The 56,666-nt window shown below is 60.4% G+C and carries 56 protein-coding genes, 1 tRNA gene and 1 riboswitch (2 of these 58 cut by a window edge); of the genes, 35 read left to right on the top strand and 22 right to left on the bottom strand.

Annotation, left to right across the window (positions count from 1 at the left end):
- From waaF to HB633_RS23550, 4 genes are all read left to right on the top strand, one after another.
- On the top strand, nt 1-281 hold the 3' end of the coding sequence (waaF, locus tag HB633_RS23535; protein WP_213780534.1) for a lipopolysaccharide heptosyltransferase II. The gene continues 769 nt to the left of window position 1, outside the view; 281 of the gene's 1,050 nt are visible here — the last part of the coding sequence; its start codon lies beyond the left edge, outside the window; its stop codon occupies nt 279-281.
- A gap of 233 nt (nt 282-514) precedes the next feature.
- The gene (locus HB633_RS23540; RefSeq protein ID WP_213780535.1) at nt 515-961 is read left to right on the top strand and encodes a nuclear transport factor 2 family protein; all 447 of its coding nucleotides are present in this window, start codon (nt 515-517) and stop codon (nt 959-961) included.
- 97 nt (nt 962-1,058) lie between these two features.
- Nucleotides 1,059-2,177 carry a hydrolase gene (locus tag HB633_RS23545; RefSeq protein ID WP_213780536.1) on the top strand — a complete coding sequence of 373 codons (1,119 nt, stop codon included), beginning with the start codon at nt 1,059-1,061 and terminating at the stop codon, nt 2,175-2,177.
- A complete protein-coding gene (locus HB633_RS23550) occupies nt 2,170-2,733 on the top strand; it encodes a DUF2946 family protein (RefSeq protein WP_213780537.1) in 564 nt (187 codons plus the stop codon). The genes HB633_RS23545 and HB633_RS23550 overlap by 8 nt, the downstream gene beginning before the upstream one ends.
- On the opposite strand, the gene HB633_RS23555 is transcribed toward HB633_RS23550, so the two are convergent.
- The gene (locus tag HB633_RS23555) at nt 2,730-4,577 is read right to left on the bottom strand and encodes a M48 family metalloprotease (RefSeq protein WP_213780538.1); all 1,848 of its coding nucleotides are present in this window, start codon (nt 4,575-4,577) and stop codon (nt 2,730-2,732) included. The two genes, HB633_RS23550 and HB633_RS23555, sit on opposite strands and share 4 nt — an antisense overlap.
- A gap of 142 nt (nt 4,578-4,719) precedes the next feature.
- Between HB633_RS23555 and moaC the strand changes: the two genes are divergently transcribed.
- Nucleotides 4,720-5,199: a cyclic pyranopterin monophosphate synthase MoaC gene (moaC, locus tag HB633_RS23560; RefSeq protein ID WP_213780539.1), complete on the top strand. Its 480-nt coding sequence runs from the start codon at nt 4,720-4,722 to the stop codon at nt 5,197-5,199.
- A gap of 83 nt (nt 5,200-5,282) precedes the next feature.
- Here moaC and HB633_RS23565 read toward each other — a convergent pair whose 3' ends face one another.
- The 8 genes from HB633_RS23565 to recA form a co-directional block, all read right to left on the bottom strand.
- Entirely contained in the window at nt 5,283-7,106 is a 1,824-nt protein-coding gene (locus HB633_RS23565; protein ID WP_213780540.1) for a Wzy polymerase domain-containing protein, read from the bottom strand.
- 227 nt (nt 7,107-7,333) lie between these two features.
- A complete protein-coding gene (locus tag HB633_RS23570; protein WP_213780541.1) occupies nt 7,334-7,936 on the bottom strand; it encodes a pilin in 603 nt (200 codons plus the stop codon).
- A 118-nt stretch (nt 7,937-8,054) separates the two neighbouring features.
- Nucleotides 8,055-8,765 carry a TerC family protein gene (locus HB633_RS23575; RefSeq protein WP_213780542.1) on the bottom strand — a complete coding sequence of 237 codons (711 nt, stop codon included), beginning with the start codon at nt 8,763-8,765 and terminating at the stop codon, nt 8,055-8,057.
- Between the two features lie 143 nt (nt 8,766-8,908).
- The gene (gene sucD / locus HB633_RS23580) at nt 8,909-9,790 is read right to left on the bottom strand and encodes a succinate--CoA ligase subunit alpha (RefSeq protein WP_031359567.1); all 882 of its coding nucleotides are present in this window, start codon (nt 9,788-9,790) and stop codon (nt 8,909-8,911) included.
- A 125-nt stretch (nt 9,791-9,915) separates the two neighbouring features.
- Nucleotides 9,916-11,097: an ADP-forming succinate--CoA ligase subunit beta gene (sucC, locus tag HB633_RS23585; protein ID WP_346730357.1), complete on the bottom strand. Its 1,182-nt coding sequence runs from the start codon at nt 11,095-11,097 to the stop codon at nt 9,916-9,918.
- A gap of 172 nt (nt 11,098-11,269) precedes the next feature.
- Entirely contained in the window at nt 11,270-11,938 is a 669-nt protein-coding gene (locus HB633_RS23590; protein ID WP_213780544.1) for a DUF2889 domain-containing protein, read from the bottom strand.
- Nucleotides 11,939-12,071: 133 nt separating this feature from the next.
- Nucleotides 12,072-13,601 carry a recombination regulator RecX gene (gene recX, locus HB633_RS23595; RefSeq protein ID WP_213780545.1) on the bottom strand — a complete coding sequence of 510 codons (1,530 nt, stop codon included), beginning with the start codon at nt 13,599-13,601 and terminating at the stop codon, nt 12,072-12,074.
- Between the two features lie 19 nt (nt 13,602-13,620).
- Nucleotides 13,621-14,691, bottom strand: coding sequence for a recombinase RecA (recA, locus tag HB633_RS23600; protein ID WP_061998620.1), 1,071 nt, complete (start codon nt 14,689-14,691; stop codon nt 13,621-13,623).
- A gap of 224 nt (nt 14,692-14,915) precedes the next feature.
- On the opposite strand from recA, the gene HB633_RS23605 reads away from it, so the two are divergent.
- The 4 genes from HB633_RS23605 to HB633_RS23620 all read left to right on the top strand — a co-directional run bounded on the left by HB633_RS23605 (nt 14,916) and on the right by HB633_RS23620 (nt 19,303).
- A complete protein-coding gene (locus tag HB633_RS23605) occupies nt 14,916-15,659 on the top strand; it encodes a response regulator transcription factor (protein WP_213780546.1) in 744 nt (247 codons plus the stop codon).
- A gap of 7 nt (nt 15,660-15,666) precedes the next feature.
- A complete protein-coding gene (locus HB633_RS23610) occupies nt 15,667-17,253 on the top strand; it encodes a sensor histidine kinase N-terminal domain-containing protein (RefSeq protein ID WP_255581090.1) in 1,587 nt (528 codons plus the stop codon).
- A 227-nt stretch (nt 17,254-17,480) separates the two neighbouring features.
- Entirely contained in the window at nt 17,481-19,139 is a 1,659-nt protein-coding gene (locus HB633_RS23615; RefSeq protein WP_213780547.1) for an MFS transporter, read from the top strand.
- 87 nt (nt 19,140-19,226) lie between these two features.
- A tRNA-Met gene (locus HB633_RS23620) sits at nt 19,227-19,303 on the top strand.
- A 214-nt stretch (nt 19,304-19,517) separates the two neighbouring features.
- On the opposite strand, the gene HB633_RS23625 is transcribed toward HB633_RS23620, so the two are convergent.
- The 5 genes from HB633_RS23625 to HB633_RS23645 form a co-directional block, all read right to left on the bottom strand.
- On the bottom strand, nt 19,518-19,856 hold the full coding sequence (locus HB633_RS23625) for a type II toxin-antitoxin system PemK/MazF family toxin (RefSeq protein WP_213780548.1): 339 nt from the start codon (nt 19,854-19,856) through the stop codon (nt 19,518-19,520).
- Nucleotides 19,857-19,859: 3 nt separating this feature from the next.
- A complete protein-coding gene (locus tag HB633_RS23630; protein ID WP_213780549.1) occupies nt 19,860-20,147 on the bottom strand; it encodes an AbrB/MazE/SpoVT family DNA-binding domain-containing protein in 288 nt (95 codons plus the stop codon).
- A 615-nt stretch (nt 20,148-20,762) separates the two neighbouring features.
- On the bottom strand, nt 20,763-21,608 hold the full coding sequence (locus HB633_RS23635) for an alpha/beta hydrolase (protein WP_213780669.1): 846 nt from the start codon (nt 21,606-21,608) through the stop codon (nt 20,763-20,765).
- 80 nt (nt 21,609-21,688) lie between these two features.
- Complete coding sequence (locus HB633_RS23640) at nt 21,689-22,720, bottom strand: DedA family protein/thiosulfate sulfurtransferase GlpE (protein ID WP_213780550.1); 1,032 nt, start codon at nt 22,718-22,720, stop codon at nt 21,689-21,691.
- A gap of 144 nt (nt 22,721-22,864) precedes the next feature.
- Complete coding sequence (locus HB633_RS23645) at nt 22,865-23,587, bottom strand: FadR/GntR family transcriptional regulator (protein WP_346730352.1); 723 nt, start codon at nt 23,585-23,587, stop codon at nt 22,865-22,867.
- A gap of 123 nt (nt 23,588-23,710) precedes the next feature.
- Between HB633_RS23645 and dgoD the strand changes: the two genes are divergently transcribed.
- Both dgoD and HB633_RS23655 read left to right on the top strand, forming a co-directional pair.
- A complete protein-coding gene (gene dgoD, locus HB633_RS23650; protein ID WP_031359553.1) occupies nt 23,711-24,859 on the top strand; it encodes a galactonate dehydratase in 1,149 nt (382 codons plus the stop codon).
- Nucleotides 24,860-25,156: 297 nt separating this feature from the next.
- Nucleotides 25,157-25,456 carry a hypothetical protein gene (locus HB633_RS23655; RefSeq protein WP_213780551.1) on the top strand — a complete coding sequence of 100 codons (300 nt, stop codon included), beginning with the start codon at nt 25,157-25,159 and terminating at the stop codon, nt 25,454-25,456.
- 15 nt (nt 25,457-25,471) lie between these two features.
- Here the strand turns inward: HB633_RS23655 and HB633_RS23660 are convergent, their stop codons facing one another.
- Nucleotides 25,472-26,407 carry a CopD family protein gene (locus HB633_RS23660; protein ID WP_213780552.1) on the bottom strand — a complete coding sequence of 312 codons (936 nt, stop codon included), beginning with the start codon at nt 26,405-26,407 and terminating at the stop codon, nt 25,472-25,474.
- 417 nt (nt 26,408-26,824) lie between these two features.
- On the opposite strand from HB633_RS23660, the gene HB633_RS23665 reads away from it, so the two are divergent.
- The 4 genes from HB633_RS23665 to HB633_RS23680 all read left to right on the top strand — a co-directional run bounded on the left by HB633_RS23665 (nt 26,825) and on the right by HB633_RS23680 (nt 31,491).
- On the top strand, nt 26,825-27,574 hold the full coding sequence (locus HB633_RS23665) for a c-type cytochrome (RefSeq protein ID WP_213780553.1): 750 nt from the start codon (nt 26,825-26,827) through the stop codon (nt 27,572-27,574).
- A gap of 21 nt (nt 27,575-27,595) precedes the next feature.
- On the top strand, nt 27,596-28,894 hold the full coding sequence (locus tag HB633_RS23670) for a cytochrome c (protein ID WP_213780554.1): 1,299 nt from the start codon (nt 27,596-27,598) through the stop codon (nt 28,892-28,894).
- Nucleotides 28,895-29,153: 259 nt separating this feature from the next.
- Nucleotides 29,154-29,774 (top strand): hemolysin III family protein, encoded by a 621-nt coding sequence (locus HB633_RS23675; RefSeq protein ID WP_061998558.1) that lies wholly within the window; start codon nt 29,154-29,156, stop codon nt 29,772-29,774.
- A 244-nt stretch (nt 29,775-30,018) separates the two neighbouring features.
- Nucleotides 30,019-31,491, top strand: a complete 1,473-nt coding sequence (locus HB633_RS23680) for a DEAD/DEAH box helicase (protein WP_213780555.1) — start codon at nt 30,019-30,021, stop codon at nt 31,489-31,491.
- Between the two features lie 55 nt (nt 31,492-31,546).
- On the opposite strand, the gene HB633_RS23685 is transcribed toward HB633_RS23680, so the two are convergent.
- Together HB633_RS23685 and HB633_RS23690 are read right to left on the bottom strand one after the other, a co-directional pair.
- Nucleotides 31,547-32,062 carry a hypothetical protein gene (locus tag HB633_RS23685; RefSeq protein WP_213780556.1) on the bottom strand — a complete coding sequence of 172 codons (516 nt, stop codon included), beginning with the start codon at nt 32,060-32,062 and terminating at the stop codon, nt 31,547-31,549.
- An 89-nt stretch (nt 32,063-32,151) separates the two neighbouring features.
- On the bottom strand, nt 32,152-32,979 hold the full coding sequence (locus tag HB633_RS23690) for a ferritin-like domain-containing protein (RefSeq protein WP_213780557.1): 828 nt from the start codon (nt 32,977-32,979) through the stop codon (nt 32,152-32,154).
- A gap of 509 nt (nt 32,980-33,488) precedes the next feature.
- Here HB633_RS23690 and HB633_RS23695 point away from each other — a divergent pair.
- Both HB633_RS23695 and HB633_RS23700 read left to right on the top strand, forming a co-directional pair.
- The gene (locus HB633_RS23695) at nt 33,489-34,268 is read left to right on the top strand and encodes a DeoR/GlpR family DNA-binding transcription regulator (RefSeq protein ID WP_213780558.1); all 780 of its coding nucleotides are present in this window, start codon (nt 33,489-33,491) and stop codon (nt 34,266-34,268) included.
- Nucleotides 34,269-34,585: 317 nt separating this feature from the next.
- Nucleotides 34,586-34,783, top strand: a complete 198-nt coding sequence (locus tag HB633_RS23700) for a hypothetical protein (RefSeq protein WP_213780559.1) — start codon at nt 34,586-34,588, stop codon at nt 34,781-34,783.
- A gap of 34 nt (nt 34,784-34,817) precedes the next feature.
- On the opposite strand, the gene HB633_RS23705 is transcribed toward HB633_RS23700, so the two are convergent.
- The gene (locus tag HB633_RS23705) at nt 34,818-35,198 is read right to left on the bottom strand and encodes a hypothetical protein (protein WP_213780560.1); all 381 of its coding nucleotides are present in this window, start codon (nt 35,196-35,198) and stop codon (nt 34,818-34,820) included.
- Nucleotides 35,199-35,447: 249 nt separating this feature from the next.
- Here HB633_RS23705 and glpD point away from each other — a divergent pair, with 249 nt between their 5' ends.
- The 5 genes from glpD (at nt 35,448) to HB633_RS23730 (ending at nt 40,449) form a co-directional block, all read left to right on the top strand.
- Nucleotides 35,448-37,013, top strand: coding sequence for a glycerol-3-phosphate dehydrogenase (gene glpD / locus HB633_RS23710; protein ID WP_213780561.1), 1,566 nt, complete (start codon nt 35,448-35,450; stop codon nt 37,011-37,013).
- A gap of 127 nt (nt 37,014-37,140) precedes the next feature.
- Entirely contained in the window at nt 37,141-37,899 is a 759-nt protein-coding gene (locus HB633_RS23715; RefSeq protein WP_213780562.1) for an XRE family transcriptional regulator, read from the top strand.
- Between the two features lie 101 nt (nt 37,900-38,000).
- Nucleotides 38,001-38,184, top strand: a riboswitch (FMN riboswitch).
- Nucleotides 38,185-38,313: 129 nt separating this feature from the next.
- Nucleotides 38,314-39,057, top strand: coding sequence for a 3,4-dihydroxy-2-butanone-4-phosphate synthase (ribB, locus tag HB633_RS23720; RefSeq protein WP_213780563.1), 744 nt, complete (start codon nt 38,314-38,316; stop codon nt 39,055-39,057).
- A 339-nt stretch (nt 39,058-39,396) separates the two neighbouring features.
- Complete coding sequence (locus HB633_RS23725) at nt 39,397-39,846, top strand: mobile mystery protein A (RefSeq protein ID WP_255581101.1); 450 nt, start codon at nt 39,397-39,399, stop codon at nt 39,844-39,846.
- Between the two features lie 6 nt (nt 39,847-39,852).
- Nucleotides 39,853-40,449 (top strand): mobile mystery protein B, encoded by a 597-nt coding sequence (locus HB633_RS23730; RefSeq protein WP_213780565.1) that lies wholly within the window; start codon nt 39,853-39,855, stop codon nt 40,447-40,449.
- A gap of 27 nt (nt 40,450-40,476) precedes the next feature.
- Here the strand turns inward: HB633_RS23730 and HB633_RS23735 are convergent, their stop codons facing one another.
- The 3 genes from HB633_RS23735 to HB633_RS23745 form a co-directional block, all read right to left on the bottom strand.
- Nucleotides 40,477-41,328 (bottom strand): hypothetical protein, encoded by an 852-nt coding sequence (locus HB633_RS23735; RefSeq protein ID WP_213780566.1) that lies wholly within the window; start codon nt 41,326-41,328, stop codon nt 40,477-40,479.
- A gap of 132 nt (nt 41,329-41,460) precedes the next feature.
- The gene (locus tag HB633_RS23740; protein ID WP_213780567.1) at nt 41,461-42,639 is read right to left on the bottom strand and encodes an MFS transporter; all 1,179 of its coding nucleotides are present in this window, start codon (nt 42,637-42,639) and stop codon (nt 41,461-41,463) included.
- 15 nt (nt 42,640-42,654) lie between these two features.
- Complete coding sequence (locus tag HB633_RS23745) at nt 42,655-43,038, bottom strand: VOC family protein (RefSeq protein WP_213780568.1); 384 nt, start codon at nt 43,036-43,038, stop codon at nt 42,655-42,657.
- 103 nt (nt 43,039-43,141) lie between these two features.
- Between HB633_RS23745 and HB633_RS23750 the strand changes: the two genes are divergently transcribed.
- The 11 genes from HB633_RS23750 to gmhB all read left to right on the top strand — a co-directional run bounded on the left by HB633_RS23750 (nt 43,142) and on the right by gmhB (nt 55,095).
- Nucleotides 43,142-44,107 carry a LysR family transcriptional regulator gene (locus tag HB633_RS23750; RefSeq protein ID WP_213780569.1) on the top strand — a complete coding sequence of 322 codons (966 nt, stop codon included), beginning with the start codon at nt 43,142-43,144 and terminating at the stop codon, nt 44,105-44,107.
- Nucleotides 44,108-44,233: 126 nt separating this feature from the next.
- Entirely contained in the window at nt 44,234-45,595 is a 1,362-nt protein-coding gene (gene miaB / locus HB633_RS23755; RefSeq protein WP_056351380.1) for a tRNA (N6-isopentenyl adenosine(37)-C2)-methylthiotransferase MiaB, read from the top strand.
- Nucleotides 45,596-45,627: 32 nt separating this feature from the next.
- Nucleotides 45,628-46,716, top strand: a complete 1,089-nt coding sequence (locus tag HB633_RS23760) for a PhoH family protein (RefSeq protein WP_213780570.1) — start codon at nt 45,628-45,630, stop codon at nt 46,714-46,716.
- A 15-nt stretch (nt 46,717-46,731) separates the two neighbouring features.
- The gene (gene ybeY, locus HB633_RS23765) at nt 46,732-47,199 is read left to right on the top strand and encodes an rRNA maturation RNase YbeY (protein ID WP_213780571.1); all 468 of its coding nucleotides are present in this window, start codon (nt 46,732-46,734) and stop codon (nt 47,197-47,199) included.
- A gap of 3 nt (nt 47,200-47,202) precedes the next feature.
- Complete coding sequence (locus tag HB633_RS23770; protein WP_346730353.1) at nt 47,203-47,862, top strand: gamma-glutamylcyclotransferase; 660 nt, start codon at nt 47,203-47,205, stop codon at nt 47,860-47,862.
- Between the two features lie 187 nt (nt 47,863-48,049).
- The gene (locus HB633_RS23775) at nt 48,050-48,961 is read left to right on the top strand and encodes a transporter associated domain-containing protein (RefSeq protein ID WP_213780572.1); all 912 of its coding nucleotides are present in this window, start codon (nt 48,050-48,052) and stop codon (nt 48,959-48,961) included.
- 109 nt (nt 48,962-49,070) lie between these two features.
- Nucleotides 49,071-50,714: an apolipoprotein N-acyltransferase gene (gene lnt, locus HB633_RS23780; RefSeq protein WP_213780573.1), complete on the top strand. Its 1,644-nt coding sequence runs from the start codon at nt 49,071-49,073 to the stop codon at nt 50,712-50,714.
- Between the two features lie 8 nt (nt 50,715-50,722).
- Nucleotides 50,723-51,205, top strand: coding sequence for a GNAT family N-acetyltransferase (locus tag HB633_RS23785; protein WP_213780574.1), 483 nt, complete (start codon nt 50,723-50,725; stop codon nt 51,203-51,205).
- Nucleotides 51,206-51,394: 189 nt separating this feature from the next.
- The gene (gene glyQ / locus HB633_RS23790) at nt 51,395-52,402 is read left to right on the top strand and encodes a glycine--tRNA ligase subunit alpha (protein ID WP_213780575.1); all 1,008 of its coding nucleotides are present in this window, start codon (nt 51,395-51,397) and stop codon (nt 52,400-52,402) included.
- A gap of 18 nt (nt 52,403-52,420) precedes the next feature.
- Nucleotides 52,421-54,520 (top strand): glycine--tRNA ligase subunit beta, encoded by a 2,100-nt coding sequence (glyS, locus tag HB633_RS23795; protein ID WP_213780576.1) that lies wholly within the window; start codon nt 52,421-52,423, stop codon nt 54,518-54,520.
- A gap of 11 nt (nt 54,521-54,531) precedes the next feature.
- Nucleotides 54,532-55,095 (top strand): D-glycero-beta-D-manno-heptose 1,7-bisphosphate 7-phosphatase, encoded by a 564-nt coding sequence (gene gmhB, locus HB633_RS23800; RefSeq protein WP_255581091.1) that lies wholly within the window; start codon nt 54,532-54,534, stop codon nt 55,093-55,095.
- Here gmhB and HB633_RS30995 read toward each other — a convergent pair.
- Nucleotides 55,086-55,214 (bottom strand): hypothetical protein, encoded by a 129-nt coding sequence (locus HB633_RS30995; protein WP_255581113.1) that lies wholly within the window; start codon nt 55,212-55,214, stop codon nt 55,086-55,088. The genes gmhB and HB633_RS30995 overlap by 10 nt on opposite strands.
- Between HB633_RS30995 and HB633_RS23805 the strand changes: the two genes are divergently transcribed.
- Nucleotides 55,165-55,911: a lysophospholipid acyltransferase family protein gene (locus tag HB633_RS23805; RefSeq protein ID WP_255581103.1), complete on the top strand. Its 747-nt coding sequence runs from the start codon at nt 55,165-55,167 to the stop codon at nt 55,909-55,911. The two genes, HB633_RS30995 and HB633_RS23805, sit on opposite strands and share 50 nt — an antisense overlap.
- A 70-nt stretch (nt 55,912-55,981) precedes the next feature.
- Nucleotides 55,982-56,666, top strand: partial view of a SprT family zinc-dependent metalloprotease gene (locus HB633_RS23810; protein WP_213780579.1) — the 5' portion only. 263 nt of this gene lie beyond the right edge of the window; only the first 685 of its 948 coding nucleotides appear in the window; it begins with the start codon at nt 55,982-55,984; its stop codon lies beyond the right edge, outside the window.

Raw genomic sequence — 56,666 nt, forward strand, 5'->3', positions numbered from 1 at the left:
GCGCGCTGATCTCGCGTGCGAGCGCCGTGGTCACGAACGATTCCGGCCTGATGCATGTGGCTGCCGCCCTGCGCCGCCCGCTGGTCGCGGTGTTCGGCTCGACCGACCCGCGCCACACGCCGCCCCTCTCCGATCTCGCAAAGGTACAATGGCTGCACCTCGAATGCAGTCCGTGCTTTGCCCGCGAGTGTCCGCTGGGTCACCTGAACTGCCTGCGCGAACTCGGCGCGGATCAGGTTTTCGGCGATCTGCGTGGCATGTTGATGACGCAACGTAGTTGACGCAACGGAGTTGACGCAACTTAGTTGACGCAACGGAGTTGACGCAACTTAGTTGACGCAACGTGAAGCGGACCTTAAAGCCCAATTCACATAACTCCGTCAAAGTCGCTGCATGCGACATGCCAATGCCACCCGAGCGGGGGGGGCATGCTTTTGAAACTTGACCGAACCGTGGCGTTTTTTGTCCGTAAAGCACTGGACGCCGTGCATCGAACGTTAGAGACCCACAAGCCATGCCACGTTTTGCCCGCCTATTCGAAGCCGCCGCCGATACTCTCAACGCCTATTACCAGGCCGTCGCGGAGGGCAATATCGACAGCGTGATGGCGCTCTGGATCGACGAGGAATTCGCCACCTTCATTTGTGCGGACGGCTCGCACCTAAGCGGGCTGGACAGCATTCGTGCAGGTCTCGCCACACAACTCGAAAATCAGCCGATCACGGTCGAGCCGCTCGATATCCGCGTGTACGACAGTCTTGGCACCGTCGTCTACGCAATCGCCGAAGCGCATCAGTCGGCCGAACCCGGCAGCACGCCCGACATGGTTTTCAGCACCTATGTGATGGTCCACGAACGTGGGGAATGGCGCATAGCGCATATCCACGCTAGTGCGATGCCAGACGAAGCCGCCGGTCAGGTTGCTGCCAAAATGCGTCATGGGCAGGGTCCGCTGCATTGAAGCGGATTTGCGGGCGCGGTGCGCTCGTATCAGTCGCTTGGGGATTGCTGCCCGAAGTATCAGTGGACTCGCCCGCACCTCGTTTTGATAGCGCGCCATGAAACGCGATTCATCTCACCTCATTGCTCCCGGCCCGGCACGCGCGACGGCGCAGGAGAATGACGCGCCCTCTTCTACCCTCGACGCTATCGTCGATCCGCTCGTTGACCTCCTCTATCAAGCGCCGCGATGGCTGCCCACGGCGCACGCCCAGACCATCGTCCCTGCTTTGTTCGCGCGTCGGCCGATGGTCGAGTACAAAAGAGAACGGTGGACCACGCCGGATGGAGATTTCATCGATCTCGACTGGCTCGACAACGCCACCGACGACACGCAATCACGGGTCAAAGCCCCGCTTTTCGTCCTTTTCCACGGCCTCGAAGGCAGTTCCGATTCCCATTACGCACGCGTGCTGATGGCCGAAGCGAAGGCGCGCGGCTGGCATGGCGTCGTGCCGCACTTTCGCAGTTGCAGTGGTTCGATAAACCTCCTGCCGCGCTTCTACCACCTCGCCGACAGCGCCGAAGTCGACTGGGTTTTGCGTCGCCTGAAGGCGCAGCACAACGGGCCGGTGGTCGCGGCGGGGGTATCGCTGGGAGGCAACGTGTTGTTGCGATGGCTCTGCGAACAGGAACAGGACGCGACCGCCATTCTTGACGCGGCCGCCGCGATCTCCGCACCGCTCGATGTCCACGCCGGCGGCCATGCGATCTCGCAGGGATTCGGCATGGTCTATACACGCAGTTTCCTGAAGACGCTCAAGCGCAAGGCGCTCGCGAAACTCGATCAATATCCGGGACTTTTCGACCGTGACGCCATGCTCGCCGCTCGCACCATGCACGCCTTCGATAACGCTGTGACCGCGCCCGTGCACGGTTTCCGCGATACCGACGACTACTGGACCCGCGCCACCACGCGGCCATTCTTGCCGCGCATCGCTGCGCCCACGCTCGTGCTGAACGCCCGCAACGACCCGTTTCTGCCCGGGCGCGTGCTGCCATCGGCGACGGAAGTGTCTGCCGCTGTTACGCTCGACCAACCGATGCACGGCGGCCACGTCGGCTTCATGACCGGGCCGTTTCCGGGTCGTATCGACTGGTTGTCGCAGCGGGTTTTTGGTTACTTGCAAATGCACGTGCAGCACGCCGCACACACTACGGATTCCACGCATGGATGAGATCGTCAAGCAGGCGCTGGCCAAATGGCCGAACGTTCCGCATTGCACCGGCTGGCTGCTGCTCGATCGTCGTGGCCAGTGGCGCATGCGCGACGACGCCACGCAAGCCGCTGGTTTGCCTGGCGATATCATCCGCCACGACGCGCTTCTGGGTTTCATCAACCGCAATTACGCCGCCGATGAAACCGGCCAGTGGTTCTTCCAGAACGGACCGCAGCGCGTGTATGTGGAGTTGGGGTACACGCCGTGGATCGTGCGATTGGCCGAAACCGATGGCACGCTCAGGCTGACCGATCATGCCGGCGGTGCGTTCAAGCCATCCGAAGCATGGCTCGATGATCAGGGGAACGTGCTTTTCTCGGACGCTGCGCGAATCGCCGCCTTGCACGATCACGACCTCGACCTGTTTTCATCGAATGCGGAACTGGACGATGATGGCGGGGTTTTTCATTTTGCTCCGGGCGTGGATTTGAAGTTGCAGCGGATCGCGCGCGACGACGTGGCCGAACGCTTTGGCTTCGTCACGAGCCCGGCCGCCAAGGCGGCATCGGTCTAACTGTCGTCTTTCTCCATCTCGCGCTCTTCCTTGTAGCGCGTCTCGAAGTCGCGCAAACGCGCGGATATCGTCGATAAATCATAGAAGCCCGCGCTTTTCAGGTCGCGTGCGGCCTGCAATTGCCGGATCGCCGATGGCCACGCGCCATCGAGCGCCAGCTTCTCCGCCATCGCACGATGCTGCGCCATCGCGTCGTTCGCGCCTGCGCTCGCCTGGGCCAGATAGCGCCACCAGTCGGGCTGGTTGGGATCGTCGCGCGTCTCGCGGCGGGCGAGCGCCTGCGCTTCCGTGAAACGCCGCGCCGACAACAACGCCTGCAAATGCGTTTCGATAGCCGCGTGCGATGCCGGCCAACGCGCCTGGGCGGTATCGGCGAGATGGATGGCTTCGTTGTCGTGACCGGCGAGACGCGCGATGTCTGCGGCGAGGACATCGAGGCTCGGCGAGCTGCGCGATTGCGGACGCTTCGCGGCGATGGTGCCGAGATTCACCACCGCGTTCGGTGCTTGCACAGCATTCAGCGATGCCAGCGCGGCGCTCGCGGGAGAGGCGACATCGATTGACAAGCTTGGCGCGACCGGTTTGTTTGCAACGACCGGCGCCTTCTGTTCCGCGGGAACCGGGCGGTCCTCTTGCGCCGGCTCGGCATCGAATACCTTCCGCGCCTCGGCCAGCGATTTATTCGCCGCATCGTAGTCGCGCTGGAGGGTCTGCGCGAGAGCGATCCCATACCAGTTCGCGGCGACGTTGAGCGCCGTCTGATCCTCGATTTCCGCGCGCAGCCGGCTCGCGACATCGCGATATTCGCTCGTCGAATTCATCTGCAGCACACGAGCGCGTGCCCGCACGAAACCGTATTCGGGGTCCTGCCGCGGCTGACGATACGGCACCCGTCGCGCGCGATCCTCCATGTCGGCCATGCGCTCGCCCGTCAGCGGATGCGTGCGCAGATACGGCGGCACGCCGTTATCGCCCATCGCAGTGCGGTCGAGGCGCGCGAAGAACGAGACCATCGCGTACGGATCGTAGCCGGCGGCGCTCAGCATCTGGAAGCCGACGCGGTCCGCCTCGTGTTCCGCCGAGCGGGAAAAGCGCAGCTGGTTGTCGAGCGCGAACGCTTGCCCGCCCATCGCGATGCCCATGCCGAGATCGCCGCTGCGCGCCACCACGCCGGCGAGCACACCAAAGAGCATGGCCGCGAGCGCCGCGTAGCCGCTGCGTTCGCTGGAACCCATCATCCGCGCGATGTGCCGTTGCAGCACGTGCCCCATCTCGTGCCCGACCACCGATGCCAATTCCGATTCCGTCTGGCTCGTCGCGATCAATCCCGTATTCACGCCGATAAATCCACCGGGCATGGAGAACGCGTTGATCTGTGGATCGCGCACGGGAAAAAGCTCGAAGTCCGGCAAATATCCGCCGATGTACTGCATCGCTGCAGCCGCCGACAAACGCGCCGCAATGGAATTGAGGTAATCGCGGATGAGCCAGTCGTCAAGGTAATCGGGGTCGCGGCGCAAGTCGCGCATCAGGCGCTCGCCAAGACGGCGCTCGGCTTGCGGAGTGAGTGCGCCGCCGGAACCATCGCCGAGATCGGGGAGCTGGAGCGCGTTCATCGATGCCTGGAGGCCCGCTCTTTCTCCCGGACGATTGGCAAAGCGCGCGGCCGCGCCGCCGTAGAGACCGAAGACGTTGGCGTCGATGGTCGCGCTCGGCGTGGTCAGCGAGTCGCCGGATGCCGGTGCCGTTTGTACCGTCGTTTGCGTTGCCGTTTGCGCGAACGCGCCGGGAGGCAGGCCCACGGCCAGGCACAACACGGCGGCGATCAGGCGGTTTGAACGCATGGCAAATTTCGCTATACGATCGGCCGGGCGGCGGTCACGATCGGCTGGAAAGGCTTATCGTAGCAGCGTAAGCGCGCGCGGACCACCCGCTTGGCTCGTCGTACGCCGCTGGTATGATGAGCGCCCGATGCAAGGAGATTTCATGTCCGGACTTACACATTTCGATGCTTCTGGCGAAGCCCACATGGTCGATGTCGGCGACAAAAGCGAAACCCGACGGATCGCCGTTGCACGCGGTTCCATCGCGATGCTGCCCGCCACGCTCGCGCTGATTCGCGACGGCAAGGCCAAGAAAGGCGACGTGCTGGGCGTCGCGCGGATCGCGGCGATTCAGGGCGCGAAGCGCACGTCGGACCTGATCCCGCTATGCCATCCGCTGGCGCTGACGCGCGTGGCGGTGGATTTTTCCATCGATGAAAAACTGCCCGGCGTGCATTGTGAGGTGCGCGTGGAGACGGTGGGAAGGACCGGCGTGGAGATGGAAGCGCTGACTGCAGTGCAGGTCGCCTTGTTGACGGTTTATGACATGTGCAAGGCTGTGGATCGCGGGATGACGATCACCGATGTTCGCGTCATGGAGAAACACGGGGGGAAATCGGGGGATTGGGTGGCGGGTAGCTGACACCCTCGATCAACACGTTGCAAAAGACTAAGGCCGTTCCAGCTTGCGCTGGAACGGCCTTCGCTTTCTATGCGTGAGGGAATTCAATCATCCCCATCATCATCGCTGTCATCGGTATCCGACGGCGCCGCCGGCTGACCATACAACTTGACCAGTTCCGCCTTGAACGCCGCAAGTGGCTTGCCTTGCTCATCGACGGATTTGAGCACTGACGCCAGTTGCGTCGGCCAGTCATGCAACTCGGTTGCAAAAATCTTCAGCCGCGCCATGGTATCGAGCGCGTCCTGATTCTGGCCGGCGAGCGCCTGCAGCACCACGTATCGGCGCAACACGGTTTCGCCCGGCAACAATGCGATCGCTTGACGATGCATATCGAGCTTGCTGGCAAGATCCTGGCCGTTCATGGGCAACAGCGTCGCCGCGCCATATTCGCCCCAGGCGCGAAACAGGAACGATGGATCCGCCGCATATTGTTCAGCAGGGCGAGCGCCGTAATAAAGCACTTCCGCACGGTTGTAATCGCGCAGGACTGGATAAAGCGAAAGCAGCCCGAGCACCACCAGCACCGCGTAAAGCCCATAAGAAAACGAGCGTGACACCAATCGCAAAGACCGCGTTTCCAGCAAGCCGAAAATCAGCATCGCGGGCATCAGATAAAACATGTACTGCTGCGGATACTCGACAACCGCGTGCATCGTCAAAACGCCCAGCAACGCGAGCGCGAAAATCCGCGCGGGCGTATGCGGCGAACGAAGTACGCGCACGAGCCAGCCGATCACGCCGAACAACACGATCGCCAAGCCGAGCAAGCCGGTTTTCGCGAGCAAATCGATGAAGATATCGTGCGAGTTATTCGCGATCTCCACGCCGCCGAGTTCACGCACGAACTCGAACTGATGCAGCGGAAATTCGCCCCAACCCACGCCGAGTAGCGGATGCGTCAGGAACATGGTCCAGCCGTATTTCCACAGCGCGAGGCGCGGTGCAATCTGGTTCGCGTCCTGCATACGCTCCGCCGCCGACTGGCCCAGCTCAAGCTGATACCGCACGTTCGCCCATCGAATCGCGGCGTTCACCGCAAAGAACAGTACGAGCAGCACGACGGGAATCAGCCACGCGCGCGCCTTGCTTCGAGCGCCATCGCTCGCGGGCGCATCGGGATCACTCGCCGCGGTCGCGCGGCCCTGGATCAGCGCCATCCACAATCCGGCGACCACGATCACGCCCATCTGCAACCACGGTCCACGCGATACGGTGAGCGCAAGCCCCGCAGAAAATATCGCTGAAAGTACGAACCACGCGATCACCGGCAACCGGCGCGTCTGCACCAGATAAAGCGCGCCCGCCGTCGCGAACGCAATGTAGGTCGCAAGGTGATTCGCCTGCGCCATGTTGCCGAACGGCCGGCGCTCGACGGTCACGTTGTACGCCACCACAAACGGCGAGAACTTCGATTCCATGTGAAAGAGTTGTGCGACCTGGCAAAACACCGCGAACAGGCCGCCCACGATCAACGCCGCCGCTCCCCAGCGCAACGCCCTCTCGGCCATTCCTGCGCGCACGAATCCATACCCGGTATGCACAGCAATAAACGATGCCAGCAAATATCCGCCGCCCAGCCAGTTCATCGAGGGCTGCGCGACCGGCAGCACAACCGTCTGCACCACGAGCAACAGCCCGAGCACGAGCGGCATCAACGCGATGAGCGGCGTCGCGAACGCCACACGTGGCTCCGACAAACGCACGATCAGCGCCATGGCGGCACCGAGCGCGAGGAACAGCCCAAGCGCGCTGTATTCAGCGTAGAACGTTGGAATGGGGTACGTATGGTTGACGACCGCGTACGGAATCGTCAGCGCCAGACAGAGGACGGCAAGAGTAAGGTAGCGCGCGATGTTTGAAGGCATGAGGGGTCGGGAACGTCGGCAACCGGCGCACTATACAAAAAATTACTCATGCTGTGCGGCACCATGCATGAAATGCGCCGAAATCGCCGCTAATCGTTAGAAATCCGTGGCGCTTTCGGCAAAACAAAAAGGCTGACCGCACTCCGCGCGCTCGCCAGTACGTCACTGCAGCGATTACGTTTGCTTGCGGTCAGCCTTTCAAGCGTAATCAAACCGGGGCGGCCAACTTATGCGCGGCACTCGGGCGGTGCAAGATTCGGCGGCAACGTCGGTGCTTCAGACGGCAGCGGACCTGCACCCGGCGCCGGCAGCGATGACGCCGATTTGGTCGCCGCAAAACATTCCCACGTAATCGATCCAGCCTGAACCGAGCCCTTCGTCAGCACGGTTCGCGCCGTTGGTGCATCGGCGTTGTCAGGGGTGGATGGTACGAGCACGATGGTGTTCTCGCCCGCGGGCGCCACGCGCGTGGAATACGCGATGGTGATCTGGCCGTTGTCGTCATCGACGTGTATCGACTCCACGTTGCGCGTTCCCGGCGGCGCGGAATATCCGCCACCCAGATCCGATCCGCTTGCGGCGTTTTCGGCCACGGCCAACCGCGCCGACGACGCCAGCGACAAGCCCTCTCCCACCCGGCTACGCGCAAGATAGTCCTGATACGCAGGAATCGCATACGCCGCGACCACGCCCACAATTGCCAGCACGATCATCAACTCGATCAACGTAAAACCCAGCCTTGAGCGCTTTTTCTTGCCACGCGCCAACGCTCGTCGAAACCACGACTTGCCTTCCTTGATGCTTTTGAACCCGCACACCGCTACTGTCATCGCTGAACTCCCAAAAAGACGAAGCGCCTGGTTGCGTGATGCAACTCAGACGCTTCGATCTTATTGAGCCCGGCGAGGCTCCGGCAGTCAGCCAAATGGCTAACGCTTGCCCACAAAATCAGTGCGCGGCGTTCGACTCCGCGGCCTGCACGCGCTTGCGGAAAAACCAGCCAACCGCCAGCACCAGTACCGCGCCCGCGATATGCGCGGCGTATTCGGCGCTCGGCACATTCAGCGCCGGCCAGCGATCGATAAACGGATCACCAATGATCAACCCGCCCGCAATCCACCCGAGCAGTCCGGCGCCAAGCGCGATGACGATCGGGAATTTATCGATCAGCTTGAGCACCAGCGTGCTGCCCCACACGATCAACGGAATGCTGACAAGCAAACCGAAGATCACCAAGGCCAGCCGATGCTGTGGATCGGCGGCCTCTGCCGCGCCCGCCACCGCGATCACGTTGTCGAGGCTCATGACGGCATCGGCGACGATGATGGTCTTGATCGCGGCCCAGAGCTGATCGGCGGGTTTCACGTTCGGATCGCTGTGATCCGGCATCATGAGTTTCACGCCGATCCACAACAGCAAAAGGCCGCCGACGAACTTGAGGAATGGAATATCGAGCAGCACCACCGCGAACGCGATCAGCACGACTCGGAGGATGATCGCCCCGAGCATGCCGAGCAGCACGCCGCGCGTACGCTGTTGGTCGGGCAGATTGCGCACGGCCAGCGCGATGACGACCGCGTTATCGCCACCGAGCAAAATATCGATGACGATGATCTGTAGAACAGCGCCCCAATGGAGCGTGGCGAAGAATTCGAGCATGGAAAAACCGGTGAACGACGACAGGAAGCACGCACAATAAAAAAGCGGGGAAGCATCAGCTCCCCCGCTTTTAGTACCGACGCGTTACGCAAGGCTTACATAAGCATATCAAAACGTTGCGTTTTCTGTCGATGAAGCCTTTGTTACAGCATCGCCTTTAACAAACGCGCCATTTCCGACGGGTTCTTCGTGACGGTGATACCGCATGCTTCCATGATTTCCAGCTTGGCATCGGCCGTATCCGCACCGCCCGAAATCAGCGCGCCTGCGTGACCCATGCGCTTGCCGGCCGGAGCCGTGACGCCCGCGATGAAGCCAACCACCGGCTTCTTCATGTTGTCCTTGATCCAGTAAGCCGCGTTCGCTTCGTCCGGGCCGCCGATCTCGCCAATCATGATCACGGCGTCCGTGTCGGGATCGTCGTTGAACATCTTCATGACGTCGATGTGCTTCAGACCGTTGATCGGGTCGCCGCCAATACCAACCGCCGACGACTGGCCAAGGCCAATAGCCGTCAACTGGCCCACCGCTTCGTACGTGAGCGTGCCCGAACGTGACACCACGCCGATACGGCCCTTGCGGTGAATATGACCCGGCATGATGCCGATCTTCAGTTCGTCCGGCGTGATCGTGCCCGGGCAGTTCGGTCCGAGCAACAGCGTCTTGCGATTTTCGCGACGCATACGGTCCTTGATCTCGAGCATGTCGCGCACGGGAATGCCTTCCGTGATGCAGATGGCGAGATCCAGATCGGCTTCGACCGCTTCCCAGATTGCAGCAGCGGCGCCTGCCGGCGGCACGTAGATCACCGAAACGGTTGCACCCGTTTCAGCCTTTGCTTCCGCGACGCTTGCGTAGATTGGGATGCCTTCGAAGTCTTCGCCGGCGCGCTTGGGGTTCACGCCCGCAACGTACGCCTCACGGCCGTTCGCATACTCGCGGCAAGCGCGGGTGTGGAACTGGCCAGTCTTACCGGTGATGCCCTGGGTAATAACCTTGGTGTCTTTGTTGATCAGAATCGACATAGTGTGACCTCTGTTCGTCGACGCCGCTTTTCACCTGCGCACCTTGTTTCAAGGCGCGGCGAGGCGAAAAAGCGCCGCCTTTCGTGTCTGGTGGAACGCTCGTAATTGCCGGAATCAACTGACGCTTACTTGCCCTCGGCTGCCGCGACGACCTTCTGCGCAGCTTCTTCCATGCTGTCGGCCGCGATGATCGGCAAGCCCGAATCCGCCAGCATCTTCTTGCCGAGATCTTCGTTCGTGCCCTTCATGCGCACGACCAGAGGAACCTTCAGCGACACAGCCTTCGACGCCGCGATCACCCCTTCCGCGATCACGTCGCAGCGCATGATGCCGCCGAAAATGTTCACGAGGATCGCCTTCAGGCCCGGATTCTTCAACATGATCTTGAAGGCTTCCGTGACCTTTTCGGTCGTAGCGCCGCCGCCCACGTCGAGGAAGTTGGCCGGCTCGCCGCCGAACAGCTTGATCGTGTCCATGGTCGCCATTGCCAGACCCGCGCCGTTCACCAGGCAGCCGATGTTGCCATCGAGCGAGATGTAGGCCAGATCGAACTTCGATGCTTCCACTTCAGCCGGATCTTCTTCGTCGATATCGCGATACGCCACGATGTCCGGGTGACGGAACAGCGCGTTGGCGTCGAAGTTGAACTTGGCGTCGAGTGCGATCACCTTGCCGTCGCCCGTGACGATCAGCGGGTTGATTTCAGCCAGCGATGCGTCCGTTTCCCAGAATGCCTTGTACAGGCCTTGCAGGATGGCGCGTGCTTGCGGAATCGATGCATCGGGGATGCCGATCTTGCGCGAGAGGTCGTCGGCGTCCTTGTCCTGCAGACCCGTCGACGGCTCGACGGCGAACTTGTGCAGCAGTTCCGGCGTCTTTTCCGCGACTTCTTCGATGTCCATGCCGCCTTCGCTCGAAGCCATCACCACGACTTTTTGCGTGATGCGGTCGAGCACGAGGCCCACGTACAGTTCCTTCTTGATGTCCGCGCCTTCTTCGATCAGCAGGCGGTTTACCTTTTGGCCTTCAGGGCCGGTCTGGTGCGTGACGAGTTGCATGCCGAGGATCTGGTTCGAATATTCGCGAACCTGGTCCAGCGTCTTTGCAACCTTCACGCCGCCGCCCTTACCGCGACCGCCAGCGTGAATCTGAGCCTTGACGACCCATACCGGGCCGCCCAGCTGTTCAGCGGCCTTGACCGCATCGTCCACCGAGAACACGGGCTTGCCGCGCGGGACCGCGACGCCGAACTTCCGCAGGATTTCCTTTCCCTGGTACTCGTGAATCTTCATGCGTGATTCCTTCAGTCTGAGAGTTGGATTGAACTTCGAATGGTTGAATACGAAGATTTACGCCGAGCAATGTATCCGGCGGCGGTGACAAACGTCGCCGAAGACATGCTGATTCTGCTGATCTTGCTGGTATTTCGTGGTCGGCCAGTTCTGGTGAACCTGCTCATGCTGGACTCGCTGAGCTGGCTCAAGTGCACTCCCGGTCTTGTCCACTGTCCTTCGGGCTGGCATTTTCCACGACACGTTCGCCGGCGCTTCTGGGCGCGTGGCCGAACCAGCGTGGATAGTGTTGCCGGACAGCCTCGCCATCGAAACGCAATGCGTTGCAACGGCCGAGCTGGAAAGGGGGTTTGTCTGTTTGGATTGCCTGGTTGGTTGCAGCTGTATTGTCCGGTGACTCTCCGGGCGCGCCGCCTTTTTCGGTGTTCCACACTTCGCCGGCGAAAGCCTGGATCGCGGCGGTGGGCAATACGGCGCAGAGTTCGGTGAGATGCGTGCAACCGGTCGTTCCGGCCAGCAAACGGCTGGATTCGCGGCGGAAATTTTGTACGAGATTGAGACCGATGAGCGCGCGATATGCCGGGTTCGATGCTGAACACAACTGGCCATACGGCGCCCAATCGGAAGCGGCTTCGGCTCCGACGATAGCGAACGTGCGGTCGATAGTGATGCGCAGCCAGAGTTCATGGATCGGCAGGCCTTGAGGCCGGACGCCCGTCGCGAGTTTGACGTCGCGCGGCTTTTCATCAGTTAGGCAGGCCTCTATATCCCACAAGCCATCATCACGCTCAAACGCTTCCATTCGAATCGCGCGGCGATGGCGCAACTGACGGGAAACGGGCAGAGAAAGCGGCATGTGCAGAGAAAGGCCGGAATGGGAAAACATACGGATTTTACCATACTGGGCATTTTGAGCCGGGCCGAGTTGCCGGAAGGCCGATTACTGCTGATTTAGGGCCGGTTTGTGCTGGTTTTGCCGCTTTCGGACGTTATTCGATGTTGAAATCGTCGTCGCTGGCCTTCAGGACTTTCACGATCACACCGCTGGTGAAACCGCGCGTGGCGAGGAAACGAGCCTGTTTGGCTCGGTCGGCGGGGGTGATTGGCAACTCGCCGTATTTTTTGCTCCAGACGTCGCGGGCGCGTGCGAGCTCCGTGTCCTTCAGCGCGGCGTTTGCGTCGTGGATCAGCGTTTCGTCGATGCCATTGCGCTTCAACTCATTCACGATCCGGCTGGTGCCTAGCTTGGCGCCACGTCGGTGAACCACGCTGTCGACGAAACGCTCGTTCGATAACCAGCCTTCGCGTTCGAGGGCATCGAGTAGTGTTTCGAGCGAATCGGTTTCCGTGAGGTGCGGCGTGAGTTTGCGCGACAGCTCCGCACGGCTGTGCTCGCGGCGGGATAGATAGCCAAGCGCCCGGCCTCGTAGGGAGAGTTGCGGGCGCTTGCTTTTGGATTCGCTCGCTGTCGGGGGTTTGCCCCGGCCCGTTGTTCCGCGGGAGTAGACGGATTCGTTTTCTGTGCTTTGGTTTTGCGCGGTTGGTGTGTTGCTGGTTGCAGGAACGCATTGTTCGAACGGCTCGTAGGGATCGGCTGGCTCGAACTCTCCCGCAATGGCTGCAGAATTGGAACCTGTAGCAGCGGTTTTTGCGGACGCTGCTTGCGTTTGAACAATCGCTTGCTCAAGCAGGGCGCGCGCGAGCTTCAATCGATCGCTTAAGTCTGCCGCGTTTGCGTCTGTTTGCTGCTTGGCCAGACCCGGGGAGCCGGTGGCCAATTTGTCCTCGGTCGGCTTCTTGGCGAACGCGCTTCTGCGACCCGTTGCGCGTTCGGTCGATCGTTCGAAAACGTCTTCGCCGTCTGCCGGTTTTGCAGCCGCCTTTCCCCCGAACGAGGATTTGCGTCCGCTTGAACTGCCGCGTCCGAATTTCTTATCGCTGGAGCGTTCGTAGACGTCGTCCGGCTCAGCAGTCGATGCCTTGGCAGAAGACCGCCCTAATCCTCCGCCGCCGAAAGAACTGCGTTTCTTCGGAAATGCGCGGTCGCTCGACCGTTCGTAGACTGGCTCGGCTTCCTCAGGCAAGGCGTTTTTATCGACATCAGCGCTCGCCGCGATGGCCTCCGCTTTCGACGTTCCGGTCGAAAGGCTCGAACCACTTCCGCTTTTGCCGAAGCTGCTTTTCCTGCCAAAACTACTGCCGCTGCCTTTGCTGCTCGAAAAGCTGCTGCCTTTGAATCCGCTGCTGGTTTTATCGCCGGCAGCGCCACTACTCTTGCTAAAGCTATTCCCAAACGAACGACGCGCCGGCGCAGATCCCTCCGCACCAGCGCGTTCGCTTGATGCTGCACGGTATCGATCGCTGCTTCGTTCGTAGCGATCGACTACCTCCTCAGCGCCGGCGCCTTCGGCGTCATCGCTTGAAGAATTCGAACCGTCCGGATCGTCCTTCGCGTCTTGCTCCGAGTCACGACTTGCGTCGCGACCGGCTTTTGATCCGAACCGGTTCTTGCGCAGCATCTTCTTTACCGCCTACCACTCATTCTTCGTCAGCCACTTCGGCAACGCCTGGCAATGACTCGGCCATTGCATTGACGCCCAGCGACTCGCGGATCTTGTTTTCGATCTCACGTGCCATTTCCGGATTCTCACGCAGGAATTCCCGTGCGTTGTCCTTGCCCTGACCAATCCGTTCGCCGTTGTAGCTGTACCAGGCGCCCGCTTTGTCCACCAGCTTGGCTTGCACGCCCAAGTCGATGATTTCGCCCTGACGCGAGATGCCTTCGCCGTAGAGAATGTCGAAAATGGCTTCGCGGAACGGCGGCGCAACCTTGTTCTTCACCACCTTCACGCGCGTTTCATTGCCGATCACTTCGTCGTTCTTCTTGATCGAACCGATACGGCGAATATCCAGACGCACCGAAGCGTAGAACTTCAGCGCATTACCACCCGTGGTGGTTTCCGGATTGCCGAACATCACGCCAATCTTCATGCGGATCTGGTTGATGAAGATCACCAAGCAGTTCGTACGCTTGATCGTGCCGGTCAGCTTGCGCAGCGCCTGCGACATCAAACGTGCTTGCAAACCAGGCAACGAATCGCCCATTTCGCCTTCGATTTCCGCCTTCGGCACGAGCGCCGCGACGGAGTCGATCACGATCATGTCGATGGAACCCGAGCGCACCAGCGCATCCGCGATTTCCAGCGCCTGTTCGCCCGTATCCGGCTGCGAGATCAGCAAGTCCGACGGATTCACGCCGAGCTTTTGCGCGTAACCAATGTCGAGCGCGTGTTCCGCGTCAATAAACGCTGCCGTGCCGCCCAGCTTTTGCATTTCAGCAATGACTTGCAGCGTCAGCGTGGTCTTGCCCGATGATTCCGGACCGTAGACTTCAACAACGCGTCCGCGCGGCAAGCCGCCAACGCCCAGTGCAATATCCAGTCCGAGCGAACCAGTAGACACCACCTGGATGTCTTCAATGACTTCGCCGGCGCCGAGTCGCATGATCGACCCCTTGCCGAATTGCTTTTCGATCTGCGACAGCGCGGCGGCCAGCGCCTTGCTCTTTTCCGCAGACATCCCGCCCGGGCCTTTCTTGCTATCTTCCATGAATCGTCCTTTGCTATGATGAACGGCATCTGGCGCATGCCCGCGGACTTTTGCTCCACTGGGTGCACTGCTTCAGACACTGTATAAAAAAACAGGTGTTTTTGCAAGTGGGATCGGCGCGCGTAGTTTCAACGCCACGCCGTCCATGCAAGCGCACCACAACACCTGGAGACCGCCGCGCCGGGCGAATTGCGGTGCCGGCAATGCCTTTTGCGCACACTACGATGCGAATACTCATTGCCGAAGACGACAGCATACTCGCGGACGGTCTGGTTCGATCACTCCGCCAATCGGGGTATGCAGTGGATCACGTCAAGCACGGCGTGGAAGCGGACACTGCACTTTCACTACAAACTTTCGACCTCCTGATCCTCGATCTGGGCCTGCCGATGATGTCCGGGCTCGAAGTCCTGCGGCGTCTGCGTGCCCGCAATTCGCAGATGCCCGTGCTGATCCTGACTGCCGCCGACAGCGTCGACGAACGCGTCAAGGGCCTCGACCTCGGCGCCGACGACTACATGGCCAAGCCGTTCGCGCTCAACGAACTCGAAGCCCGCGTGCGCGCCCTCACCCGCCGCGGCGCGGGAGGCGGCCCAACGGTTGTCAAACACGGCGCGCTCGCGTTCGACCAGGTCGGGCGCATTGCATTCATCAACGACCAGGTCATAGAGTTGTCGGCGCGCGAACTCGGCGTGCTCGAAGTCCTGCTGCAGCGGGTTGGTCGGCTGGTATCGAAGGAACAGCTCGTCAACCACCTTTGCGAATGGGGCGAGGAAGTCAGCAATAATGCGATCGAAGTCTATGTCCATCGGCTAAGAAAAAAAATCGAGCCCGGCGGGGCGCGGATCATAACCGTTCGCGGGTTAGGCTATAGCCTTGAAAAAGCCGTTGCACCCGTGGCCGCGTCCGTCGCGTCAGGACCTGCGGACGCTGGCTCAGCCGTGCCATCCAGCCCTCACTATAAGTAACCACGCCATGGGCTCGCCCGCTACTTCCAAGCGTGCCGCCCAGGCGTTGCGCGAGTCGCCGCACCCGTCGCCGGATCTGCTCGATGCACCCATCGCAGACCCCGACGTGTCTCGTGACGCGCGTTACGCCAACCCGTTCGCGCCGCCCGATGAGCTCGAACCCGACGGCGAGCCGGCGCCGCGTTCGCTGTTCGGCGAGATTCTCGACTGGATGCTCGCGCCGTTGCTTTTGCTTTGGCCGATGAGCATCGCCGTCACGTATCTGGTCGCGAAGTCGATTGCCAACGGGCCGTTCGACCGCGCGCTTGAAACGGATGCCTACGTGCTCGCCCGGCAAATCCAGCCGGTAAACGGCGTAGCCGAATTGCGTTTGCCGAACGCCACGCGTGATTTCCTGAGGGCAGATAACGTCGATAGCGTCTTCTTCCAGATACTCGGCACACGAGGCGAACTGGTGGGCGGCGACGCCGATATGCCCCTTCCCCACGACGACGACCGCCCGCAACCGGGCATTGTGGAATTTCGTGACGACGTGCTGCGTGGCAACGATATCCGCGTCGCCTATACAACGGTCGAGCTGCCTTCATTGCCGCAACCGGTGCTCGTCCAGGTGGCCGAGACGCTCGATAAACGCAGCCAGTTGGCCAACGACATCATCAAGGGCGTGATCCTGCCGCAGTTCGTGATCTTGCCGCTGGCGATCGTGCTCGTGTGGTTCGGGCTTTCGCGCGGACTCGCGCCGCTGCACGCGCTGCAATCGAATATCCGGGCGCGTCGTCCGGACGATCTTTCACCGCTCGAAGCCAGCCGCGCGCCGCCGGAAATCGCGCCGCTGGTGGCATCGTTTAACGATTTGCTCAACCGGCTCGAGCAGAACATGGAGCTGCAAAAACGCTTCATAGCCGATGCCGCCCATCAGATGAAAACGCCGCTCGCCGGTTTGCGCACGCAAGCCGAACTGGCGCTTCGGCAGGACGTACCTGCCGAAGTGCAGCGCTCGCTGGAGCAGATCGCGACGAGTTCCGAACATGCGGCGCGACTCGTCACGCAACTGCTCGCGCTGGCTCGCGCTGAAAACCGGATGACCGGGCAGATCTTCTCGCGCGTCGAACTCACCGATCTTGCGCGGCTCGCCGTGCGCGACTGGGTGCAGGCGGCGTTGGCGAAGCGGATGGATATCGGATACGAAGAACCGCCGCATCCGGTCGAGGTCGAGGGCAACGTGGTGATGCTGCGCGAGATGCTGTCGAATCTTATCGATAACGCCATCCGCTATACCCCGCCCGGTGGGCGGATAACGGTCCGCGTGCGCACCGAGGATTCGGACACGCGCCGCGTTTTTCTCGAAGTCGAGGACACGGGATTGGGCATCCCGGCGGCTGAAAGGACGCGTGTGATCGAGCGGTTTTATCGGATTCTTGGCCGCGAAGGCGAAGGCAGTGGATTGGGGTTGGCGATCGTACGGGAGATCGTGACGATGCACCGCGGCACGCTCGACATAGAGGATCACCTGTACGGAGAAGCGCCCCGCCGAGCGGGAACGCTTGTCAGAGTTGGGTTACAGCGGGTTTATCCTGCCCGGGACAAACCCTGAGCGCGCGTTTCGGCTGAACATAAATAATCGTGGATTTCGGAGGTTTTAGCAGCGTAAACGCAGCAATAGACCATTAATTAGGCGACGTTAAGACAACACGTCTACCCGCACTCAAAAAACCACACCCTCTGATCACGTCAGAACGCCGTAAGTTTTCACTCCAATAATCGGTGCACGGTGCCGCCATCCGCGGGACCACATTAAAGATCAAGATCTGGAGACGATTCATGGCGACGATCGAGGGGCGCATTTCCCACGCGCCGATGACCAGCGAAGAACGGCGCGTGATTTTCGCGTCATCGCTGGGCACGGTGTTCGAGTGGTATGACTTCTACTTGGCGGGCTCGCTCGCCATCTATATCAGCAAGACCTTCTTCTCCGGCGTCAACCCGACTGCCGCCTTCATCTTCACCTTGCTCGGCTTCGCGGCGGGCTTCGCCGTGCGTCCGTTCGGCGCGATCGTGTTCGGGCGTCTCGGCGATATGGTCGGCCGCAAATACACGTTCCTTGTGACCATCGTGATCATGGGTTTGTCGACGTTCGTGGTCGGCTTGCTGCCCGGATACGCATCGATAGGCATAGCGGCCCCCGTGTTGTTCATCGCGATGCGACTGCTGCAAGGGCTCGCGCTCGGCGGCGAATACGGCGGCGCCGCGACCTACGTTGCGGAACATGCGCCTTCCAACAAGCGCGGCGCGTGGACGGCGTGGATCCAGACCACGGCCACGCTTGGCCTATTCATCTCGCTGATCGTGATCCTCGTGGTACGCAGCGTGGTGGGCGAGGAAACGTTCGGCGCGTGGGCCTGGCGCATTCCGTTCCTTGTCTCGATACTGCTGCTCGCCGTATCCGTCTGGATTCGCCTGAAGCTGCACGAATCGCCGGTTTTCGAGCGCATCAAGGCCGAAGGCAAGACGTCGAAGGCGCCGCTGACCGAAGCGTTCGGTCAATGGAAAAACCTGAAGATCGTGTTGCTCGCGCTCTTCGGCCTGACGATGGGACAAGCCGTGGTGTGGTACACGGGCCAGTTCTACACGCTGTTTTTCCTGACGCAGACGCTGAAGGTCGATGGCACCAGCGCCAACATCATGGTGGCGGTGGCGTTGTTGATCGGCACGCCGTTCTTCCTGTTCTTCGGGTCGCTGTCCGACAAGATCGGCCGCAAGCCGATCATCATGGCGGGCTGCCTGATTGCGGCGCTGACGTACTTCCCGCTCTTCCACGCGCTCGCTCACTACACGAACCCGACGCTCGAAGCCGCGACCATCAAGTCGCCGATCACCGTCATTGCCAACCCCGACGAGTGCTCGTTCCAGTTCAACCCGGTGGGTACATCGAAGTTCACGAGTTCCTGCGATATTGCCAAGAGCGCGTTGTCGAAGGCCGGTTTGAACTACGAGAACGTGGCCGCGCCGGCCGGGACGCTCGCGCAGATCAAGGTGGGCGACACGGTGGTGAACACGTATGACGGCAAGGCCGCCGATGCCAAGGTCCAGGGCGCTACGTTCGACAAGACGCTGGCCGGTACGCTGAAGTCGGCGGGTTATCCGGCGAAGGCCGATCCGGCGCTGATCAACTGGCCGATGGCTATCGTGATCCTGACCATCATGATGATCTACGTGACGATGGTTTATGGTCCGATTGCCGCGATGCTCGTTGAGATGTTCCCGGCGAGGATTCGGTACACGTCGATGTCGTTGCCGTATCACATTGGCAATGGCTGGTTCGGCGGGTTCTTGCCGGCTACTGCGTTTGCCATCGTGGCAGCGAAGGGGAATATTTTCTCGGGGCTGTGGTATCCGATTGTGATCGCTGTGGCAGCGTTCGTGATCGGGATGCTGTTCGTGAAGGAGACCCGTGGGACGGCGGTTTATGACTCGGATTGATCGTCCGTGATCGTCTGAATTGTCGATAAGAATCGGCTTGGAAGGGGTTGACAGGTTTTGCAACCCTCTTCATAATCTCGATCTCTTGGCGAATTAGCTCAGCCGGTTAGAGCGACGGAATCATAATCCGCAGGTCCGGGGTTCGAATCCCTGATTCGCCACCAAGTTGTAAAGAAAGCCGCTGCTTCGAAAGAAGTGGCGGCTTTTTGTTTGGTTGATCGCTAGACACGAACTGGGTATCGGCCCCGGCGGATACCAAATCTTCAGCGCCGAGGCATTGGTTCCTTATGCGTTCCGCTCCAGATTTCCGATCCGCTAACGCGTCGCCATCCCTCGATTGATTCAATAGCAAAGGGCTCGTTTCCGAGCCCCTGTCACCTACAGACCAATCAGCATTCGCACCGCATCTCTAACTGATTCCAGCTCCGCTTCTGTAACCTTGTGTCCGCGAAATTCCGCCTTTCTAGCCTCAATGTCTACCGACCGAATCTGGTCGGCCTGAGCGACGCAAGATTCGGGCAGAGTCGATAGCGGAATTTCGGTTTGCCACTCATGATTCGTCCTCGAGATCGTCACCCCGATAACCCCATGGATCACGCCGTTCACGGCTTTCGGGCTAATCACAAGAAACGGCCGCTTGCCGCTCTGCTCGGTTCCCATAGTTGGAGCTAACTGCACCCACCACACCTGACCTGCCTCTGGAATGCCATAGTCCATCTATCACCACACATCATTGCGACTGGGATCATTCGGACCACCGGCCTCTGAACCCATTGGCTCGTCGTCCAGCAACGGATCGACCTGTCGCTCTCGCTTGCGCGCCGGACCTTCCTCAAGAAAGCGCGCCATCGAGAATTTCCTCACGCCCGCTGGTTTAATCATAAGAGCGCCATTCTCCGCGCTCACCTCTACGTCGGTGTTCTCCTGCAGGCGCAGAATGTCTGCGAGACCTGCGGGAATCCTGACAGCAAGGCTGTTGCCCCAACGCCTTACCTGTTGAAGTGGCATACGTCGACTCCTTATCAGCGATTTCCGCAACCATTCATGCCAATTTCGGCGTCCAGTAGATGCTGCGTCGATTCAATGATAGCGCACTTTAATTGAACGTGTATACAGCGTATCTACTTGCGCAACTGAGAAAAGGGACGGATCTCATGAAAACCCGGAACTGGGTCACTATTGCCTTAAAGGGCGGACGACCAAACGTTGATTGAGGCGACGAGACAATCAACTTGTGAAGGGGATGCATAAGGGACGACTCAACCCGCACTCGCTGGCCGCGCGCAGCGACATTGATTACCGCAGCTTCTGCAACGTTACGCCGCAGCCCTGACACAGAAAGGTTCTAAACCTGTGACTAGCTCGTTCACTTGAGTCAACGCGAAACTCACTTCTGCGCGCGATACATCCTTGAGCCATTTTGGATTAACTCGTTACCAATGAGATCGATAAATTCGATTTGATCCGGGGTCGGCGTTGTTCCACTGTAGCTAGGTGCCGATACGCAAGGGCCTGAGCGCGAATGAGTGCACTGGACGACCAATATCGAAAACCTCTTCGATGCTGGAAACGCCGGTCGCGTTCTCTTGAAAACGGCTTATTTGCACCGCTGTGCAAGCCGCACTAGACCCAAAGTTGCCCCTTCAGCATCCGATTAAACACCCCCGCATGCGTCACATTCATCCCATGCGACGCCCCTTCGATCGTCACGCGCCTGGCACCATCGATCCACCCCTCCAACGCCCCAACAGCATCGCGAAACATCTTTGGACTTTTTTCGCCATCGATAAGCAGCGTAGGGCATCGCACCCTCGCCGCAGCGCTCGCATCGTAAGCCGGCAATGGATCCTGAAACTGCAGCGCCAACGTATCCGCGTTATCCATCGCCATGGCCCGAAACTCTTTCGGACTCCGCGCCCAGAACCCTGGCCGGCTCACCGAATCCACGAAAAGCTCCAACCCCGCATCGACCTCACCCGCAGCAATCAACTCCGCAGCCTTCGCCCTTAGCGCATTCACCGGCGCAGGGAGAACCGTCCGCGACATCGAGTCAGAACCAGGCCTAGCCACCGCCCCACCCGGATCAGCCAGCACCAACGACTTCACCATCTCCGGATACCGCCCGGCCAGATGAAACGCCACACACCCACCCCTCGAATGCCCAACGACATTCACCGCGCCCACCCCCAGCCGCTCGATAAACTGCCCCATTTCATCGACGTGCGCGTCCCAGCTAAACGGCCGTAAATCCCCCGCCACCCCAAGCGCCCCTACCCGCCCCGATGGCCAATAATGCGAGAGACTCGGCGCCACACATCGATACTGCTTCCCGAGCGGCCCCAACTGCGGCTTCCAGTATCGAAAGTCGCAAAGCGAGCCGTGAATAAACAGCATGACTTCCTGGTGCTCGTGCCCGGTCTGTACAAAAGGCACTTGCACGCCGTGATCGAGCGTTGCCACATCGGGCATGGGCAAGCCAAAAAGTTGCGAGGGATCCACCCCATCCAACAGCGTCATCCGATGCAACTCCGATTAACTAGCCAAAAAACTCACTCCGGCGCCGTAGCCCGAACGGTGACCATATCGCCCATTGCGTCGTGATCATCGAACGCGGCATCCTGCACATCGGCAGCACGACCACCGCCAGAAGGAATAGCCTCCACCGGAAACCCCTTCTTCTCCCACGCATCGAGCCCGCCCTTCAGCGGCCGCACATTCGAGAACCCTTTGGCCTTCAACCGCCGCACGATCTGCTTGGCCGTCGCCTCATTCGGACACACGCAATAGACAACCACCTCGCGCTCGCGAAACATCGCATCGATTTTTCCCGACGCCTGCAGATCCAGCGGCAACGCGCCCTTGATCCTGTGCGCCTCCTTGCGCCGAATCTCTTCCGGCCGGGCATCGAAAATGACGGGGGGCGCGTCGGAGCGCATCATTTCATCGAGTTGTTCGGGCGATATCCGGTACTTCGCGAGCCATCGGCGGAACTGCAGGCGGCGAACCCATCGATACGCCAAAAACATCCCCGCAGCCATCGCGAGCACATCGAGCGCGGTCAGCCCATACGTGCGCACGAACACGAGCAAATCCGCGACTTCAGCCTTCAGGATCGCGCCGCCCAACATCCATGCCGATGCCCAAAGCGTCGCGCCCACCAGATCCCAGAACACGAACACGCGCACATCGATCTGCGTGGTGCCCAGCAACGGCGATGAAACCAGCCCAAGCCCCGGCACGAATTTGGACAACGCAAGCAAAGGCGCGCCGAAGCGCTCGAACCAGTGGCGTGCGGTACGCAGGGTGGTATCGAGGGAAAGGGAGAAGCGCACAAGCGAGTTCAAAAACCGCCGGCCATACAGCCGTCCAGCGGCGAACCAAAGAGAATCGGCGATAACCACCGCGATCACCGCAGCAGCCAACATATGCCAGAACGAAGCCACGCCAGCCGCAACCAAAGTGCCGGCGAGGACGAGCATGGGCGCTGCGGGAATGGGCACGCCGAGCTGCGTGGCGAGCACGCTGACGAACACGGCCCAGGCGCCCCAAGACGACACAAGGGAGATTGGAACGTGCGGCAAGATCGTGCTCCTCGCGATGGGTGCAGGGCGCACGTCCTGATTACTCACTGTTTGACCGATATCAACAAAACCGCGCCCCGACCCGCGACTTTATCGCGAATTGGAAACTATCGCTGGGCTTACAAAAACGTTAACGCGCGCTCATCAACCTTCGATGCGCGCCCGCGTCACGCCGAGCAAACCGGCCATCGCGTCACGGGCGGCGCCTGAATTCCTGGTGGCGATGGCATCGAAAACGGCCGTGTGTTCGGCCATCGATGCATTGAAAACTTCCGCCCGCCGCGCATTCAATTGCAATTGCGCCTCGAGCGTGCGCTCGATCAATGTCCCCAACGGCACGAGCAACTCGTTGCTGCACGCGTTCAGCACGCTTAGATGAAAACGCAGATCGGCGCGCACCCATTCGTCGATGTTGCGTGCATCGAGCATCGCCTGGTGGGCTTCGGCTAAACGCGCCATCGCGCGTTCATCGTGATTCGCGGCAGCCAAAGCGGCGGCATAAGGCTCGATCATCTCGCGCATTTCCTGCAGCTTGAGCGCGAACTGCATGGGCTTGGCGACGCGCGAGTACCACTCGAGCACGTCGGCATCGAGCAGATTCCACGCGTCTCGCGGCCGCACGCGCGTGCCGATCTTGGGCCGCGATTCAATCAATCCTTTCGATGTCAGCGTCCGCAACGCCTCGCGCAGCACGGTCCGACTGACGCCAAAGCGCTCCATGAGCTCGGCTTCGCGCGGCAAGGTGGTCGCGGGCGCGAAATCGCCGCGCAGGATTTGGGTGCCGAGGTCGTACGCGACGCGTCCGTGCAGATCGTGCTGAATGACTTTCCCCTTCTGTCGAAAAATGACGCGATTATACGGACCCACGAGCAGGCCCTTTCCTGGCAAGCGTTTCCGGCCAATAGTACTATTAATATACACATCGAACAAAATTTTGATAGCATTGGAATCCTCGTTCCTCACTCATCGGAAAAATCAGGAGACGCCAGCATGAAAATCACGAAACTCGAAACTTTTATCGTTCCGCCGCGCTGGTGTTTTCTGAAGATCACGACCGATGAAGGCATCGTCGGCTGGGGTGAACCGGTGGTCGAAGGCCGCGCGCATACGGTCGCCGCAGCGGTCGATGAACTCTCGGATTACCTCATCGGCAAAGACCCGCTGTTGATCGAAGATCATTGGCAAGTGATGTATCGGGCGGGGTTTTATCGTGGCGGCCCGATCGGCATGAGCGCGATTGCGGGCGTGGATCAGGCGCTGTGGGACATCAAGGGCAAGCATCATGGCGTGCCGATTCACGCGCTGCTCGGCGGTCAGGTTCGCGACCGCATCAAGGTGTATTCGTGGATCGGCGGCGATCGTCCAAGCGATGTCGCGAACAACGCGCGCGCGGTCGTGGATCGCGGTTTCAAGGCCGTGAAGATGAACGGTTCGGAAGAACTTCAGATCATCGATACCTTCGACAAGGTTCAGGCCGTCATCAACAACGTCGCGGCCGTGCGTGAAGCGGTGGGACCGAATATCGGCATCGGCGTGGACTTCCACGGCCGCGTGCACAAGCCAATGGCGAAGGTCCTCGCGAAGGAGCTCGATCCGTTCAAGCTGCTGTTTATCGAAGAGCCGGTGTTGTCGGAGAACGTCGAGGCGTTGCGGGACATCGTGAACCAGACGAGCACGCCCATTGCGCTTGGCGAGCGCCTGTATTCGCGCTGGGACTTCAAGCACATCCTTGCCGGCGGCTACGTGGACATCATCCAGCCGGACGCGTCGCACGCGGGCGGGATCACGGAATGCCGCAAGATCGCATCGATGGCCGAAGCCTACGACGTCGCTCTCGCCCTGCATTGCCCGCTTGGCCCGATTGCGCTTGCAACCTGCCTGCAAATCGATGCCGTCAGCTACAACGCCTTCATCCAGGAGCAAAGTCTCGGGATCCACTACAACAAAGGCAACGACCTGCTCGACTACATCAAGAATCCGGAAGTCTTCAAATACGAGGACGGCATGGTGATGATTCCGCAAGGGCCGGGCTTGGGTATCGAGGTGAACGAGGAGAAAGTGCGCGAGATGGCGAAGGTCGGTCACCGCTGGCGCAACCCGGTCTGGCGTCACGCCGACGGCAGCGTTGCAGAATGGTGATCTGAGAATTGCGGCGCACCGTACGATACGGTTGCCTTAGGCATCGTAGAATACGGTTAATCGAGACAGCGGATCGTCTCGAAGTTGCTTCGGAGTTGTTACGTAACGCGCTGTCGAGCCATGCTCTTTCAGCGCGTTACGTCGTTTAGAAAGGGTGATTGGAATGTCCAAAAACCCTTTTGCAGCAAGGCTTTGCATGCATAACGGCGCCTGGCCCGCGTCTTGCATTATCTCGTGTACTGATGTTCCAACCCATGCGCCCGGGAAGAGCGCGACGATAAAGCGAAAGAGTCCAGCATGTACACACTTCCAGATGAATATATCCGCACGCAAATGGCCGTTGGCGCGCTTGTCATGTTCGGCGTACTCCGCGTGATCTGCGCCGCGATGGGCGCGCAACACAACTGGCGTTTGTCGGTCGTCACGAAGTGCTTTATTGGCGCTGCGGTGCTGTTTTGCCTGCCGCAACTCGCCGATGTTCTGTTCTCGTCGCCGATGTCGCACAAGGCGTTCATCGAGTTGCAGGGCAAGGCGATTGGCTGCGCGCTGGCGCTGTTCTGCGCGCCCATCGTGAGTCATAAACTCGGCTACGAGTAAGCGTCCGCCAACGCTTCATCCCGCCGATGCAAACCCCGGCACGCTGTGCGACAACACGGCGGCCGCGACAAACACCGCCACAATCAAAACCGCTTCCACGCGCATGACGCCGGTGAACGTGCGTGCATCGACAGTGGATGCCGTGCGCTGCAATCGCGGCAACACGGACCATCGGTTCATTGCGCCGAGCAGCAACGCGGTCGCGACCAGCACGGCTTTCACGACCAGCGCCTGACCCCAAGCGCTCGTTTGCAGCGCTTCGGCCGACCCGCCCAGTCCGCGCCACGCGTTGTAGATCCCGGTCAGCACCACGAGCGATACCGCGATCACGGACAGGGTCGACATCTTCCCGGCAATGCGAATCAAAAACGCCCGCGCAAGCGATGTCCCCAGCGCCGACAGCACGCTCCACGCCCCCGCGAACACCACGCCGCCCCACAATGCGGTCGCCAGCAAATGCACGGTCTGCACGCCTTCGGCCATAGAAAACGCGCCGGCATCGGCAGCATGACCAACCGATGCCTTGCCCGCCGCAGCCACGATCGCGCCCAACGCGAACAACCCGAGCCGCGGAGCGCCCTTCGCGTTTGCGGACAACATCGCGATCACGAGCAGCACGCCGCCGCCAAATGCAATTGCCCAGCCGATGCCCGCGTGCGTTCCCGTCACCACGGCGCCCACGGCTGAAAACGCATCGAACAACGGCGCGCCGCTCATCGATGCCGCCTGCAGCCAAACAAGCACGATATCGGCAATCGCCACCATGATCGCGCCGCCGATGCTCAAGCGTCGCGCCTTTCGCCACCCGGCGTGCGCGGGCGATTTACCCTCGACCGCCTTCTCCTTCGATAACCATACGCTCAGCAATCCCGCGCCGAGCGTGCAGGCAAACGCGATATCGGCGATCGCCGCAATGACGACCTGAGCGAACCAGAGTGGATCGCCGTTCACGTACGCACCTGCGAAATTTGAGTCATGCTGAAAGCAAGCAAGGAATACATTGAAGTTTCGGTGAATGGTCGTGGAAGAGGCATCAGGAACGCGAGTCTACTGGAACGGGCACGTGGAATGCACGAGCAGGACGGTCGCAGCAAATTGCAAGGAACCGTTAAAACCAAGTCGATGGTTTGTCGAACGCAATGCCCTGCCAATGGTTAAAGAGTTTCAAAATCCCCTGTCGATCGGTCGCGCGGCATATTGTCGCGTAGAGGTTGAAAGCCAGACGCAACAGGCCAAGGCACAAATAGTCATCATCAGGCAACGATGATAGAATGCCGCGTCGCATCAGAGGCTCGCAGAGCCAATGTGGCAATGGTTCACCACATATTCGCACCGGGCCGAACGAAGCTCGGCAGGTCCTCGAAATTCATGGAGTGTCGCGTGTCTTCAAGACGCATCTTTCGTCCGTTGCTCGCCCCGCTAATGGCGCTGGCGCTCTTAGGCACTGCAAGCGCTGCCGCTGGCGCCGCCGAAGCTCAAGCCGCCCAGCCTGTCGCGCCGGACACCATGGCAGCACGCGTGCAGGGTTGCACGGCATGCCACGGCGTTCACGGTGAAGGCACGGACAACGACTATTTCCCGCGTCTTGCCGGCAAACCGGCCGACTATCTGTACAACCAGTTGCAGAATTTCCGTGAAGGCCGCCGGAAGTATCCGCCCATGAATTACCTCGTCACGTACCTCTCCGACGACTACCTTCACCAGATCGCCACGTATTTTTCGCAACAGCGCCCGCCGTATCCGCAGCCGGCCAAGCCGACCGTGTCGGCATCGACCGTCACGAAGGGCCAGCAGATCGTGCTGAATGGCGATCCGAGCCGGAACATCCCGGCTTGCGCGGCCTGTCACGGCGCAACGCTTACAGGTATGGAACCGGCCATTCCGGGTCTCGTGGGATTGCACTCCGACTACATCAGCGCGCAGCTCGGCGCCTGGCGTGCGGGCTCGCGTCACGCGAAAGCGCCTGACTGCATGCAACAGATTGCATCCCGCCTGACCGACGACGACGTAACCGCTGTCGCCGCCTGGCTTTCCACGCAAACCGCACCGGCCAATCCGGTACCCGCGCCCGCTGGCTCACGCAAGATGCCGCTCGCTTGCGGCAGCGAACCGCAATAAGGCGCGAGGAGCGATAAGAATATGAAACGCAAGTCCCTGTTCGCACTCTCGGCGGTTGTTGTCCTTACGGCCGCCGCAGCCGCTGCCGCCCTCTGGTCGGGTGGCGACGCATTCCATTCGAGCGGCGCTGTCGCCGCGGTGCCCGCCGACCAGACCGAATTGATCAAGCGCGGCGAATATCTGGCGCGCGCCGGCGACTGTATTGCCTGCCACACGGTTCGCGGCGGCAAGACGTTCGCGGGCGGCCTGCCCATGTTGACGCCGTTCGGCACCATGTACACGCCGAACATCACGCCGGACGATCAATACGGTATTGGCAAATGGACATCGGACGATTTCTACCGGTCTATCCATAACGGCCGCTCCAAAGACGGCAGCCTGCTTTATCCGGCCATGCCGTTCACGGCTTATACCAAGGTGACGCGCGCCGACTCGGACGCCATGTTCGCGTATATGCGCTCGGTCCCGCCGGTGAACGAACCGAGCCGTCCGCACGAACTGCGCTTCCCGTTCAACCAGCGCAACATGCTGATTGGCTGGCGCGTGCTGTTCTTCCGCGAAGGCGAATTCAAGCCGGACCCAACGAAGTCGGTTGAGTGGAACCGTGGTGCTTACCTGATCGAAGGTCTTGGCCATTGCAGCATGTGCCATACATCGATCAACCCGCTCGGCGGCCCGGTCAGTTCCGCAGCCTTCGGCGGCGGACTGATTCCGCTGCAGAACTGGTATGCGCCGTCTTTGACGTCGAACAAGGAAGCCGGTCTTGGCGACTGGGACGTGAAGGACATCAACGACTTGTTGAAGACGGGTGTATCGCAGCGTGGCGCCGTGTTCGGCCCAATGGCCGAAGTGGTTCACAACAGCCTGCAATACATGACGGACGCGGACATCAATGCAATGACCACGTACCTCAAGTCGATTCCGCAGAAGAAGGAAGCGCCGGAAACCATGCAGTTCGAGACATCGGAGAAATTCGGTGGCGAGTTGCTGGTCCAGGGCAAGAAGATCTACACGGAAAATTGCGCGAAGTGCCACGCGGAGAACGGTCTCGGCAAGCCGCCGGCCTACCCGCCGCTCGCCAACAACCAGTCCATCCAGATGCAATCGGCCGTCAATCCGATCCGCATGACGCTCAACGGTGGTTATCCGCCGAGCACGGAAGGCAATCCGCATCCGTATGGCATGCCGCCGTTTGCGCAAGCCTTGTCGGATACGGAAGTGGCTGCGGTCGTGACGTACATTCGTATGTCGTGGGGCAACCACGGTACGCCGGTGTCGCCGCAACAAGTGAGCAACCTGCGTTCGGCGCCGCTGGACTGATCGAACGAGACCAGTCCACGTAGTAGCGTAAAATGCAGTGAAGGGCGCAGGCCTCGCAGTCGGGGCGGCGCCCTTCTTCTTTTTGCGGATGGCTTTTGTGCGTCATCAAGCGAGTCGGGATCTGCAAAAATGAGTGGCCCGTCTCGCGGTAAAATGCTCGGGATTCACGGATTCTCGTAGCGGGCAAGCAAGGCGTTGCACGCAGTAAAGGCAACACAAGGCAACACAAGGCAACACAAGGCAGTGAGGATGTTCTTCGATGCACGTCGGTGAGCGGTTCAACAGCGTTACCCATCTTGTCGGCACTGTACTGTCGGTGGCGGGTCTTGCAACGCTCGTGACCATGGCATCGCTGGAACGCGATCCGTACAAGATCGTGAGCTTTGCCGTGTATGGCGCAATGTTGCTCGCCTTGTACGCAATCTCGACGCTTTATCACTGGGTCCGCAGCCCGCGGCTCAAAGCTGTATTGCAGAAATGCGATCATTCGGCCATCTACTTGCTGATCGCGGGAAGCTACACGCCGTTCACGCTCGTTACGTTGCGCGGTCCGTGGGGCTGGTCGCTATTCGGGGTAAGCTGGGGGCTCGCTGCTCTTGGCATCGTCCAGGAACTGACGCTCGGGCGCCGAACCCGCAGTGTATCGATGGTGATTTACGTGTTGATGGGCTGGCTCGCGCTCGTAGCCATCCGTCCTCTCGTTACAGCGTTACCGCCCGCCGGCACGGCGTGGCTGCTGGCAGGCGGCTTGATCTACAGCGCCGGCATTTACTTTTTCATCAACGACGAGCGCATCCGGCACGGCCATGGCATCTGGCACCTGTTCGTGTTGGGCGGCAGCTTGTGTCAATTCGTCAGCATTGCGCGCTATGTTGCGTGAGCCTGCCTTGATCGGCACTCAATGCCTGAAGTTTTGAAGCGCGTGCGCTTCAAATGCAACTTAACGCCAGTCAGCGTGTCTTGATAGCGCGTTGATCTTCGCGGCAACTTTCCCGGCGCTCCTGCTTTTCTTTGGCAAGCGCCCCGATTGTCATGCCGCCCGATTTCCTCGATCGTCGTATGCGCACTCCTCAACTGAGGCTTATGCGGCAACGCCGGTCGGCATACAGAATCTGCGAATACTTATGTCTTTTGATTCCCTCGGCTTGTCCGAACCCTTGCTCCGCGCAGTCATCGAACAGGGCTACACCACTCCTACGCCTATCCAGTCGCAGGCAATACCCGCCGTGCTCAACGGCGGCGACCTGCTTGCAGGCGCGCAGACGGGCACCGGCAAGACGGCCGGTTTCACGTTGCCTATCCTGCAACGTTTGTCAGAGGCGCCCGCCCCTGCGGCCGGCTCGCGGCGCCCGGTTCGCGCGCTGATCCTTACGCCTACACGCGAACTCGCCGCGCAGGTCGAAGAAAGCGTGCGTACGTACGGCAAGTACCTGAAGCTCAAATCAACGGTAATGTTCGGTGGCGTCGGCATCAATCCGCAAATCGATGCGTTGCGGCGCGGCGTGGATATTGTCGTGGCGACGCCGGGACGGCTGCTGGATCACATGCAGCAGAAGACCATCGACTTGTCGAAGCTCGAGATTCTCGTCCTCGACGAAGCCGACCGCATGCTCGACATGGGTTTCATCCATGACATCAAGCGCGTGCTCGCCAAGCTGCCGCCGAAACGCCAGAACCTGCTGTTCTCGGCCACTTTCTCCGATGAAATCAAGACCCTCGCCGACAGCCTGCTCGACAAGCCGGCACTGATCGAAGTGGCGCGCCGCAATTCGACGGTCGAAGCCATTGCGCAAAAGATCCATCCGGTCGATCGCGATAAAAAGCGCGAGTTGCTTACGCATTTGATCCGGCAGAACAACTGGTTCCAGGTGCTGGTGTTCTCGCGTACGAAGCATGGCGCGAATCGTCTGGCCGAACAGTTGACAAAGGACGGCATCAGCGCGCTCGCCATTCACGGCAATAAGAGCCAGTCGGCGCGTACGCGCGCGTTGGCCGAGTTCAAGGACAACACGCTGCAGGTGCTCGTGGCAACGGATATTGCGGCGCGCGGTATCGATATTGATCAGCTGCCGCACGTGGTCAATTTCGACCTGCCCAACGTGCCGGAAGATTATGTTCACCGGATTGGCCGGACGGGCCGTGCCGGGGCGACGGGCGAGGCGGTATCGCTGGTTTGCGTCGATGAACATCAGTTGCTCAAGGACATCGAACGGCTGATCAAGCGCCCGATTCCGCAGGAAGTGATTGCGGGATTCGAGCCTGATCTGACGCAGAAGCCGGAACCCATTCTGCGACGCAGCCAGGGCGGCGGCGGTGCGCGTCAAGGTTCGCCGCGTCAGGGCGCGCCGAAGCAGGCGAATGGCGGCGGCCGTGGTCCGGCCAAGCCGGCACATGGCGGTGGGAATGGCAACGGCGGCGGTGGAAACGGTTCACGTTCGCCGAAGCCCGTTGCGGCCAAGACCGGTGGCAATGGCAGCGCGCCGCGCAAGCCCGAAGGCGCACGGCCAGCTGGGGCACTGCTGGGCGGCAAGCCACGTACTGAAGGCGGAGGCGCCGGCCGGCGTGACACGCCGCGCACGGGACAGCGCGGGCGTTGATTGAATTGCGGTGAGGTTTCAGGCAGCGGAGCTATTTGGCTCCGCTGTTTTCGTTTCAGGCGGCCGCGCTCGCGGCGCGCTTCAATCCTTCCACCTGGTGACGCCATCGTTCGAGTACCGCGTTCTCCTGGCCCTCGGCAAACGCAAATTCAATTTCCTGCACGAGTCGCGCATAAGCAACTTTTTGCCATTCACCGCTTTCAATCGTCGCGATAAAACACGTCACCGGCGAGTCCGCCATGGGCACGACCTTGGCCTGGAGCTGCACCTGGAAAAACGCTTCATCGAAGACGAAAGTCAGCGTGGCCGAACCTGTCTTCGATATCACCCGCGCAGCCCTCGATTGCGGCCACAACGAGAAACACACGCTGCCCGGGTCGGGCGCAAACAGTTCGCCAACGCTTAGCAACGACGTCCGGATGCGGCCTTCATCGGCGGCAAGAAGCGATGCCGTGAACCCCGTTTTCGTCTCGATCGACGTGCCATCGAAGAGCGTACGCAACGGTGACGGCCATTCGTCGAACGTGCCGTGTTCGATGTTGCGCGGACCCGATACCGATGAATCACTCATATGGAACTCCTCGAAAGCACGATGGCCCGCGAAAGCGGGCCATCGGTCAAAGCATCATGCCGGTCGTGCCACCGAAAGCTTCGGCGGCTTCAGCGAAAGAAAACGTGCTGCGTAATCTTGGCGATCGGATAGTGAACGCTCGGCTGAATCCGCGCCGGCAGATCAAGCGGCTTGAGCAACATCTTGACGCACATATCCGCCGATAAATTGCGGCGAACCAGTGCATTCACGCGGGCCGCCAGCTCCCGGTTGTGCGCTGTATCGTTCGCGCGATCCGGATAACGAATGGCGAAAACGTGGCGCAGCGCGATCTCGGAATCCTCGTTCTTGATTTCCATCACGCGTCGCAGCAACGCGCCCAGCACGGCAAAGCGGCCGTTGCCTTCAATCTTGTTGTACTTCTTGAAGAAGCGGAAGAAGTGCTTGTAGTGACGGACTTCGTCGGTGCGGATGTTGTCGGTCAATTGCTTCAGCACTGGTTCGTCCGAGCATTCATTGATGGCACGGTACAAGGTTGCCGTGCCCGTCTCGACCACACAACGCGCGACCATTTCAAGGGCCCGCGTTTTCTCGAAGTCCTCGACCGAACACGTCAACGAGTATTCGGCAAAGAAGTTCTTGAACGCCGTGTCCCAATCGAATTCCGGCCACACGTGATTGATGTACGTCTTTAACGCGCGGCCATGCTGCATTTCCTCCGGTTCCCACTCGGTGTTGAGCCAGGTGGAGACTTCGGGGTCGTCGTTGAAATAGGTGCTCAGGTTGCTCGTGTAGAGATCCGTGCCGCTCTCAATGAACGAAGCCGCGCACAGCAGCAAGAGCAAATGTTCGTTGGATGCCGCCTTCCGACGATCGATCCGCGACAGGTCAATATCTTCGATCCGCCAAGGCATCACATGGGTACTATCAGTGTGCATAAATATCGCGCTCCCAATCTGTATTGAACGCGCCGTCAGCCAAACCGGCCGAAAATCAGGCAACGCCATGAACAATGAAGTCATGGCGTTCTCATGTGGTTGAAGACTTCTTAGAGCCTGCATATTAGCCGGGTTACAGCGATGCTGCAGGCACGAAGAGAGACCGTTCAACCCATAGGTCAGTTCCGGATACTGTTTATTTCAGCACAAATCATACCGAGCATTGGGCATAAGTTGATCGGGCGCAAGCACGGCGCTTCAACCTTGCTTACAAGCGGGTTTCGCCGCTATGCAAAGTCACTGTTACCCGCGCGCCGGCAAACCAGCCGGTTGTAAAAACGAAGTAGCTCGATGGAAGGCTAAGGATACGTCATCCAACGATCAACTTTGCCATCCTCACGAGTTTCGTCATGCGGATGTCTAGACTGCGCATGCCGCGTTGTCCGGTCAGCCCGCCCTTCCCTTACAATACCGCCACCTCACGACATTGAAGCGCACGCACAGACGCCATGACTCGAGATCCCCGCATCACCTTGAATGCACGACAGCAAGAGCTGCTCGACTGGGTGCAACGCGATGGCTTCGTGACCGTCGAGGACCTGGCCACGCATTTCGATGTCACGCCGCAGACCATTCGCCGCGACGTCAACTGGCTCTCCGACATGAACCTGCTGCGCCGCTATCACGGCGGCGCGAGCCTTCCGACGAGTTCCGAGAACGTCTCGTACACGGCGCGCCAGCGCATGTTCCACGACGAGAAGCGCCGTATCGCCACACTAGTTGCCTCGCACATTCCCGATCAGGCGTCGCTCTTCATCAACCTCGGCACCACGACCGAGGAAGTTGCGCGGGCGCTCAACCGGCATCGCGGCCTGCACGTGATCACCAACAACCTCAACGTGGCCGGCATGATGAGCGGCTACCCGGATTGCGAAGTGCTGATCACCGGCGGCATTGTCCGTCCCTGGGACAAAGGCATTGTGGGTGAGCTGGCTATAGATTTCATCCGCCAGTTCAAGGTGGATTTCGCGATCATCGGGGCTTCGAGCATTGAGCCGGACGGCACGCTGCGCGATTTCGATACCCGCGAGGTCCGCGTCGCCGAAGCGATCATCAACCACGCGCGCACCGTTTTCCTCGCCGCGGATCATTCGAAATTCGGACGCCCGGCACTCGTGCGCCTCGGTCATCTGAATCAGATCGACGCGCTTTTCACCGACGCCCCCACGCCGCCCGAGATGGCTGAAACGCTGACTGCTGCGAACACACAGGTGTACATAGCTGAATAACGCTTCAGAAAGCGAAACGCAAATTCCTGTGTGCGCTGCGACACGAACTTCAGGTAATTTCTACGTTTCTCTGCTCCGGCCGAACCGCTTTCGCGCCCCTCAAAAGTCAAACCCAATATTTTGCGCAAGCGTTTGGCACTCGACCGGCGCTTGCATACAATCAAATCCCGGCAACGCAGCGCCGACTTCCAGAGACTCGGAAGCGGCGGTTCGCCATAGGTCTGCCGGCTCGAAGTTCCTGCCTCGCGCAACGTTCCGAAGTACGAGCACCGGTCGCCGACCGGTCACAGTGCCGTTCGATCGTCATGGAGAACACGATGCTCAGTCCGCATGAATTTGCCACGCTGCTCCTGCTACAAGACGCGCCCAATCAGATGGACATGGTTCGCGACGAGCTCGACGCCCTCCTCGAGCGTCAACTCGTGCAACTCGAAAATCTTGCTTCGGGACGCCAGCTCTGGAGCCTCACGGCCTCGGGCGATTCCACCATGAAGGCAATGAAGCGGTACTCGTAAGCATCATCACGCTCCACCCGCCCTTTCTTGCATATCAGCCAGCGCGCAACGTCGGATCGACGGCTGCGCGCCAGCTGAGCGCCTGCGCCCGCTGATTGGCGAAAAACGTCGCCCACGCGCTTTGCGCTTCGGTCGTGCGGTTGGTCGCGAACGCCGAATGCTGGCCCGCAATGCCCGCCTGGAACGCGCAGAACTGATCCTTCGATAACCCGCCGCGCTTTTGCGCCACATAGGCGTCGTATAACGCCGAATACACGTTTTGCCCGTCCGCGCCGTAGTCCACCGCGGCCGTCCCGCACATGGACTGCAAAGCGCTCAGTGAAGGCGCGCCCATTGAACCCGACATGTCGGGTGTAGAAACACATCCGCCCAACACCAGCGCGCCAAGCGCGCCCGCCACCAGCAGCTTTCGCATCGTCTTCACTCCTTGTTCATCGGCAAAAATTCACTGCCCACAGTATCGGTCTGCTGACGCCTTCGCGCCACTCAGCCAAACGGCCTATTGGTTTAAAAAGCTTTAAAACCCGCGCCGACATGAAGTTTTTCTCGAAAACACAGCGTTAGCCATTCAGCCGACTTTACATTTTCGTTTTTGTTCGTTAAATTTCGAATTCGAACATTTATGTTCTGTCGGAGCGGGTGGCGGCCATGGGGCGAATAAGCAATGCAAGGTAATCTTTTCGATGTGCTCGTCGTGGGTGGCGGGGTCAATGGCACGGGCATCGCGCGCGACGCGTCAGGCCGGGGCTTGAGCGTGTTGTTGTGCGAGAAGGATGATCTGGCGTCGCATACGTCGTCATCGAGTACCAAGCTCATTCACGGCGGGCTTCGTTATCTGGAATACGGCGAATATTCGCTCGTGCGCAAGGCCCTGCAGGAGCGTGAGGTTTTGCTGCGCGCGGCGCCGCACATCATGTGGCCGCTGCGTTTCGTGATGCCGCATATGCCGAATCTGCGTCCGGCCTGGATGATCCGTGCTGGCCTTTTCCTCTACGACCATCTCGCGCGCCGTCAGTTGCTGCCGGGGTCCAGGGGTATCGATATGCGCACGCATCCGGCTGGCGCACCGCTCATCGATTCGATCAAGCGCGGGTTCGTGTACTCCGACGGCTGGGTGGACGACGCGCGGCTCGTGGTGCTGAACGCGGTCGATGCGCAGGAACACGGCGCGGTGATCCGGACGCGCACGCGGCTCGTCAGCGCGGAGCGCAAAGACGGTTTGTGGCATGCCACGCTCATCGATGATCACGGCGCGACCTTCGACGTCCAGGCGCGTTCCATTGCGAACGCGGCCGGCCCGTGGGTCAGCGAACTGCTGAAAGGATCGCTTGGCAGCGGCACGCACACGCGCCATACCGTGAGGCTCGTCAAGGGCAGTCATATCGTCACGCGGCGGCTGTTCGAGCACGACCACGCGTACATCTTCCAGAATCCGGACAAGCGGATCATCTTCGCCATCCCGTACGAGCACGATTACACGCTGATCGGCACGACGGATCTGGAGTATCACGGCGATACGTCGAAGGTGACCATCAGCCCGGAAGAGACCACGTACTTGTGCGAGTCCATCAACCGCTACTTCAAGAAGCACATTGGCCCTGAAGACGTTTGCTGGAGCTATTCAGGCGTGCGCGGCCTGCTCGAAGACGAAAACGCGGAGAACGCGTCGGCGGTCACGCGCGACTATCTGCTCGAACTCGATACCCCCGCGAACCAGGCGCCGTTGTTGTCGGTGTTCGGCGGGAAGATCACGACTTTCAGAAAGCTGGCCGAAGAAGCCGTCGATAAACTCGGCGATGCGCTCCAGTCCCCTGCCAAAAGCAAGACTTGGACGGAAGGCGCGCCGCTGCCGGGTGGCGATATCGCAAATGCAAACTTCGACACATTCCTTGCCGCGTTGAAGCAAGACAAGCCCTGGCTGCCCGCCGATCTCGCGCATCGATACGCACGCGCTTACGGCACGCGTATTCAACGGCTCCTTGGGAACGCGGCGTCGCTGGACGATCTCGGCGAAGCCGTAGCGCCCAGCCTTTACGAAGCCGAACTGCGCTATCTGCGCGACAACGAATGGGCGACCTGCGCCGACGACGTCCTGTGGCGCCGCTCAAAACTAGGCCTGCATATGGAACGCGGGTCGCTGGACGACGTGACGCGCCGTATCGACGGATGGTTTGCACAGACGCCTCAACCGCAACCCACGCCGCAGGTTTCATCGCGGACCGTCGTGTAAAAAACTATCCTGCCGCGCCTGATAACGGTGTGACGATATCTTCGTTTGATGCAACTTCTGCCGATGCTAGTCTTTCCGTAACCGATGCCGCGCCGGTCTGCGCGGCATGTCCGAATGGAGGCTCATCATGGTTGCACCGGCTTATTCATCGCTGGAACTCGTGCGCGAATCGTACGATGCACGCGTGCCGGCCGAACGCGCCGACGCAACGCGGGCGGCATCGGCGGAAATTCATCGTGAGGAGCATATTCCTCAGACGAGCGCACAGGAAGCGAACGACGCGCTCGAATATCTCGTTGGCGTGAATCTGGCAAGGCTTCGCGCCGAGCGTCAGCTTTCGCTCGACGCCCTCGCCCGCGCTTCCGGCGTTTCCCGGGCCATGCTCGCGCAGATCGAATCGGCACGCAGCGTGCCGTCCATCAAGGTGCTGCACAAGATTGCCGGGGCGCTGAAGGTGTCGGTCGCGGCGTTTTTGCGGCGTCACGCAACGAATGGCATCGAGTTTCTCGCGGCCGATCAGGCGACGCGGCTGGTGACATCGAATGGACGCTTTTCGGCGCGGCCGCTTTTTCCGTTGAGCGCGCCGGCATCGGCGGAATTCCATGAGTTGCGCATCGCGCCGCTGCACACGGAAACAGGCAGCCCGAAGCCACCCGGGACCACGGTCAATCTGGTGGTCAGCGACGGCACGCTCGAACTTCGCGTGCACGATCGCACGCAGTTGCTCGGCACCGGCGACGCCATTGTGTTCGATGCCGATCAGCCCCATGCGCTGCGCAATCCCGGCAGCACCGAAGCGCGCGCGTATCAGGTCACGGTGAATGCGGAAACGCCGCCGCGCTGGCATGTGCCGGCGGATTCGCGCCGTGTCGAAGAACCGAGTTAAGTTCGTCAGCCAACGCGCCGCCACTCAGGGGCGCTGCAACATCGGCTGGCTTGTTGTATCCTCAAATCAGTCGCGGTTTTTAAGTGTTCAGCGACAAATCAGTACGTCTTCAGGGCGGGGTGTAATTCCCCACCGGCGGTATGCGAACGGTTTTCATAACCGTACGTGAGCCCGCGAGCGCCCGTGAACGTGGATCGTAGCTTTTTTACGAACCCAACCACGGGGTCAGCAGATCTGGTGCGATGCCAGAGCCGACGGTCATAGTCCGGATGAGAGAAGATGTGCAGATGGTCATGTCCGTATCGCGTGTTTGCCGCGGCGTTTTTACGTTCGCGCCTTCCCGTGTGCCGTTCTGTCTGTTTGCAATGCCCTGAAACGTTTTTCGCCCATTCCTTTTGCGAGAGCGTTTCATTCATGTCCGTAGCCTCCAGCCTTAACCGTCCTGTTCCCGACGCATTCGCCGACTTGAAACAATTGCGTTCAGGCGAAAATTCCGTCCAAATTCCTCCCCGAATCGCCGCCGCGTTGCAAGCCTTGCGCGAAGGCCGCACCGTTGCGTTGCTCGACGACAATGACCGCGAAAACGAAGCCGATCTGATCTACGCGGCGGAAAAACTCAGCGTGGAAGGCATGGCGCTGATGATCCGCGAGTGCAGCGGTATCGTGTGCCTTTGCCTCCCGGACGACGCCGTACGCGCCCTCCACCTCCCGCCCATGGTCGCCGACAACGGCAGCAAGTACGGCACGGCTTTCACGGTATCGATAGAAGCGCGCGAAGGCGTGACCACGGGGGTATCGGCGGTGGATCGGCTGACGACCATCCGTGCGGCGATCGCCGATGGCGCGAAGCCGGGTGACATTGTCAGTCCGGGTCATGTGTTCCCGTTGCGCGCGCAGCCGGGCGGCGTGCTGACGCGTCGCGGACATACGGAAGGAACCGTGGATCTCGCGATTCTCGCGGGTCTCAAGCCCGCCGGCGTGCTGTGCGAATTGATGAACCCGGACGGAACGATGGCCTGCGGCGCGCAGATCGATGCTTTCGTGAAGGAGCGGAACATCCCGATGCTCACCATCGCGGAACTGGCGGATTTCCGGATTGCGCTGGCTGAAGCGCGCGAGACCATTAGCGAAGCGCAAACGGCTGAGGAAACGGTTTAAAGCTTAGAGAATACGGCTCGAATGGGCCACCCGCCCCACGGGTGTTGATTTTTGAATTGCTTGAAACTAAGACCCGCATCCCACAAGGGATTGCGGGTTTTTTTTGCCGGAGAGATTTCCAGAAGATGGCAGGTAGAAGCTCGCAAAAAGAGCTGCAGGTCCAGCGTCCTGTTTGCTTCTCTATGGCGAAGCAAATAATTTAGAATTGCGTCGCCATAGCGACGCAATATAAATTCTATAGCTTCATCAAAGAGAAGCAAAAACTAGATATCTACTTCACTATAAGCTATCATTTACTTCATATTTGATAGCCTATAGGCCAGCAAAATGGATTCCGAAATGAGGCAGCTCCGGCTTGAGCAGGTCCAGGCATCGGCCGCAACGTACTCGGATTTGACCAAACGCCGGCCCCCACCGCGTGGATGGTTGAAGGCCATCCGAGAGTCGTTAGGGCTTACCGAGCGACAGCAAGCCGACAGATTAGGCATTACTGGTTCGACCCTGCACAAGTCGGAGTCGGCGGAAGCTGACGAGCGAATCACGCTTGGACAACTGCGCAAATTGGCTGATGGGCTGGACTGCGAGCTGGTCTATGCTCTGGTGCCCAGAAAGCCACTGACTCAGGTGGTCGAAGACCGGGCGCGCTCAATCGCCCTGCAGGAGGTGAGTGGCGTGGCTCACACTATGAGTCTGGAAGACCAACGTCCGACGACCGACCGACTTCGCAAACAGGTTGAGCAGCGAACGGCAGAACTGCTCCGGGGCCGCTGGTCCGACCTATGGCGATAAAGACCTATGGCGATAGATTTAGACGAACAGGACGGCCAGACGCCGCTCGACCCTGACGAGCTTGCAGGACTGATACCGACTCACCTGACCACCAAGGGCGACCTGAATGACTGGGAGCAGGCGAACATCATGCGGGCCGTGCAATGGGCTCGCCGTCAACGCAAGGTCGATGTCCTTGGTGAAGAGTTCTGTCGCAACCTTCATAAGAAAATGTTCGACCAGACCTGGTCGTGGGCAGGCACGTTCCGCAGATCCGACAAAAACATCGGATGTGACTGGACGCAGGTCAGCGTCAAACTAAGAAACCTTTTCGATGACACCCGGTGGTGGGTCGACAACGGCACATTCCCGCCCGATGAGATTGCCGCACGATTTCACCGCGATCTAGTGTGGATTCATCCCTTTCCAAACGGCAATGGTCGACACTCACGAATGATGGCTGATGCGCTCTTGCGCACCATGAAACAAGAGCCGTTTTCGTGGGGAGGCGGAGGGACGTTGGTTAAAGCGGACAACGCCCGGTCGGATTATTTATCCGCCTTGCGTGCGGCCGACAAAGGCGACTACAGGCTGCTCGTTGTCTTCGTGCGAAGTACTTCTTAGCCGTCGCACGGACACGAGGCGGCTACCTCAAGGCTTCGCCTTCAAACCCGCCCCAAACTTCCTGTAAAGCCAAACGGAACACGTAGCCGTCGTCGCCGTGTAAAGCAGCGTGACGATGCTTTGCACGACCAGCAATCCCACGGTCAGGCTATCGGTGGAACCCGCTGTCGCGAGCATTTCCGTAATTACGGTAAACACGGTCGCGATCGCCACGATAGGCAGGATGGCGACCACAGCCGTGGATGCAATCGCCCAGAAATGCCCGCGCGAGTCTTCCCACGCGGCGCGCCATGCGAGACGCCCGCCCGCCGCCGTGTGAGGAAACAGCAGCGCGAGACGCCCCGACACGTAGCTCATGCCGCAAAGCGCGAGCACGGCGAGCGTCGCGGCGCCGGCCATCGATGTCCCGCTCGACAACCCCGCCAGCCGCATCAGGATCCACGCGATCACAACCACAATCGTCGCGCCGACATACGCCGCGACGAGCGCGATGCAGAGCACGAAGTAGCGGCGAAAACCCGCGTCCCAGAGGCGTGCCGGTTGCGCCTCCGAGCCGGCCGCGCCGGCCTCGGCGTTGAGCGCCATCGAAAAGCGGATCACCTGGACGGCCAGCACCGCGATCACGAGCGACTGCAAAAACGCGAGTCCGAGCGATGTCAGCGAATGACCCAGCGCGGCGCCGTGGGCGGCGCTGCCATCGGTGATCGAAGAAAGAGGGCTGGCCGAGGCTGGCGCCGAAAGCTGTTCCTGATATCCGGCGATGCCGGTAGCGAGCACCAGGACGAACGCCAATGCGAAAAGCGTGGGCATGCGCCGTATGGAGAGGGCGGCGTCGCGCCATGCGCCTCTCAGGCATTGGCTCAGCGTGATGTCTTCCATAAAACCTCGGTCGAAAAGCGTGTTGAAGCGCGGGATGAAGCAATCAGCCGCGAGTGTGACTGATTGCGGCGCGCACGACACGCTAGTCGGTTGAGGTCGCCGGGTCAATGAAATCGGCCCGGCCGATGAGATTCACACCGCATCCGCCGCACGGGCGCCGGCGCTTTCGCCGCGGCCATCGAGCCGGGCTGCGTACCACGTCACGGCCAACGCCACGATCGCCACCACCGCCGCGACCCACGGCAGCGAATCCAGCGGATGACCCTGCTGCAGTACCACGCCGCCGAGCCACGCGCCGCCGGCGTTACCCAGGTTGAACGCGCCGATGTTCAACGTCGATGCCAGATTCGGCGCGTGTTTCGCCTTCTCCACCACGCGCGTTTGCAGCGGCGGCACGGTCGCAAACGCGGCGATGCCCCAGATGAAAATCGTGATCGCGGCGAGGATCTGGTTGTGACTGGTCTTCGCGAACACGGCCATGATGATGGCGAGCGCGACAAGAATGCCCATCAGCGACGGCATCAGCGCGCGGTCGGCGAGTTTGCCGCCAATCGTGTTGCCGATCGTCAATCCAATACCGAACAGCACCAGCACGAGCGTCACGCCATGCGGCCCGAACCCGCTGACCTGCTCAAGGATCGGCGCAATGTAGGTGAACACCACGAACACGCCGCCAAACCCGAGCACCGTCATGGCGAGCGCCAGCCAGACTTGCGGTTCTTTCAGCACACGCAGCTCGTGACCGAAGTTCGACGGTCCCGAATCGTGCTTGTTGGGAACGAGCGCGGCCACGCCGATCAATGACAACAGCCCGAGCGCCGATACGACCCAGAACGTCGCGCGCCACCCGAACTGCTGCCCGATAAACGTCCCGAACGGCACGCCCAGCACGTTCGCCAAGGTGAGCCCGGTGAACATCAACGCAATCGCGCTCGCCCGCTTTTCAGCCGGAACGAGCGACGCCGCGACCACCGCGCCGATGCCGAAAAACGAGCCATGCGCGAACGACGTCACCACGCGCGCGACCATCAACATGGAATATCCGGGCGCGACGGCGCACATCACGTTGCCGACAATGAACACGCCCATCAGCAACTGCAGCGAGAGTTTGCGCGGCAATTTCGCGGTAAGTACGGCGAGCAGCGGCGCGCCGACAGCCACACCGAGCGCATAACCGGTGACGAGGAACCCGGCAGACGGTATCGATACAGCCAGATCGCGGGCCACATCCGGCAGCAGGCCCATGATCACGAACTCCGTCGTGCCGATGGCGAATGCGCTGATGGCGAGCGCTAAAAGTGGAATAGGCATGGAAAAGTCCTCGTATTAGAAATGCCGAATGACGAACTCGATGACAACGCCGGGGGCGAGCTGCACGAACAATTGCCGTTCACGGGAAACCGGAACGTCGGCTTCGGAAAAGGGAACGGCGTGCGTGCGTAAGCGTGCAAGCAGGGCCTGCCATTCGGTTTCATCGGTGACGCGCAGTGCGATGTGATCGATCCGCGTCGCCGCCCTTGTACCCGCCGGCGCGGCCAGCACCGAGCCGCTTTCGATCAGGTGCACGACCGGCGAGCCATCGAGATAAAGCCAGCATCCGCCAATACCGAACGGCGGACGCGGGCCGACCGTCATGCCGGCAACATTGGTGAAAAAACGGCGCATCGGCTCGCAATCGGGCGTGACAATCGTGGCGTGATCCAGCTTCACATCGACCTCCTACACTGCAATGCATCAAATTTTCCGCCATGAGACACATTTTGATAATTGGCGTAGCATTTGAATCATTATCAAATCGCATTTGAGAATTACGATGGATCGACTCGGCGATATGCGCCTGTTCGTTGAAGCCGCGGCGCTCGGCAGTTTGTCGGCGGCGGGGAGGAAGCTGGGTTTATCGCCGGCGGCCGCCAGCGCGCGCCTGCTCAAGCTGGAAAAATCGCTCACCGCACGGCTGTTCGAGCGCACCACGCGCCAGTTGCGCCTCACCGACGAAGGCCAGCTTTATCTCCGGCATTGCCGGATCGCGCTGCAGGCCATAGAAGACGGCGAAGCCGCGCTGCACGCCGGCCAGAACCTCGTGCGCGGCAAGGTGCGCATTTCGGCGACATCGGATTTCGGGCGCAATCTGCTCTGCCATTGGCTCGATGAATTCAGCCGGATTCATCCGGACGTGAGTTTTGCGCTGACGTTGGCCGATTCGGTATCGAATCTGTTGCGCGAGGACATCGACCTCGCAATCCGTTTTGGGCTTCCGCCGGATGCCAGCCTGGTCGCGCGCCGCCTCGCGCCTAACCGGCGTGTACTGTGCGCATCGCCGGAATATCTGGCAAAACATGGCGAGCCGAAAACGCCCGCCGATCTCGCCGGGCATTCGTTCTCGGTGCTGGTGACATCGACGGCCACGCTCAACGAAATCAACTTCGTGCGCGGCGACGAGCGATACACCCACATCATCCCGCTCGCCGACGCCTGGGAAACCAACGACGGCGCCCTGTCCCGCGCGTGGGCGCTGGCCGGGCAAGGCATCGCGCATAAATCGATATGGGATATCGCCGCCGATGTCCGCTCGGGCGCGCTGAAAATGCTGCTGGCCGACTGGTGTTCGCACGAGGCGGCGGTCCACGCGCTTTTCCACGCGAACCGGTACATGGCGCCGCGCGTGCGCGTGCTGCTGGATTTCCTCACCGAACGCTTCGCCCGCGCGACGGAGGAATTGCTTGGCGACCTTGCCTATCCTCCCGGTCAGCCCGGGCGGGAAGTCGAGCGGGCGCTATAATATTGGGCTACGCGACGCGCCGATTTGAGCCTGATAGGGCCAAATGAACGCTAAAACACGCGAAAGAATCCCTTCAACGCATCAAAAACCGCGCCCCCAGACTAATCACTGCGACCGGCGAAATTCATGACCAAGAAAGTGTATGTAAAGACCTTCGGCTGCCAAATGAACGAGTACGACTCCGACAAAATGGTCGACGTACTCAACGCAGCGAACGGCCTCACCCAGACCAATACGCCCGAAGACGCGGACGTAATCCTCTTCAACACGTGTTCCGTGCGCGAAAAAGCGCAGGAAAAGGTCTTTTCGGACCTCGGCCGCGTGCGTGAATTGAAGGAAGCGAATCCGAACCTGATCATTGGCGTGGGCGGTTGCGTGGCGAGTCAGGAAGGCGCGGCGATCGTCTCGCGCGCGCCTTACGTAGATCTTGTGTTTGGGCCGCAGACCTTGCATCGGCTGCCGGAGATGATCGCGAAACGCCGTTCCAGTGGACGCTCGCAAGTCGATATCTCGTTTCCGGAAATCGAAAAGTTCGATCACTTGCCGCCAGCGCGCGTGGACGGCCCGAGCGCGTTTGTATCGATCATGGAAGGATGCAGCAAGTATTGCAGCTATTGCGTCGTGCCCTACACGCGCGGCGAGGAAGTATCGCGGCCGCTCGACGACGTGCTCACCGAAATTGCCGGACTCGCCGATCAGGGCGTGCGCGAAGTCACCATGCTCGGGCAGAACGTGAATGCGTATCGCGGGCCGGTGACACAGCATTCCACGGACATCGCGGATTTCGCCACGCTGATCGAATACGTGGCGGAGATTCCGGGTATCGAACGGATTCGTTACACGACGTCGCATCCGAAGGAATTCACGCAACGGCTTATCGATACCTACGCGAAAGTGCCCAAGCTCGTGAGCCACTTGCATTTGCCGGTACAGCACGGCTCCGACCGCATTTTGATGGCCATGAAGCGCGGTTATACAGTGCTCGAATACAAGTCGGTGATCCGCAAATTGCGCGCGATCCGCCCGGATCTGTCATTGTCGACGGACATGATCGTCGGTTTCCCCGGCGAGACCGAAGACGATTTCCAGAAGATGATGAAGCTCATCGACGAAATGAGCTACGACACGAGTTTCTCGTTCATCTACAGCCCGCGTCCCGGCACGCCTGCCGCGAACCTGCACGACGACACGCCGCGCGAAGTGAAGCTCAAGCGTTTGCAGCACTTGCAGGCGACCATTGAGGCAAATGTGGCGAAGATCAGCAATTCCATGCTGGGCTCGGTCCAGCGTATTCTGGTGGAAGGCCCGTCGCGCAAGGACCCGAGCGAACTGGCCGGACGCACGGAAAACAATCGCGTGGTGAATTTCCCGGCGCCGATTTCGTCGCACAAACGGCTGATCGGCCAGATGGTCGACGTGGAAATCAACGTGGCTTATCCTCACTCGTTGCGCGGCGAACTGATTCTGACGCCGGCCACGACTCACTAAACTGAAGCTTCGACAGGACCCCGACTCTCGCCTTGAAGACCGCTCAGCAGCATATGGAATTCACCGCACCGCGCGAAGACAACGCGCGGCTCGCCAACCTGTGTGGCCCGCTCGACGAAAACCTGCGGCAGATCGAGCAGGCGCTCGACGTGACGCTCACGCGCCGTGGTCACAAGATCACCATTCGTGGACGCGGCGCGAAAGTGGCGCTCGCGGCGCTCGAGAATTTCTACAACCGCGCGAAGGATTCGCTGTCGGTGGACGACATCCAGCTGGCGTTGGTCGAAACGCGCAATGCGGCGCGGCGCGGGTTGAATGCCGCGAAGCCGTCGAACAACCTGAATTCGGAACCCGTCGATCCGCGTTTCCGCGGCGACCCCGATCATCCGTTCGATGAACCCAATGTGACCATCGACCTCGGCGAAGAGGAAGATCCGGGCCCGAAGCTCTACACGCGGCGCGCGGACCTGCGCGGCCGCACGCCCATGCAGCGTGAGTATCTAAAGCAGATCATCGCGCACGATGTGACGTTCGGCATCGGCCCGGCGGGTACGGGCAAGACGTATCTTGCGGTTGCGTGCGCGGTCGATGCGCTCGAACGCGACCAGGTGAAGCGCATCGTCCTGACGCGTCCGGCGGTGGAAGCCGGCGAACGCCTGGGCTTCCTGCCGGGCGATCTCGCGCAGAAAGTGGACCCGTATCTGCGCCCGTTGTACGACGCGCTCTACGACCTCCTCGGCTTCGATAAAACCGCGAAGATGTTCGAGCGCCAGATGATCGAAATCGCGCCGCTCGCGTACATGCGCGGCCGCACGCTGAACCACGCGTTCATCATCCTGGACGAGGCGCAGAACACCACGCCCGAGCAGATGAAGATGTTCCTGACGCGGATCGGTTTTGGCTCGAAGGCCGTGGTCACCGGCGACACCACGCAAGTGGACTTGCCGCGCGGTCACAAGAGCGGGCTGATCGAAGCGCAGCACGTGCTCGCGGACGTGCGCGGTATCGCAATGACGCGTTTCACCAGCGTTGACGTAGTGCGCCATCCGCTGGTCGCGCGCATTGTGGAAGCGTATGACGCGCAGCAACAACGCGATTCCGACGCAGCCGCCGCAAAATAAGCTGCGAACAAAGCCATGCCGAAACTTGCATTGACGCTGCAATTTCCCGCCGCGAAGGCGTTTCCGGAGCACAAGGCGCTGTTGCCGCGTGCGACGGTCGCGAACTGGATCAAGGCGTCGCTCTTCGCGGACGCGGAACTGACCGTGCGTTTCGTCGATACCGATGAAGGCCGGACGCTGAACCGGTCGTATCGGAACAAGGATTACGCAACGAACGTGCTGACGTTTGCGTACGCCGAATCGGAAGACGATCCGGTGAGCGGCGATCTCATTTTGTGCTGTCCCGTTGTGGAGCGCGAGGCGCGCGAGCAGAACAAGCCGCTCGCCGCGCATTACGCGCATTTGATCGTGCACGGCACGCTGCATGCTCAAGGCTACGATCACGAAGATTCCGCCGAGGCGGATGAAATGGAATCGATCGAAACCGGCATCATGCAGAAACTCGGTTTCACCGATCCTTACTTGCCGTTGCCCGCCGATTAAGCCGTGACCGATCTTCCCTCTTCGCTTTCCGATTACGACTACCCGCCGGTCTTTGCCGAGTCGCGCATGCTCACCGACGCAGAACTGCTGGCATCGCGTGAAAAAGCCTTGGCGCATTGGGATCGGAAGACCGATTTGTGGCTGTTCGGCTATGGCTCGCTGATCTGGAACCCGGGCCTGCCCGCCGTGGAGACGGTACGCAGCAAGGTGCACGGCTATCACCGCGGACTGTATTTATGGTCGCGCGTGAATCGCGGCACGCCCGAACAGCCGGGCTTGGTTCTCGCGCTGGATCGCGGCGGTTCGTGTTCCGGCATGGCGTTTCGCCTTGCCGCAGAAGGCGCGGACGAACATCTCGAAGTTCTGTGGCGGCGCGAAATGGCGATGAATTCTTATCGCGTGGCGTGGCTGCCGTGCACCCTGATAGATGGCCGGAAGGTCGAGGCGCTCTCATTCGTCATGCGCCGTGAAGCGGCCACTTACACCGGCAAGCTCGGCGACCCGATCGTGCGCCGCGTGTTCGGCTGCGCCACCGGCCGATACGGCACCACGCTCGAATACGTCAGCCGCACCGTGGCCGCGCTGCGCGAATGCGGCATGCCGGACCGCGCGCTGGAAGCACTTTTGCAGCGCTGCAAGGACGCGGATTCATCGCAGGAATGAAGTTTTTCGGGACAGATAGACCGATCGGCCATCGTCGCACGCCCGACATACTGCGCCCATATTTATCAGTTACGATGTTTGCACATGATGTTGCACGCGTTCGCGCCGGATCAATTGGCGCGAAATTTCCTTGGTGTATTCTTAACTCTCCGTGATTTTGCGTTCGGAACACTCCGCACGCCCCACTATGAACGACGCCTATCCCAGTCGACGATATACCGACAAACCTGCTGAAAAACCGGAAAAGCGCACGCTGCTCGAGCGCCTGACCGATTTCATCTCGCACGAGCCGGAATCTCGCGACGAACTGCTGGAAGTGCTCCAGGACGCCCACGAACGCAATCTGCTCGACGCGGATTCGCTCTCCATGATTGAAGGCGTGTTCCAGGTTTCAGAACTTTGCGCCCGCGACATCATGATTCCGCGTGCCCAGATGGACGCAATCAACATTGCTGAAACGCCCGAGCAATTCATTCCTTTCATGCTGGAAAAAGCGCACTCGCGCTATCCGGTGTTCGAAAGCAATCGCGACAATGTGATCGGCGTGCTGCTTGCAAAAGACCTGCTGCGCTATTACCACGAAGAAGAATTCGATGTCCGCGGCATGCTGCGCCCCGCCGTTTTCATTCCCGAATCAAAGCGCCTGAATGTGCTGCTTCACGACTTTCGCGTGAACAGGAATCACATCGCAATCGTCGTGGACGAATACGGCGGCGTGGCGGGGTTGATCACCATTGAAGACGTGCTGGAACAGATTGTTGGCGACATCGAAGACGAATACGACTTCGACGAAGAAGCCGGCAACATCATTACTACGCCCGACGGGCGGCATCGTGTGCGTGCGCTGACAGGTATCGAACAGTTCAACGAAGAATTCGGCACGCATTATTCCGACGATGAAGTCGACACCATCGGCGGGCTGGTGACGCATCGTTTTGGCCGCGTGCCGCATCGCGGGGAGAAGGTGAAGATCGACGACTTCGTGTTCGAGATCCTGCGCGGCGACGCCCGCCAGATTCACGTGCTGCGCGTGAGGCGCGCGCCCAATACCCTCGCGCTCGATGGCCGTTCACGCGACAGCGACGAAGACCACGATTAAGAACCAGCATGGGCGCGCTGTCACGCAACGCGTTCATGCTGACGGTCACACCATGACGAGCGACGGTCACGCCTCGTCATCCTCAACTTTCCAGCCGACTTCGTAATCCATGGCCGAATCCCGTTTTGCCTTCCGGCGCAGCGCCCGGATTGATAACGCCCAGTCCCTGCCGTTCTGGCATTACCTCGTTGCGGCAATCCTGGGCGCCGCGAATACGCTTTCATTCGCGCCCACGCCACATGGCGGCTGGATCGAACTTGTCATATTCACGTTGTTTTTCGCGTGGCTCACCCGGACCAGCGGATGGAAAGGCGCGGCGTTGACCGGCTGGGCGTTCGGCTTCGGCAACTTCGTCACGGGCGTGTGGTGGCTCTACGTCAGCATGCACGATTACGGCGGCATGGCGGCGCCTCTGGCGGCTGCGGCCGTCGTCTTGTTCTCCATGTACATTGCGATCTATCCCGCGCTTGCTGGCGTCGTCTGGTCGTTTTGTGCGGGACGCGCGCGGTATGAAGACAACGGTTCCATAGTCCCGGCCGCCGATGAACCGCGTTTCGTCCCCACATGGCATGGTGCGTTCGCATTTGCGAGCGCCTGGGCGCTTGGCGAATGGCTGCGCGGCCTGGTGTTCACCGGCTTCCCGTGGCTTTCAAGCGGTTATGCCCAAGTCGATGGCCCGTTGGCCGGCTTTGGCGCTATCGCGGGCGTGTATGGCGTCGGCTGGGTGCTTGCGCTGGTGGCGGCGTTGCTCGTGCAGGGCTTTTATACGGTTCGACATGGCGCCGCGCCATTAGCGAAATTCGCGCCGTTTATCGTGGCGATCGGTCTGGTTGTATCGGGCATGTTGCTATCGTTCGTCGAATGGACGCTTCCCGCGAACTCGCCGCTGACCGTGCGGCTCCTGCAAGGCAACGTCAAGCAAGAGATGAAGTTCGAGCAGGAAGGCGTAAATCAGTCGCTGCAGCTTTACAGGAAACTGATCACCGAGAAGCCCGCTGACCTGATCGTGACGCCCGAAACCGCGTTCCCCGTTCTCGCCGCGCAAGTGCCGCAAGATCTGGCTTTAGCATTGCGCCAATTTTCCGATAGCACCAACTCGTCCATTTTGTTCGGCGCTATCGGCGTAACGGTTTCGCCAGAAGGCCGCGCGACCGACTACACGAACAGCCTGTTTGGCATCACGCCGAATCAGAAGGACGTCTACCGCTACGACAAACATCACCTCGTGCCCTTCGGCGAATTCGTGCCGACCGGTTTTCACTGGTTCGTCGCGCTGATGGGCATTCCGCTCGGCGACCTCGGACGCGGTCCGCCGGTGCAGAAATCGTTCTTCGTGCACAACCAGCCGATCGCCGTCGATATCTGCTACGAGGATATTTTCGGCGAGGAAATCGCGCGGACGATCCGCGAACAGGAAGCGCCCGCAGGCATTCTCGTGAACTCGACGAACCTCGCGTGGTTCGGCGACACAATTGCGCTCGACCAGCATTTGCAGATGGCGCGCATGCGCTCGATCGAAACCGGCCGCCCCATGTTGCGCTCCACGAACACCGGCACAACAGCGGTGATCGCGGCGAACGGCGCGGTGGTGGCAAGGCTGCCGGTCTACACGACCGGTTCCCTCGATGCCACCGTGCAAGGCACGTCCGGACGCACGCCTTACGTGACGAGCGGCAACATGACGGTGATCCTGGTGTCGCTGTTGCTGCTGGCGTTCGGCTTCGCGTTCGCGCCGGGGCGCAAGAAGAAGTAGACCGGCCTATGCACCCTCCCGTTTTCATCATCCGCAAAGCCACGCGCGCCGACGCGGACGCCGCGTGGCGCATTCGCCGCGCCGCCGTGATGAGCGATTGCATCAACGCATATCCGCGGAATCAGCTGGAAGAATGGACGGGCGGGGCGACATCGAAAACATTCGCCGTTGCCGTCGAAGAGCGGTTTCTCGTCGCAACCGTGGACGATTGCGTTGTGGGCACCGGCATGATCGATGTCACGAACGGCAAGATCGACGCGATCTTCGTTGACCCGGCGTACATGAAACGCGGCATTGGCGCGGGAATGATGGCGCATCTCGAAACACTCGCACGTGCTCAGGGTTGCACGAAACTACGGCTCGATTCCACGCTGAACGCCGCGCCGTTTTATCGCGCGCTCGGTTTTGAAGGCGATGAAATCGCGCAATACCGCTCGCCGCGCGGCCTGACGATGAATTGCGTGCCCATGGTGAAACGATTGGCCGCATAACCCGCGTTTTTCCCGGCCGAATGGCCTATGGCTGTGCCCTTCGGCCCCGAAAAGTCGCGCTAGCCCCTTATTCCCGCTAAAATTCAAGGTTTTAGCCCTCCGGCCGTCGGAATTTCCGGTCCGCTTCGAAGGACGCCCGGACACGTTAATTCGCCGGCCCGACCTCGAAGGCACGCTTCAAAGGCATTCATGCTCACTTTTCAGCAAATCATCCTGACGCTGCAATCCTATTGGGACAACAAGGGTTGCGCGCTTCTTCAGCCAATCGACATGGAAGTCGGCGCGGGTACGTCGCACGTGCACACGTTCTTGCGCGCGATCGGCCCGGAACCGTGGCGAGCAGCGTATGTGCAGCCGTCGCGCCGCCCGAAGGACGGCCGGTACGGTGACAACCCGAACCGCCTGCAGCACTACTACCAGTATCAAGTGGTGCTGAAGCCGGCGCCGGAAAACATTCTCGATCTGTACCTCGGTTCGCTCGAAGCGCTCGGTTTCGATCTGAAGCAGAACGATGTGCGATTCGTGGAAGACGACTGGGAAAACCCGACGCTCGGCGCGTGGGGCCTCGGCTGGGAAGTGTGGCTCAACGGCATGGAAGTCACGCAGTTCACGTACTTCCAGCAGGTTGGCGGTATCGATTGCAAGCCGGTCCTGGGCGAAATCACTTACGGTCTCGAACGGCTCGCCATGTACTTGCAAAAGGTCGAGAACGTCTATGACCTCGTCTGGACCGAATGGGAAGAAAACGGCCCGAACGGTCCCGAAATGCGGCGCCTCACATACGGCGACGTATATCACCAGAACGAGGTGGAGCAGTCCACCTACAACTTCGAGCACGCGAACGTCGACTTGCTGTTCACGTTCTTCAAGAGCTACGAAGCCGAAGCCAAGAAGATGATCGACGCAAAGCTGGCGCTGCCCGCGTATGAACTCGTGCTGAAAGCCGGCCACACGTTCAACCTGCTCGACGCACGCGGCGCGATTTCGGTGACGGAGCGCGCGGCGTATATCGGACGGATTCGTGATCTTTCGCGCCTTGTTGCGAAGGGCTATTACGAGTCGCGCGAGGCGCTCGGTTTCCCGATGCTGGGCAACCCCGTACACGCTGCCGCCGGACTCATCACCGACGCGGAAGACGCCGCCAAGCCCGCTTGGGCGCCGGCGCTGAAGGTCGAGCGCAATATCGATCAGGCCTGACCAGAGCACGACATAACAATGACCGAAATCAATCAAGCATCGCTGCTCGTCGAGCTGCTGACCGAAGAACTGCCGCCGAAGGCGCTCGCGCGCCTTGGCACCTCGTTTGCCGAAGGCATCGTGCAGCGCCTTGCTGCGCGCGACCTGATCGAAGGCGAAGCAAGTTTCGAGAAATTCGCCACACCGCGCCGTCTCGCCGTACTCATCAAGAACGTTCGCGCGGTTGCGCCCGAACGCCAGGTGCGCGAGAAAGTGCTGCCGGTTTCCGTCGCGCTCGATAAAGACGGACAACCCACCCCGCCGCTCGCAAAAAAACTCGCGGCGCTTGGTTTCCCCGACACCAAGATCGAAGATCTCGAACGCGCGCAAGACGGCAAGGCCGAAGCCTTCTTCCTGCGTTATGCCGCGCCAGGCGCAACGCTCGCCGAAGGCTTGCAATCCGCGCTGACCGAAACGCTCGGCAAGCTGCCCATTCCGAAGCTCATGACGTATCAGCGGCCCGACGGCGCCAGCGTGCAGTTCGTGCGCCCGGTCCATGGGCTGATTGCGCTGCATGGCCGTGACATCGTGCCGGTGAGCGCGCTTGGCATTGATTCCGGCGATACCACGCTGGGTCATCGATTCTTGTCGAGCGGCATCGTGGCAATCAGTCACGCCGATGATTACTCGGAAGCGCTGCGCTCGAAAGGCCGTGTTGTCGCGAATTTCGATGACCGCCGCGAATCCATCCGTACGCAGTTGCTCGCGCTCGCGGGCGAAGATCGCGTGGTGATGCCCGAGACGTTGCTGGACGAAGTGAATGCGCTGGTCGAATGGCCGGTCGTGTATCAGTGCCGTTTTGACGAATCGTTCCTGCAAGTGCCGCAGGAATGCCTGATCCTGACCATGCAGACGAACCAGAAGTATTTCGCGCTGACCGACGATCACGGCAAGCTACGTTCGCGCTTCCTGATTGTGTCGAATATCGAAACCGAGACGCCTGCCGATATTGTGGAAGGCAATGAGCGCGTCATCCGTCCGCGTCTTGCCGACGCCAAGTTCTTCTTCGAGCAGGACAAGAAGACGCGCCTCGCCGACCGTGTGCCGAAGCTTGCGAACGTGGTTTATCACAACAAGCTGGGCTCGCAGTTGCAGCGCGTGCAGCGCCTGGAAGCGCTGGCAGGCGAGATCGCACCGATGATCGGCGTGGACGTCGCCGTCACGAAGCGCGCCGCGCTGCTCGCCAAGGCCGATTTGCTCACCGACATGGTCGGTGAATTCCCTGAGCTGCAAGGCACGATGGGCACGTACTACGCGCGCCAAGACGGCGAGCCGGAAGAAGTCGCGCTCGCGTGTTCGGAACATTACCAGCCGCGTTTTTCCGGCGATGAAACCCCGTCCAATGGCGTGAGCAGCGCCGTCGCTCTGGCCGACAAGCTGGAAACGCTCGTGGGCATCTGGGGTATCGGCTTGCAGCCAACAGGCGAGAAAGACCCGTTCGCGCTGCGCCGTCATGCGCTCGGCGTGCTGCGGATTCTGCTGGAAAAGAAACTGGCTATCGATTTGTTCGACTTGCTGCGCACCGCGCAAAAGCAATTCGCCGATATGCCGCAAGTCGCCGATTCGACCGACGCGATCTACGCGTTTTTCATCGACCGGTTGCGGGGCGTGTTGCGTGAACGCGGTTTCAACGCGGTCGAAATCGACGCCGTGCTGAGCCTGAATCCCACGCGCCTGGACGACATCGTTGCTCGCCTCGAAGCCGTGCGTGAGTTTGCGACGCTGCCTGAAGCGGCATCGCTGGCGGCTGCGAACAAACGTATTTCGAACATCCTGAAGAAGTCGGCCGAAGGCGTGCCTGCAAGCGTGCAACCGGCGCTCTTGCAGGAAGCCGCCGAGAAAACGCTCTATGCACAACTCGAGCAAGTCGCACCGCTCGTGCAGAAGCAACTCGCCGAGCGCAACTACACGGAGGCGCTTTCGGCGTTGTCCGCGTTGCGCGATGCCGTGGACACCTTCTTCAACGACGTCATGGTGAACGCCGAAGATCCCGCGCTGCGAAACAACCGCCTGGCCTTGCTCGGCGCGTTGCATCAGCAGATGAATTGCGTCGCGGATATCTCGAAGCTCGCCGCCTGATGCGACACACCATGCCGACCAACGCAAACAAGAAACTGGTGGTTCTCGATCGTGACGGCGTGATCAACGTCGACTCGGACGCGTTCATCAAGTCGCCGGATGAATGGGTCGCCATTCCCGGCAGTCTCGAAGCCATCGCGCGGCTGAATCAGGCTGGGTATCGCGTGGCGATTGCGTCGAACCAGTCGGGCATTGGCCGGGGTCTTTTCGACATGGCCGCGCTCAACGCCATGCACGAGAAGATGAACCGGGCGGTGGCGGCGGTGGGTGGGCGTATCGATGCGGTGTTTTTCTGCCCGCATACGCAGGAAGACCAGTGCGAGTGCCGTAAGCCCAAGCCCGGCATGTTGCAGCAAATCGTGGAGCGTTTCGAGATCGATCCGGAAGACACACCGGTGGTCGGCGATTCGCTGCGCGATCTGCAGGCAGGCGCCGCGCTCGGCTTCAAGTCGCATCTGGTGCTGACCGGCAAGGGACGAAAAACGCTGGCGGCGGGTAATCTGCCGCCCAATACAAAAGTACACGACGACCTGCGCAGGTTCGCGCTCGATTTCCTCGCTAAAGATCACGACTGACGCGCCGGCATTTCGTCGAATTCATAGAACTCATTCAAGCCGATGCGCTTCATTCGTTCGTTGTTGTTGATGGTTTTTTTTGTTGTGTACACGGTGCCGTACGCGTGCGTGTGCTTCATCACTTTTCCGTTCCTCGGTGCTGAAAAGCGTTACTGGATGGCGGCGTTCTGGTGCAAGTCGTGCATCGTGGTGATGCAGCATTTGAACGGCATTCGCTACAGGATCGAAGGCATGGAGAACCTGCCCGACGGTCCCGCCGTACTCCTGTCCAAACACCAATCCGCTTGGGAAACGCTGGCGTTCCCTGCGTTGATGCCGCGTCCGCTTTGCTACGTGTTCAAGCGCGAGTTGCTGTTCGTGCCGTTCTTCGGCTGGACCATGGGCATGCTGAAGATGGTTCATATCGACAGGCGTCAGGGGAAGGACGCGTTTGCATCGGTCGCGCGGCAAGGGCGTGAGCGCATGGCCGAGGGCGCGTGGGTGATCATGTTTCCGGAAGGTACGCGCACCTCTGTTGGCAGCCAGGGCAAATACAAGTCGGGCGGCGCGCGCTTCGCGGTTGCGGCGGGCGCGCCAGTCGTGCCTGTCGCGCATAACGCGGGGCACGTCTGGCCGCGGAAATCGTTTCTCAAATATGCGGGTATAGTCACAATGTCCATCGGTCGTCCGATCGAGACGACCGGCCTTACCGCGGACGAAGTCAATCAGCGGGTGGAGCAATGGATTGAAACGGAAATGCGCCGTATCGATCCGGATTCGTATGGTCCCGACGACCGTTTTGTCACGCAATCCCACGGCGCGACAACAGGGCTGTAATTCCGGGCGCATGTTTTCGTTAGCTTCGTTCTTTTCGTCATTCCTGCGCCGCGTGCGCCAAGCTGAGCCGATGCAGAAGACCCCCACGCGACAGCATCAAGCTGCCGCGCTCGACAACCCGCAACTTGATTTGCCTCTTCATCTGCCACTCGATGCGCCGATGGAGCAAGCGCCCTCGCCCGCGGGATCGGCGACGCCGCCCGCCATTCCCGCTAACTTGCGCGGCGACATCACAACCGCGCCCGCGGCTCCCCCTCTGCGCGCACCAGACGGTACACGCACCCGCCATCTGATGCTCGGCTCGAAGAAGCTCGATTACCGCTTGAAGCGTTCGTCGCGACGCACCATCGGTTTCATGATCGATGGCACGGGCCTCGCGATAACCGCGCCGCGCTGGGTGACGATTGGTGCGATCGAAAGCGCGATCGCCGAGAAAGAGAAGTGGATCTTCAACAAGCTCGAAGAGTGGCAAACGCGCGTTGAACAACGCGTCGTGCCGCGCATGGACTGGAAGGACGGCGCGCAGCTTCCGTATCTCGGGCAGAACATCAGCGTGATGATGACCGCTGCGCCCGGCACGACGGGTAAGAGCGCGACGCAACCGTATTTCGATACCACCGCCAACGTGCTCTGGCTCGGCCTTCCTGCGTTGCCGGATCCGCAAGTCATCCGCGAACGTGCGCAACGCTGGCTGCACAAACAGGCGCTTGAAGTTTTCGGTCAACGCCTGCCCGTGTATGCGGCAAAGCTTGGCG

This window comes from Caballeronia sp. dw_276 (genome assembly GCF_018449635.1).
Taxonomy (GTDB): Bacteria; Pseudomonadota; Gammaproteobacteria; order Burkholderiales; family Burkholderiaceae; genus Caballeronia.

What these genes read in the sequence shown, in the direction of transcription:
- HB633_RS23540 (WP_213780535.1), top strand. Translation starts at nt 515, where the DNA reads ATGCCACGTTTTGCCCGCCTATTCGAAGCCGCCGCCGATACTCTCAAC.
- HB633_RS23545 (WP_213780536.1), top strand. Translation starts at nt 1,059, where the DNA reads ATGAAACGCGATTCATCTCACCTCATTGCTCCCGGCCCGGCACGCGCG.
- HB633_RS23550 (WP_213780537.1), top strand. Translation starts at nt 2,170, where the DNA reads ATGGATGAGATCGTCAAGCAGGCGCTGGCCAAATGGCCGAACGTTCCG.
- HB633_RS23555 (WP_213780538.1), bottom strand. Translation starts at nt 4,577, where the DNA reads ATGCGTTCAAACCGCCTGATCGCCGCCGTGTTGTGCCTGGCCGTGGGC.
- moaC (WP_213780539.1), top strand. Translation starts at nt 4,720, where the DNA reads ATGTCCGGACTTACACATTTCGATGCTTCTGGCGAAGCCCACATGGTC.
- HB633_RS23565 (WP_213780540.1), bottom strand. Translation starts at nt 7,106, where the DNA reads ATGCCTTCAAACATCGCGCGCTACCTTACTCTTGCCGTCCTCTGTCTG.
- HB633_RS23570 (WP_213780541.1), bottom strand. Translation starts at nt 7,936, where the DNA reads ATGACAGTAGCGGTGTGCGGGTTCAAAAGCATCAAGGAAGGCAAGTCG.
- HB633_RS23575 (WP_213780542.1), bottom strand. Translation starts at nt 8,765, where the DNA reads ATGCTCGAATTCTTCGCCACGCTCCATTGGGGCGCTGTTCTACAGATC.
- sucD (WP_031359567.1), bottom strand. Translation starts at nt 9,790, where the DNA reads ATGTCGATTCTGATCAACAAAGACACCAAGGTTATTACCCAGGGCATC.
- HB633_RS23590 (WP_213780544.1), bottom strand. Translation starts at nt 11,938, where the DNA reads ATGCCGCTTTCTCTGCCCGTTTCCCGTCAGTTGCGCCATCGCCGCGCG.
- recX (WP_213780545.1), bottom strand. Translation starts at nt 13,601, where the DNA reads ATGCTGCGCAAGAACCGGTTCGGATCAAAAGCCGGTCGCGACGCAAGT.
- recA (WP_061998620.1), bottom strand. Translation starts at nt 14,691, where the DNA reads ATGGAAGATAGCAAGAAAGGCCCGGGCGGGATGTCTGCGGAAAAGAGC.
- HB633_RS23605 (WP_213780546.1), top strand. Translation starts at nt 14,916, where the DNA reads ATGCGAATACTCATTGCCGAAGACGACAGCATACTCGCGGACGGTCTG.
- HB633_RS23610 (WP_255581090.1), top strand. Translation starts at nt 15,667, where the DNA reads ATGGGCTCGCCCGCTACTTCCAAGCGTGCCGCCCAGGCGTTGCGCGAG.
- HB633_RS23615 (WP_213780547.1), top strand. Translation starts at nt 17,481, where the DNA reads ATGGCGACGATCGAGGGGCGCATTTCCCACGCGCCGATGACCAGCGAA.
- HB633_RS23625 (WP_213780548.1), bottom strand. Translation starts at nt 19,856, where the DNA reads ATGGACTATGGCATTCCAGAGGCAGGTCAGGTGTGGTGGGTGCAGTTA.
- HB633_RS23630 (WP_213780549.1), bottom strand. Translation starts at nt 20,147, where the DNA reads ATGCCACTTCAACAGGTAAGGCGTTGGGGCAACAGCCTTGCTGTCAGG.
- HB633_RS23635 (WP_213780669.1), bottom strand. Translation starts at nt 21,608, where the DNA reads ATGCCCGATGTGGCAACGCTCGATCACGGCGTGCAAGTGCCTTTTGTA.
- dgoD (WP_031359553.1), top strand. Translation starts at nt 23,711, where the DNA reads ATGAAAATCACGAAACTCGAAACTTTTATCGTTCCGCCGCGCTGGTGT.
- HB633_RS23655 (WP_213780551.1), top strand. Translation starts at nt 25,157, where the DNA reads ATGTACACACTTCCAGATGAATATATCCGCACGCAAATGGCCGTTGGC.
- HB633_RS23665 (WP_213780553.1), top strand. Translation starts at nt 26,825, where the DNA reads ATGGAGTGTCGCGTGTCTTCAAGACGCATCTTTCGTCCGTTGCTCGCC.
- HB633_RS23670 (WP_213780554.1), top strand. Translation starts at nt 27,596, where the DNA reads ATGAAACGCAAGTCCCTGTTCGCACTCTCGGCGGTTGTTGTCCTTACG.
- HB633_RS23675 (WP_061998558.1), top strand. Translation starts at nt 29,154, where the DNA reads ATGCACGTCGGTGAGCGGTTCAACAGCGTTACCCATCTTGTCGGCACT.
- HB633_RS23680 (WP_213780555.1), top strand. Translation starts at nt 30,019, where the DNA reads ATGTCTTTTGATTCCCTCGGCTTGTCCGAACCCTTGCTCCGCGCAGTC.
- HB633_RS23685 (WP_213780556.1), bottom strand. Translation starts at nt 32,062, where the DNA reads ATGAGTGATTCATCGGTATCGGGTCCGCGCAACATCGAACACGGCACG.
- HB633_RS23690 (WP_213780557.1), bottom strand. Translation starts at nt 32,979, where the DNA reads ATGCACACTGATAGTACCCATGTGATGCCTTGGCGGATCGAAGATATT.
- HB633_RS23695 (WP_213780558.1), top strand. Translation starts at nt 33,489, where the DNA reads ATGACTCGAGATCCCCGCATCACCTTGAATGCACGACAGCAAGAGCTG.
- HB633_RS23700 (WP_213780559.1), top strand. Translation starts at nt 34,586, where the DNA reads ATGCTCAGTCCGCATGAATTTGCCACGCTGCTCCTGCTACAAGACGCG.
- HB633_RS23705 (WP_213780560.1), bottom strand. Translation starts at nt 35,198, where the DNA reads ATGCGAAAGCTGCTGGTGGCGGGCGCGCTTGGCGCGCTGGTGTTGGGC.
- glpD (WP_213780561.1), top strand. Translation starts at nt 35,448, where the DNA reads ATGCAAGGTAATCTTTTCGATGTGCTCGTCGTGGGTGGCGGGGTCAAT.
- HB633_RS23715 (WP_213780562.1), top strand. Translation starts at nt 37,141, where the DNA reads ATGGTTGCACCGGCTTATTCATCGCTGGAACTCGTGCGCGAATCGTAC.
- ribB (WP_213780563.1), top strand. Translation starts at nt 38,314, where the DNA reads ATGTCCGTAGCCTCCAGCCTTAACCGTCCTGTTCCCGACGCATTCGCC.
- HB633_RS23725 (WP_255581101.1), top strand. Translation starts at nt 39,397, where the DNA reads ATGAGGCAGCTCCGGCTTGAGCAGGTCCAGGCATCGGCCGCAACGTAC.
- HB633_RS23730 (WP_213780565.1), top strand. Translation starts at nt 39,853, where the DNA reads ATGGCGATAGATTTAGACGAACAGGACGGCCAGACGCCGCTCGACCCT.
- HB633_RS23735 (WP_213780566.1), bottom strand. Translation starts at nt 41,328, where the DNA reads ATGGAAGACATCACGCTGAGCCAATGCCTGAGAGGCGCATGGCGCGAC.
- HB633_RS23740 (WP_213780567.1), bottom strand. Translation starts at nt 42,639, where the DNA reads ATGCCTATTCCACTTTTAGCGCTCGCCATCAGCGCATTCGCCATCGGC.
- HB633_RS23750 (WP_213780569.1), top strand. Translation starts at nt 43,142, where the DNA reads ATGGATCGACTCGGCGATATGCGCCTGTTCGTTGAAGCCGCGGCGCTC.
- miaB (WP_056351380.1), top strand. Translation starts at nt 44,234, where the DNA reads ATGACCAAGAAAGTGTATGTAAAGACCTTCGGCTGCCAAATGAACGAG.
- ybeY (WP_213780571.1), top strand. Translation starts at nt 46,732, where the DNA reads ATGCCGAAACTTGCATTGACGCTGCAATTTCCCGCCGCGAAGGCGTTT.
- HB633_RS23775 (WP_213780572.1), top strand. Translation starts at nt 48,050, where the DNA reads ATGAACGACGCCTATCCCAGTCGACGATATACCGACAAACCTGCTGAA.
- lnt (WP_213780573.1), top strand. Translation starts at nt 49,071, where the DNA reads ATGGCCGAATCCCGTTTTGCCTTCCGGCGCAGCGCCCGGATTGATAAC.
- HB633_RS23785 (WP_213780574.1), top strand. Translation starts at nt 50,723, where the DNA reads ATGCACCCTCCCGTTTTCATCATCCGCAAAGCCACGCGCGCCGACGCG.
- glyQ (WP_213780575.1), top strand. Translation starts at nt 51,395, where the DNA reads ATGCTCACTTTTCAGCAAATCATCCTGACGCTGCAATCCTATTGGGAC.
- glyS (WP_213780576.1), top strand. Translation starts at nt 52,421, where the DNA reads ATGACCGAAATCAATCAAGCATCGCTGCTCGTCGAGCTGCTGACCGAA.
- gmhB (WP_255581091.1), top strand. Translation starts at nt 54,532, where the DNA reads ATGCCGACCAACGCAAACAAGAAACTGGTGGTTCTCGATCGTGACGGC.
- HB633_RS23805 (WP_255581103.1), top strand. Translation starts at nt 55,165, where the DNA reads ATGGTTTTTTTTGTTGTGTACACGGTGCCGTACGCGTGCGTGTGCTTC.
- HB633_RS30995 (WP_255581113.1), bottom strand. Translation starts at nt 55,214, where the DNA reads ATGAAGCACACGCACGCGTACGGCACCGTGTACACAACAAAAAAAACC.